The following is a 57,671-nucleotide window of genomic DNA, read 5'->3' as shown; positions in this document are numbered from 1 at the left end:
CGGCACACCGGCCGGACGGTTCGCCCACTGGGCAGCGGGCACTCCTTCAGCGCCATCGGAGCTCCCTCGGGCCCGCACGGCACCGGAGGGATTGCGCTGGACCTGTCGCGCTGGGCCGGAATCGTGCACGCCGATCACGGCACCGGCCTGGTCACCGTCCGCGCCGGAACTCCCCTGCACCAGCTCAACTCCGAACTCGCCGATCTCGGCCTGGCCCTGCCCAACCTGGGCGACATCGACCGGCAGACCCTCGCGGGTGCCCTGTCCACCGGCACGCACGGAACCGGGGCACACCTCGGCGGCATGGCCACCCAGGTGCACTCCCTGGAGCTGTTGCTCGCCGACGGCTCGATCCGCCGCTGCTCGGCGACCGAGAACCCGGAGCTGTTCGACGCCGCCAGAGTGAGTCTCGGTGCGCTGGGAGTACTCAGCACGATCACCCTGCGCTGCGTCCCGGCGTTCGCCCTGGCCGCCGACGAGCACCCCGAACCGCTGGACAGCGTCCTCGACCGGTTCGACGACCTGGCCGAAACCAACGACCACATCGAGTTCTACTGGTTCCCGCACGGCTCGAACACACTGGTCAAGCGCAACAACCGGCTCCCACGAGAGGTCGAGCCCACACCACTGCACCCGGTGCGCGATTTCCTCGAATACGAAGTGCTGGAAAACCGCGTCTTCGGCGCGCTGTGCCGGCTCGGACGCACGTTCCCGGCACTCGTCCGGCCGCTGACGCGGTTGTCCGGGGCGATGTGGTCATCACGGTCGTACAGCGACCGCTCCCACCGAGTGTTCGTGACCAGCCGCACCGTTCGGTTCGTCGAATCCGAGTACGCGATCCCGCGCGAATCCCTCACCGAGGTGATCGCGGAACTGCGCGCGGCCGTCGACGTGCTCGAGCATCCCGTCATGTTCCCGGTCGAGGTGCGGGTGGCCGCCGCCGACGACGTGTGGATGTCCACGGCGTACCGGCGACCGACCGTGTATGTGGCCGTCCACCAGTACGCGGGGATGCCTTACCGGCACTGGTTCGACACCTTCGAATCGGTGGTACGAGCCGTGGGCGGCAGGCCCCACTGGGGCAAAATGCACGGGCTCGGCGCCGCCGATCTGCGCGACCTCTATCCACGTTTCGACGATTTCCGCCGCCTGTGCACCGAACTGGACCCCGACGGTGTGTTCCGCAACGCCCACCTCGACCGGGTGCTGGGCTGAAGCGACGCTCGTCGAAGCGACCTGCAACACGAGAAACCCCGACTTCCGAAAAAGGACTGCCGGACGAGGTGGCGGTTCGTGGGCCACCGGCACAAGCATCGGGAAAGACTCCTCAGAGCCCGTCTTGGAACTTGGTCAGGTGGTTGCTGAACCGCCCGTCTCAGGCGGCGCCTTGCGGCGTTGCAGGCCACATCGAGTAGCCACCTCTCCGCCACGTGGCCTACTGCCTTGCTGATGCCCGCCTGCGGGCATTCCGATCGAATACGCCGGAGCGGGTCACCCTGCTCAGGCTGATCACCCGAGCGAAAGAACCAGACCAAAGACAGGCACTCAGTGCCCGCTTTGTGCCCGCACGGCCTCGGCGATCGGGGTGTCGCCGTTGACCAGTTCCAACGCTCGCCGTGCCGTGTCGGGTTCGTCCAGCAGCGCGACGAGTACGGCGGCGACATCGGCCCGGGTCACCTCCGCCCGGCCGACCGAGTCACCGAGCACGACCTTGCCGGTGGCGGGCTCGTCGGTCAGCCTTCCCGGGCGCAGAATCGTCCAGTCGAGGTCACGTGCCCGCAGATCCTCCTCGGCCGCTCGCTTGGCGTCGAGGTAGGCGCCGAACACCTCACCGGCGTCCGGCGGGTTCGGTTGCGCCGTGCCCATCGAACTGATCTGCAGGAATCTGCGCACTCCGGCGCGCTCGCAGGCCCGGGCCAGCAGCACCGAACCGGCGCGGTCCACCGTGTCCTTGCGGGCTGTACCGCTTCCGGGACCGGCACCGGCGGCGAAAACGGCCGCATCCGCTCCCGGCAGGTAGCCGGCGAGCGTCTCGGCATCGAGGCTTTCCAGATCGGCCACCACCGGAGCGATGCCATCGGAGCTCAGGTCCACGGCCTGTTCGGGGTCCCGGATCAGTCCGGCCACCGAATCACCACGACCGGTCAGCAACCGTCCGAACTCGCGGGCGATCTTGCCGTGGGCACCAGCCACCACTACTCGCATATCTTCAGCATAGGGATTGTGCAGCGGCTCGACTCGACGATCGAGCACACGGCCGGGACCGGACCGATCAGCTGTGGCTGGGGGCCGGAGCCTCGCAGGCGAGCAACCGGTCGTAGGCGACCTCGCTGACCCACCGGGACACGGCCGTGGGCTCGGCAGGCGGAGCATCCTCGAAGGACCGGCCTTCCAGCTCCACCCGCACACTCTCGGCGTCGGCACTCAGCACCGCCACTCCGAACTGGCGGGCGCGGATCAGGCAGGCCGACACGAAGTCCCGGCCATCGCTGACGGACCTCGGCACCACGATCGCGGCGTTGGTGAATCGCGCGAACGGCACAGCCGCCGTCAGCGCGCTACGCCAGTGACGTGCCGGCGCGAGCACGCCGGTCACTCGTGCCGCCGGTGGCGGTACCCGGTCGACCATCTCCGGCCACACCCAGGTCGCCACTTCGGCGCGATCGAGCACCGGTGCGCTGCCCACGCACAGGCGTTCGGCGTGCGCGTCCGGCAGTAGCTCGGCAACCGGCACCACGCGACGCCCCATCAGCTTCATCGGGGCCAGGACACTGCCCGGCCACCCCAGCGGCTCCATGGCGAATTCGGCGAGCGTGCCGACGGAAGCAGGCAGTTCGAGCGAGGGCTGGATCCGGGTAGTACACAGGCGGACGGTGTTGTCGGTCGCGGCACGTTCCGGTATTGCGGTCACTGCTGTGCGCCTCCCTCGATACATGGTTGCTCCCGCAGCATCACGAAACCGACCCGTGGCGGACGGCACCTGCCGGTGAGAGCACTCAGAAGATCCCGCGCCGGAGACCTTCGGGCCTCGCTGCGGCACCACTCGACTAAAACAGCTCCGCGCCGGTTCCTCGCCTTTCGACAGGGGGCCCTGCGATCGGCGGCCATGAGTCGTCGGTGACCGGTCGACGAGCGGTTCGGCGAGTTCGGCCCGGCGATGCGCCATTCAGGTGAGCTCAGAAGAGGACCGGGCCGGCTCCGGCGCGGTAGCACCGACGTGCAGGGGTCGACCGGCGCCGAGGGCAGCGGCGGCTCCGCTCAGGCACACCACCAGCAGCAGGCACAGCGGGAGGAACCAGGCACCGCTGAGATCGTGCAACACACCCACCAGCAATGGCCCCAGTGCCGCGAGCAGATAACCGACGGCCTGGGCCATCCCGGACAGTCGGGAGGCGATCGCCGCGTCGGGAGCGCGCAGCCCGATCACGCTCAGCGCCAGCCCGAACAACGCGCCCATCCCGAACCCGAGCACCACCGACGACACCCAGATCCACGGCAGCGGTGCCAGGAAGAATCCGAGCAGCCCCAGCGCCGACAGACCGAACAGGCCGACCGCGGGCAGGCGCTGGTCGTCCCGGCGGCCGACCAGCAGCGGCAGGCACATCGCACCGACCGCCTGCACGAGCGTGGACAGCGACAGCGCCAGACCGGCCGCCGTCGCATCCAGTCCCCTGTCCTGCGCGACCGTCGGCATCCAGCCGAAAACCACGTAGGCAAGCAGGGACTGCAGCCCCATGAAAGCCGTGACCTGCCAGGCCAGCGGGCTGCGCAGCAGGGTGCCCGCGGTGGCGGCGGGGACCGCGGTGTCGGCTCCCGCCGAACGCGACAGCCTGATGCGCAGCAGCGCCGAACGGAAAGGGGGCAGCCACACCAGGCCGGTCAGCAACGCCAGTCCCGCCAGCGCCAGCAGCGGCACTCGCCAGTTTCCGCCCGCCGCGTGCATGACCGGTACCGCCGTGGCGGCCGCGACGCTGCTGCCGAGCGTCAAAAACACCGTGTAGAGCGACGTGACCTGCGTCACCCGGCTGGCGAACTCGCGTTTGATCAGAGCGGGCAGCGCCACATTCGCGATCCCGACGGCAGCACCGACCACGATCGTTCCGCCGAACAGCGCCACCCACGGGAAGGGGCCGACCGCGGGGGCCGCCCGGAGCAGACTTCCCAGCACCAGCAGGGGGATGCACACCGCGATGACGCCCTCATCGCCCCAGCGGCGCCGCAGCGGCGGAGCGGCGAGCGCGAACACCCCCAGGCACACGACCGGCAGTGTCGGCAGCAGACCGGCCAGTGTCGTCGACATGTGCAGATCGGCGGCGATGTCGGGCAACAGCGCACCCGGTGCCGTAAACGGTGGCCGCAGGTTCAGCGCCAACACTGCGATGGCCACGAGAAGCCACACCGCCCGCACGCCTCGCCTCCTTCGACGAAAAGGGTCTCCCCGAAGTGAGGGAAACCTCACCATGCCCGTGCCCCGGGGCGACATCACGACAAAAGGACCCGGCGGTTCTTTCGAACCACCGGGTCCTGAAGTGGGCGAGGAGGGAGTTGAACCCTCACGTCCTTCCGGACACACGGACCTGAACCGTGCGCGTCTGCCATTCCGCCACTCGCCCGTGGCTGCCGTACCGAGTTTACCCGACCCGGTTTCGGACCTTGCCGGCGGGTCCGGCCACTCGGCCCGAGTGCCGTGATCGAGCATCGGTACTCGAGCACCGCGACACCCCTCGGATGCCCTCGGCGCCGACTTGCCGGAGTAGCTTAGCACGCGCTCCACAGGCGATTTCGGCAGGGTCGACGCCGGTGCGGAACTGGGCGGTGTAACAGCCCGTTACCCCAGATACGATGGGTTGCAGGAGTCGTACGTGTGGAGGGGATTGTCGTGGGCCTCGTGCAGCGCTTCGAGCGCAGACTCGAAGGCATCGTCGGCAACAGCTTCGCACGGGTGTTCGGCGGTAAAGTCGTGCCACAGGAGATGGCTCAGGGACTGCAGCGGGAAGCCGATCTACAGGTCCAGGAGCTGGCCGGAGGCCGACTGCTCGCCTGCAATCATTATACGGTGCAGCTCAGCCCCACCGATCACGATCGGCTCGCCGGAGAGGAGGAACAGCGAGTTACCGACCTTCTCGCCGACTGCGTTCAGGAGCATCTCACCGAGCAGGGGTGGGACACATATGGTGACGTCGTAGTCTCCCTGGAGCGCTCTGAGACGCTGCACACGGGACAGTTCCGAATCAGATCGTCCGTCGACCCCGACGTAAGCCGACGGCAGGCAACACCTCGTACCGCAGGAGATCGACCCATGAGCCAGCCACCAGGCCAATATCCCCAGGGGGATCCGTACGGCCAGCAGGCGCAGTACGGCTACGACCAGGGCTACGGGCAAGGTCAGTACGGGCAGGACCCCAACTACGGCTACGGCCAGCCCGGATACGACCCCTACGGCCAGCAACCGGGGTATGGCCAGGGACCCGGCTACGGGCAGCAGCCCCCGGGATATGACCAGGGCTACGGCCAGCCGCCACAGGGATACGACTACGGACAACCGCCGGCGCCGGGTTACGGCCAGCAGCCGGGCGGTGGGTACCCGCAGTCCGGCGGGTTCCCCGATCAGGGCTACGGGCAGCAGCCTCCCGCTCCCGGCTACGGGCAGCCCGGATACGACCCCTACGGCCAGCAGCCCCCCGGCTACGGCCAACCGGGATACGATCCCTACGGCCAGCAGCCGGGCGGTGCCTACCCGCAGTCAGGTGGATTCGCCGATCAGGGCTACGGGCAGCAGCCTCCCGCTCCCGGCTACGGGCAGCCCGGGTACGACCCCTACGGCCAGCAGCCCCCCGGCTACGGGCAGCAGCCCCCTGCTCCCGGCTACGGGCAGCAGCCTCCCGCTCCCGGCTACGGGCAGCCCGGATACCCGCAACCGGGCGGTGCCTACCCGCCGAGCGCGCCGGGCGGCTACCCGGATGCCATGCCGCGGCAGCTCACCGCCACCCTGCAGCTCGACGACGGCTCCAACCGCTCGTACACGCTCCAGCACGGCAGCAACGTGATCGGCCGGGGCCAGGAGGGACAGTTCCGGCTGCCCGACACCGGAGTGTCCCGCAAGCACATCGAGATCCAGTGGGACGGCCAGGCGGCGATGTTGGCCGATCTCGGTTCGACGAACGGCACCACGGTCAACGGCACTCCGGTGCAGACTTGGCAACTGGCGGACGGCGACGTGATCCGCGTCGGTCACTCCTCCCTGGTGTTCCGCAGCCAGGGCTGAGTCCCTTCCGTTCAGCAGTCGACTACACGGGTAGGAGCGTTCACAACAGGTGTCCGAGCTGGTGATTCAGCTGACCAGGGCAGGGTTTCTCGCCCTGCTCTGGTTGTTCGTGCTGGCCGCGCTTCGCGTGGTGCGTTCCGACCTGAACGCGGCCTCCGGCATCCGGGTGTCGATGCCGGGGGTCGGCAAACTACCCGGCAAGGGCGGCAAGCAGTCCCGCAGCAAGTCCAAGGCACCGCGGAAACTGGTGGTGACCGGCGGCGCGCTGACGGGCACGCGTATCTCGCTGGAGGGCAGGCCGATCATGATCGGCCGTGCCGATGACTCCACCCTGGTCCTCGACGACGATTACGCGTCGACGCGCCACGCGAGATTGTCCCTCCAAGGCACCGACTGGTACGTGGAGGATCTAGGCTCCACTAATGGCACATACCTCGATCGGGCGAAGGTCACGGGACCGACCAAGGTTCCGCTCGGGGTTCCGATCAGAATCGGCAAGACGGTGATCGAGCTGCGCTCATGACCCTCGTCCTTCACTACGCAGCCCGCAGCGACCGTGGCCTGGTGCGCTCCAACAACCAGGACTCGGTCTATGCCGGCCCACGACTCCTCGCCCTCGCGGACGGCATGGGTGGCCATGCCGCCGGTGAGGTCGCCAGCAAAGTCGTCATCGCGGCGCTCGCACCGCTCGACGATGACGAGCCGGGAGACGACCTGCTCGGACACCTGCACGATGCGATGGTTTCCGGCAACAGCGCGATCTCCGAACTGGTCGCCAGCGACCCCGACCTCGACGGGATGGGCACCACTCTCACGGCGGTGCTCTTCGCGGGCAGCAAGCTCGGCCTCGTGCACATCGGTGATTCCCGTGCCTACCAGGTTCGCGACGGTGATCTCTCCCTGATCACCCACGACGACACCTTCGTGCAGTCGCTGATCGACGAAGGCCGCATCACCGAGGAAGAGGCCGCCAATCATCCGCAGCGCTCACTGCTGTTGCGCGCACTGACCGGTCATGATGTCGAGCCCAGCCTCGCCGTGCGCGAAGCCAGGTCCGGTGACCGGTACCTACTGTGCTCCGATGGTCTGTCCAGCGTCGTCAGCGAGGAGACCATCGCGGAGGCGTTGCGCATCAGCGACCCGCAGCAGTGTGCCGACCGGATGATCGAACTCGCTCTCAAGGGCGGTGGGCCGGACAACGTCACGGTCATCGTCGCCGACGTGGTCGACGTCGAGTTCGGCGAGGATGCCCCGATCGTGGCCGGCGCCGCGGGCGCGGACGGAGAAGACCAGCCGCAGCCGGACTCCGCTGCGGCACGGGCATCGGCGGCCACGAGACCACAGCCCCAGCGGCAGCAACCGGAGCAGGCAACCCCGCCGCCCGAGGACCCGCCGCCACGCCGGCGTTGGTTACGGTCCTTGCTGATCACCGGCGCCGTGCTGGCCGTGCTGGCCGGACTCGTCTTCGCCGGCCGCTGGTGGGTGTTCAACCAGTACTTCATCGGCGTCAACAAGGCCAACGAAGTGGTGATCTTCCAGGGTGTCCAAGGCAGCATGCTGGGGTTGTCGCTGCACCGGCAGGTCGAGGGCTCCTGCCCGGCCTCGGCCTCTCCCGGCTGCCAACCGATCAGCGTCAACGACCTGCAGGAAGCCCAACGTCCCGACGTACGCAACGGGATCACCGAGCTCCAGGGCCTGCAGGGCGCACGGGAAGCCATGCTGCGATTGCGCATGACAGCCCTGCTGCCGGCATGTGACGAATCCGGCCCGGCAGCGACGCAATCGCCCACCGACAAGACCACCGCCTCCACCGCCCCACCGCCGACTCGACAGGGAGGAACGGCCCAGAACACTCCCGCCCGGAACGGCTCCGAATCCACTTCGAAGCCCACCCCTTCACCCACCGGGACACCACTGCAGCCTCAGACGCAGACTCCCGGTGTCACCTGCCGGACGGTGAGCTGATGTCCCAGCCGGTCGCCACAGACGGTGCCGACAGGACCTCCGGCGACGCAGCACCGGCCCCGCAGGGGTCCATTCGACGCGGGACCGAGCTGCTCATGCTCATCTTCGCCGCCGTGGTCGTCACGGCGGCGCTGGTGCTGGTCGCCATCAACCAGCATGCGCAGCTCACACCACAGATCCTGTACTACGGGGGGGCATTCCTCGCTCTCTTCGGGCTCGCGCATCTGGCCGTCCGCCGGTGGGCTCCGTACTCCGACCCGCTGATTCTGCCGCTGGTGGCATTCATCAACGGGCTCGGACTGGTCATCATCCACCGTGTCGACCTCGGCAACGCCACCGAGGGCGTGGAGGACTGGACCCCCGCCGCCCCGGACCAGGTGCTCTACACGGCCATCGCGCTGGTGCTGTTCGTGCTGGTGCTCGTTTTCGTCCGCGATCACAGGACGCTGGCCAAGTACGGCTACACCTGCGGGCTGGTGGGCCTGGTCGCGCTCGCCGCGCCCGCCGTACTGCCCAGTGCCATCGCACCGACCATCAACGGTGCGAAGCTCTGGATCTACATCGGACCGTTGTCCTTCCAGCCCGCCGAGTTCGCCAAACTCCTGCTGCTGATCTTCTTCGCGGCGTTCCTGGTGTCCAAGCGCGAGCTGTTCACCACGGCGGGGCGTCGCTTCCTGGGCATCGATTTCCCGCGGGCCCGGGACCTCGCTCCGGTTCTGGTCGCCTGGACGCTGTCCATCGGCATCGTGGTGCTGGAGCGCGACCTGGGCACCTCCCTGCTGTTCTTCGGCATCGTACTGGTGATGATCTACATCGCCACGGAACGAGCCGTGTGGATCGCCATCGGTCTGAGCCTGTTCGCGGCGGGTTGCTTCGTGGCCTACCCACTGTTCGGGCACGTCCAGGAACGAGTGGGTGCCTGGCTCAACCCGCTGAGCCAATACCAGCTCCGGGAGGCTCTGTTCGGCATGGCCACCGGCGGCCTCTTCGGTTCCGGTCTCGGTGGTGGACGGCCCGCAATCGTGCCCCATGCCGAAACCGACTTCGTCCTCGCCTCGGTCGCCGAAGAGCTCGGCCTCCTCGGGCTCGCCGCACTGTTCATGGTGTACCTGCTGTTGATGGCGCGTGGCTTGCGCAGCAGCCTGGCCGTGCGGGACTCCTTCGGTAAGCTGCTGGCGGGCGGCCTGTCCTTCGCGATGGCGCTCCAGGTGTTCGTGGTGGCCGGCGGTGTCACCGGCCTGATCCCACTGACCGGCCTGACAACGCCGTTCCTGGCCGCCGGGGGTTCCTCGCTGCTGGCCAACTACATGCTGATCGCCCTGCTGCTGCGGATTTCCGATGCCGCACGCCGTCCGCAGGCGCCGAGCAAGCCGAAGCCGAAGCAGGCCCCGATTGCCGAGGCACATACCGAACTGGTGGAGCGTCCCCGATGAACAAACCGCTGCGGCGGGTGGCACTGGCGATGATGGCCATGATCGTCCTTCTTTTGGCCAACGTCACTTACGTGCAGGTCATCCGGGCCGACGAGTTGCGCAGTGACTCCCGCAACAGCCGGATGCTCTATCGGGAGTACTCCACCCCACGAGGACAGATCACAGCAGGCGGCAAGCTGCTGGCCGAGTCGGTGGCCACCGACGACAAACTGAAGTACCTGCGCACCTATCCGAACGGCCCGCTGTATGCGCCCGTGACCGGCTATTACTCGTTCGTCTACGGCTCGAGCGGTGTCGAGTCCGCCAAGAACGAGGTGCTCAACGGCACCGCGGACTCGCTGGCTCTCACCCGCCTTTCCGACCTCGTCATGGGCCGCGAGCAGCAGGGCGGCAACGTCGAGCTGACGATCGATCCGGCGATGCAGCAGGCCGCTCACCAGCAGCTCACCAGCAAGGGGCTGCGGGGATCGGTGGTCGCGCTGAACCCGCAGAACGGCGCGATCCTGGCGATGGCCAACTCGCCCTCCTACGATCCGAACCGTCTGGCCGGCCACCGCCGCGAGCAGCAGAAGCAGGCGTGGCAGGAACTCACCAACGCCGAGCACGATCCGATGCTCAATCGGGCGATCTTGCAGACCTATCCTCCGGGTTCCACGTTCAAGCTGATCACGGCAGCGGCGGCGCTGGAGACCGGCAAGTTCGACGCCAACACGCAGGTCACCGCCAAGTCCTCGATCACACTGCCGAAGACCACCGACGCGCAACTGCCCAACTACGGCAACAGCACGTGCGGCACGCTGCCGACCGCGCCGCTGTGGGAGGCCATGGCGCGCTCGTGCAACACCGCGTTCGCCGAGGTCGCAGGCGCCGTCGGTGAGCAGAAGCTCCGGGAGACCGCGCAGAGCTTCGGCTTCGGCAAGGACCTGTACATCCCCATGGAAGTGGCGAATTCCGACCTCGGGAAGATCCCGGGCCCGGCAGCGCTGTACCAGAGCGGTATCGGGCAGCGCGATGTGCGCGTCACTCCGATGCAGAACGCCATGATGGCCGCCGCGATCGCCAACGACGGCACGCTCATGAAGCCGCACCTGGTCGAAAAGACGCTGGCACCGGACATGTCGGTCCTCGACAAGCACGATCCGCAGCGGATGAGCCGGCCCATTTCGCCGGATATCGCCCACACCCTCCGGGAAATGATGGTCAAGTCCGAACAGTATTCCGGTGATACGGGCAAGATCACGGGCGTCCAGATCGCCTCCAAGACGGGCACCGCCCAGCATGGCGCGAATACCGACCCGCACGGCTGGTACGTGGCTTTCGCTCCCGCCGAAAACCCGAGGATCGCAGTCGCCGTGATCGTGGAGGACGGCGGCAACATGGGCGCCGACGCCACCGGCGGCAAGATCGCCGGTCCGATCGGACGCGCCGTGATCCGGGCGGGCCTGCAGGGAGGTGGCTGAACCGTGCTGACCTCCGGCCACCTTCTCGCCGAACGCTACCGGCTCGATTGGCGTATCGCCGTCGGCGGTATGGGTGAGGTCTGGCAGGCCGTGGACGTGCGGCTCGACCGCACCGTGGCGGTCAAGGTTCTCAAACCCGAGCTGTGTGGTGACGCGGAGTTCCTGCACCGCTTCCGCACCGAAGCCCGCACGACCGCGTCGCTGAACCACCCGGGTATCGCGGCCGTCCACGATTACGGGGAAACGTCCGCGACCGCGGAAGGCCCGGAGGACACGGCCTACCTGGTGATGGAACTCGTCGAAGGCGAGCCACTGGCCACGATTCTCGCTCGCGAAGGACGTATCACCGTCGAGCACACCCTGGAGATGCTGGAGCAGGCGGGCAGCGCGTTGCAGGCCGCACACGAACGTGGTCTGGTACACCGCGACGTCAAGCCGGGCAACATCCTCGTCACCCCGAGCGGGACGGTCAAACTCACCGACTTCGGGATCGCCAAGGCCGCCGACGCGGCGCCGGTGACCCGCTCCGGGACGGTCATGGGCACCGCGCACTACATCTCACCGGAACAGGCCCTGGGCAGCGAGGCCATCCCGGCCAGCGACGTCTACTCGCTCGCGGTCGTGGGGTACGAGTGCCTCAAGGGGCACCGCCCGTTCCTGTCGGACAATGCGGTCACGGTCGCGATGATGCACATCCGCGAAGTGGCGCCGCTGCTGCCCCCGGACATTCCCCGGCACGTGCGCGCCCTCATCGAGGCAACTCTGGTCAAGGATCCGCGCTACCGCTACAGCAGCGGAGGGGAGTTCGCGAACGCGGTGGCCAGCGTGCGGGCGGGCGGCCCGTTGCCCGCCCCCGCCGCGCTGGCCGCCGTGCCCTCCCAACAGCAGCCCCAGCAGCAGCTCCAGCAGGGGAACACGGTGGTGCACGAGGTGGGACCGCCCCGCCCCTCCGGTGGACGGGGAATGCCGCAGCACCCACCGGCCGCGGGAATGGTTGTTCCGAGTCCTCCACCGAGCCTTCCGGCTGCAGCACCTCCCTCGGTCGGAGTACCGCCCACCAGTGGGGGGATGCAGCATCCGGGTAACGCATACCCGTCCGGAGCGATCCCACCCCAAGGGGGAGCGTCCCGGACCGGACCGCTCCAGGCGGCGTCGCCGATGCTGCGGTCCGAGCGTGCGAACCGAGGAGGACTGTGGGTATTCCTGGTCGTTGTGATCATCGTGGTGCTGGCCGTCACGAGCGCGGCAGCTTGGCGAGTGCTCACGCAGAACCGATCGTTACCGAAAGCGGCCGTTTCCGAGCGACCGGCGGCAGCGTTCGCCGAGGACCGGGATCGCAGCGCCCGTCCCGATGCCGATGTGAGATTCATCGACCTGGATTCCGTCGAGCATTTGGTCCAGACTGCGCTACGGCATCATGAATCGAGCCGGGATATCCACGCGGTGGGCAACGCTGCCCGCCCTGCGCATGCCCGGATACCGCATCCGGGGCAGCCGATACGGCACCGGCAGGAAACCGGCCGACCGGTGTGGCTCCCCGTAGCGGGGTCACCGGCGATGGAGTTACCGGTGACGAAGCAACCACCAGCAGACCGGCGAACAGCACATGTCGATGAAGTCGGGGGGACCGCGCACTGTGCGCCCGCTGGGCAGCGAGCTGTCGAAGGGACATCGGCTGCCACGGAAATGCGGGTCAGCATGATGGGACGACCGTGGACAAGGATCGGAACTACGCAGCGATGAGCTCACCACGACTTCTCTCCAACCGTTACGAGCTCGGGGAAACACTCGGCTACGGCGGCATGTCGGAGGTGCACAGCGGCCGTGACGTCCGACTCGGGCGGGATGTGGCGGTGAAGGTGCTGCGGGCCGACCTCGCCAGCGACCCCACGTTCCAACTCCGCTTCCGCCGCGAGGCGCAGAATGCGGCCGCGCTGAACCACCCGGCGATCGTCGCCGTCTACGACACCGGCGAGACCGACTCCGACAGCGGGGCGTTGCCCTACATCGTCATGGAGTACGTCCACGGGCGGACTCTCCGGGACATCGTGAAAACGGAAGGCCCCCTGGTTCCTCGCCGGGCGATGGAGGTCATGGCCGACGCCTCGGCGGCACTGGACTTCAGTCATCGGCACGGCATCGTGCACCGCGACGTCAAGCCCGCCAACATCATGATCACCGATTCCGGCGCGGTGAAGGTGATGGATTTCGGCATCGCCCGGGCCGTCGCCGACGGACAGGCCGCGGTGACCCAAACCGCCGCCGTGATCGGTACCGCGCAGTACCTGTCACCGGAGCAGGCGCGCGGCGAGACCGTGGACGCCCGCAGCGACGTCTACGCCGCGGGCTGCGTGCTGTTCGAACTGCTCACCGGGCAACCGCCGTTCACCGGCGACTCCCCGGTGGCGGTGGCCTATCAGCACGTGCGGGAAGAGCCCAGCAAACCCTCGGACCACAACGAGCAGGTTCCGGCCTCGCTGGATGCCGTGGTGCTCAAGGCATTGAGCAAGAATCCGGCCAACCGCTACGAATCGGCCGCCGACATGCGCACCGACCTGATCCGTGTGCTGTCCGGCCAGCGCCCGAACGCTCCGATGGTCATGTCCGCCGAAGAGCGCACCGCGATGATGGGCGGCTCCTCGGCCACCCAGGTGGCCGAGACGCGACAGCACTGGCCGGAGGAGGTCGCCCGCCCCGACGAGGAGGACCTCGAGCAGGTCCATCGCCGCAAGCGCCGCAAGCGCTGGGTGATCGGCCTGGTCACCGCGGTGTGTCTCGGGGTGTTCGCCCTCGCGGCATGGCTGGCCACGATCATGACCGCCGAACCCTCGGGCCCGAAGCAGATCACCCTCGGCAACTACGTGGGGCAGGAGATCGCTGTCGCACGCAATTCGGCCGCCGAGGCCGGATTCCAGGTGATGATCCGCGAACAACCGTCCTCACCCGCCGACGAGGGGCGCGTCGTCCGGCAGAAGCCACCGGCGAACCGGCAATACGCCATCGGCACCCAGGTGTATCTGTTCAAGGGGACGGGACCGAAGCAGGTCGACGTGCCCGATCTGACGGGCATGACGATGTCGGAGGCGCAGAAGGCACTCCGCGGTGTCGGTCTGGCGCTCAACTTCACCCCGAAGGAAACGGAAGTCACCGATTCCGACAAGGTCGGCACCATCCTGAGCCAGAGTGAGACGGGTTCAGTGGACCAGGGAACCATGATCACCGTGACCGTCGGCAAGGCGATCGAGAAGAAGAGCGTCCCCGATGTCGGCGGTCAGTCCCTCGCCGACGCAACCAGCACTCTGGAATCGGCCGGGTTCACCGTCACCAGCAAAGAGGTGGACTCACCGAAACCGGCGGGCACGGTGATCTCCCAGAACCCGTCGGCCGGTTCGAGCGTACGCCCGGGCAGTGAGATCACGCTCAGCGTCTCCAATGGTTCGCAGATCACCGTGCCCGACCTGACGGGCCTGTCGGAGTCCGAAGCCGAGGACGCCCTGGAACAGGCCGGATGGAACGGTGATCTCAGTACCCGCAAGCAGGCGACCAATGACGAGTCCATGGACGACAAGGTGGTCGGAAGCTCCCCCGCGGCAGGGTCGGCGATCGGTAAGGATCAGCCGATCACGCTCTACATCGGTGACTACGGGGCGAGCCCGAGCTCCTCACAGGGCGGGCTGTTCCCGTCCTTCGGTTGAACCCGTCGCAACGTGGCCGGCGACCCGGCGGGGTCGCGCCCCACGCGCTTTTGCGGACGTGTTCTAAAGTGACCAGCATGACGCCGGTGACTCACGAACACGTCTCGGATACGGTCGAGCGCTACCTGCAGCGGCTCGATGCCGGGGATGTGCCGGGAGTGCTGGCACTGTTCGCCACCGACGGTGTGGTGTCCTCACCGATGCAGGGCGATATTCCCGCACGGGAGTTCTATCCGGAGCTCGCAGCGACCCTGCAGCGCGCCACGATCACGGCCCAGGAGCTGTTCGTCTCCACCGACGATCCGCGGCGCGCCGCCGTGAGATTCCGCTACGACTGGACGGCCGGAGCCGAAACTCCACCGAGCTTCGACTGCATCGATGTCATCACCATCAACGACGAGGGACTGATCGCCGAGCTGCGTTTCGTCTACGACACCCACCCGCTGCGCGTGGCCTGGCAATCAGCTCTCGACCGGCTACGTTGACCGGGTTTTTCACACCGGAACGTTCTCCGCGAAACCCGGCTGCCGAGAGCAGGAGCCGAGCACGATCACCTCGGCGCTCACCGCACAGCGCCGGCGGCGACCTCCCGCATACCCCGCTCGAGGGTGTCGACAGTGTGCTCGTCGGCCGGGTGGCCGGCACCGGCCATCCAGTTCGCCAGCATCCGGTGGCCGCCATCGGTCAGCACCGACTCGGGATGGAACTGCACGCCCTCCATCGGCAGGCTGCGGTGCCGCATGCCCATCACGATCCCGGACCGGGTGCGGCCGGTGACCTCGAACTCATCGGGCACCGTGTCCGCCCGCACGATCAGGGAGTGATAGCGCGTGGCCAGGAAGGGCCGCGGTAGGCCGGCGAAAACGCCGCCGCCCTCGTGGGAAATCTCGCTGGTCTTGCCGTGCAGCAGCTCCGGTGCTCGTTCGACGGTGCCACCCCAGGCCGCCCCCATCGCCTGATGTCCCAGGCACACCCCGAGCATCGGCTTGTGCTGCTGCGCGCATTGTTCGACGAGCTCCATCGAGCGACCCGCACGCTGCGGCGTGCCCGGTCCGGGGCTGAGCAGCACACCGTCCGACTCGGTGACCTCGGCGTCGGTCACCACGTCGTTGCGACGCACGACGCAGTCGGCACCCAACTGGGCAAGATACTGCACCAGGTTGTAGACGAAGCTGTCGTAGTTGTCGACCACCAATACGCGCACATCGACAGCCTACGTGCTTCCCCTTCCGTGTTCGTCGACACGCCGGGCCGCACCGACCCGTGAGCGGCGCCTTTCGGCACGCTGCTCGCTCACGAGCCCGCGGTGGGGTCGGTGAAGGGAAGGGTGGGCTCGATCCACGGGAAAACCACGAACAGCAACAGCGCCACCACCACGACCACCAACAGCGCCGCCTCGACGAGTTTGATCCCGGTCGCGCCCGGTAGCTTGCGCCAGATCCAGGCGTACATTCACCCCTCCCCCGGTTCCGGTGAGCGCAGTTCCGGTGGCCGCAGCCCCGGGCGCGACGACACCTTCGGGTAGCGCTTGGTCAGCACACCGTGCACGATCAGCCGCTTCTCCGCCGAGAAACGCGGGTGACATGTCGTCAACGTGATCAACCGCGTTCGCCGTTCCGGCGGTACTTCGGCACCCTGCTTACCCGGTACGGGCAGAATGACCTCACTCTGGTGAGGCTGCACGATCCGCCGGCCGACCACTTCCGCATACGGCCCCCCGATCGGAGCCACTCCCTTGCATCGCGTCTCCGCCGCACGCTGATCCGCTCCGCCGGCCGCATCCGGTTTTGCAGGTCCCCGGGAGGAGCTTCCACCACGAGAAGCCCAATCCGCCACTTCGTGCCGCATCGGCAGGACGCGATAGACGTACCACTGCGAGGCGGTCTCCACGATCAGGGCATCACAGGACCGGAGCTGGTCGAGGTCGCCGAACGGGGCTCCCCGGCCGATCCGATGGCCCGCGACGGCGAAGTTGCCGCGCTCGCCGGGCAACGCCGTGCCCGTGTAATGCGCCGGTCCGATCGCCAGCGTCTCCTGATCGGTTCCCTGCAGGACGGTGTAGCGGTAGTCCGCCCCGAGGGCAGGGATGTACAGCTGCGCGAACCCTCGGCCATCCTCCGGCTTCACCGGCATCCGGCGGGGAGTTTCGTCCTTCCAGCGGTCGTGCAGTCGCTCGGTGGCTTCGGTCTGCTTGCGTGCCGAGAACCAGCTCGTGACGTACAGCTCGTAGAATACGAACAGGAGCACGACGAGACCGAGCGTCATCACGAGTTCGCCTGCCACGCGCGTGGCAGCGCGGAGACGTTCTCCTCGCCGATCCGGTGGCGGCGCGGCAGGGGCCTCGGGCGAACCCACGGCACTCCCTTCTCCAGAACGGATGGCACGGGTCGTTCGATTGTCGCTGTGATTACGTTAACGTGTGCAGTGAAGGCGAGGCCGCTTCGTGACCGATTCGCCGGATGCCCGTCCGGGCGCCTGTCGGCAGGCAGCGAAACCGGTCCCGCGTCCGCCGACGAATCCACTCGCCGGCGCCAGACACCGAACCCGCCCATACCGAACTCCGCCCCGTCATCCGGGGGGATGCACCATCTGACGAGGACACCATGCCCAAGTCCAAGGTCCGCAAGAAGGATTCCTCCACTCCACCCGTCGATCGGCACACACCGGTGAAGGCGAAGGCGGTCGGGCCGTCGCACCCCATCTACGTCGGTGTGATGCTGGGCATGATGCTGCTGGGGCTGCTGTGGCTGGTGGTCAACTACCTGGCAGGCCCGAAGATCCCGTTCATGTCCGAACTCGGCGCGTGGAACTTCGCCATCGGATTCGCCTTCATGATCGTCGGCCTGCTCATGACCATGCGCTGGCGCTAGCCCTTCGCGGGCTCGGGAGGCAGTGCGTCGATACCGGCACCGGGGCCCCGGGGTGGGGAGGAAAACCACCCTCTGGTCTCAACTCTCTCGGCGCGGCCGTCGACGTTCGGTAACCGAACGACATGTGTGTAAGTTATCCCCACTGGGGACAACCCTGTGGATAACTGGGAAAAACCCTGGTGACAGATGTGACACTGAAACTGTGACTTCCCATGCCGGCATCCCCCGCCAGTGGTCACCCCCGGCGGCCCTGGTCACCTGTGGATGGGTGCTCACCGCCGCCGCGGTGCTGTGGTGGCTGAGCTCGTCGGACCCGATCGACCGCCTCTTCACGGGAACACTCGTCCTCGCTCTCGCCGCCGTATCGGCCTACGGCAGCCTCGTACGGCCACGCCTTGCTGCCGATGCCGACGGCATCACCGTACGTTCGCTGGGAGGAACCCACCGCTGGACCTGGCAACAGGTGGAGGTACGGGTACACCGTACTCCGCGTCTCGGGCGCACCGTCGACGTACTCGAGCTGGACGTTCCCGAACAGCACCGCCCGGGCGGACTGATCGTACTCACCAAACTCGACCTGGGCACGGATGTCGGTGACGTCGCCGAGCAACTCGAGCACCTCCGCCCGTGAGAGCCTCAGCCGGGCAGCCGTATACATCCGACCCGCCCGTCCGGCTGCACGTCACAGATGACATCGCCGAATTGCAGGTCCCGAGTGACCAGCAACACAACCAGCACCACCAACAACCCGGCAAGCGAGCCGAACTGCCACGCGGTGCGACGAGAAGCCGGAGCGTAGAGCAACGCGGCCGTCGAGGCCAGCCCCAGCACCAGCCCCCCGAGATGCCCGAACAGCGAGATCCCCGGGATGCTCAGAGTCAGCACGATGTTGATGCCGATGATCATCAGGATCGGTCGCAGGTTCAGCTTCAACCGGAACGCCGCGACAGCGATCCCGCCCATCAGCCCGTACACGGCACCGGAAGCACCGGCGACCGGGTTCACCGGCCCCCCGAACAGGAACACGGCCGTACTCCCGCCCAGCAGCGACAGCAGGTAGACCGAGGCGAACCGGACCCGCCCCAGCACCATCTCCAGATCCCGACCGATGATCCACAACGCGACCATGTTCACCAGCAGGTGGAGCAGGCCGATGTGCAGGAATCCGGAAGTGATCAGCCGCCACCACTGACCGTCCGCCACCGGCAACGGCCACAGCGACCACGCCTCGAACAGACCCGACCGGAAGTTCTCCATGGGATTACCGGCCTGTACCGAGGTGAGCGCGTGCACCAGCACATTGATCGCGATGAGTGCGGGCACGACCATCGGCTTGGTCGACAACCGCGCTCCCGCGACGGTCACCGGATGGCGCGTCCCCCGCTGCCCTTCGGCGACGCAGTCCACGCACTGATACCCGACGGAGGCCTCGCGCAGGCACTCCGGGCACACCGGGCGGTCACAGCGCACACAACGAAGTCCCGTCGGTCGGTCGGGATGGCGAAAGCACCCCGGAGCCGAGGCCGAGTTCCCCGGAGAATCCGCCGACTGACCGGGTGGAACAGTCACGTCAGGCTTCGCCGCCGCGTTCGATCGTGACCTTCTCGATCACGATGTCGTTGACCGGACGGTCCTGCTGACCGGTAGCCGTGTGCGCGATGGCGTCCACCACGTCACGAGACTCCTGATCCGCAACTTCACCGAATATCGAATGCTTGTAGTTCAGCCAGCTCGTCGGAGCCACCGAGATGAAGAACTGCGAGCCGTTGGTGTTCGGTCCTGCGTTGGCCATCGCCAGCAGGTAGGGCCGATCGAACTGCAGTTCCGGGTGGAACTCGTCGGCGAACTGGTATCCGGGCCCTCCTCTGCCGGTGCCCGTCGGATCCCCGGTCTGGATCATGAAGCCGTCGATGACCCGGTGAAAGATCACACCGTCGTAGAACGGCCCCGAGCGCTCTCCGCGGGCATTCGGCTCGCTGTACTCGATGGTCCCTTCGGCGAGACCCACGAAATTGGCGACGGTCTTGGGCGCCTGGTTCGGGAAGAGATTGACGCGGATGCTCCCCTGCGTCGTCTGCAGGAGCGCGGTCAATGTCGTCCCAACGAGCGATCCATTGTCTTCAGCCACCGCTCCATCCTGCCATCAACAGGCGATCCTCCGGTGTGAGGGTGCAGTATAGGACCTGATCGTCATGCACTGCGGGGACCATGACGATGCCGCGCGGTGACGGCCCCGGTTGCATCCGCAGCCGGGAGGAGGCACGAACGACCGGTGAACACCGGCCAAGGAGGCAGACAATGGACGAAGTCACAGCCATGTCCCGAGCAGGGGAGAACGTCGGCAAGGCAGTGGGGACCGGAGTGCGCAACGCGCGTCACGGGGCCGTCCGCGCGAGCAAGGCCGGCGCGGAAATCTACCGACAGGCCGCGCTGCTCGCCGAGCAGGAACTCGCCAGCCGCGGCATTTCCACGGACGACCTGCAGGAGCGGTTCATGCAGCGGGCCACGAGCATGCCCGGCAAGGAGTCGGCGGGCAAGGGCAAGAAGGCCCGCAAGAACTGGGACAAGAAGAAGGCCAAATCACGTAAGCAACTGGCCAAAAACGCCAAGGCCGCTCGCAAGGAGATGGCGGTCCGGTCCGGAGCGACGAAACCGAAAGGTCGCCGGAAGTGGCCGTGGGTCCTGCTGGCGCTGGCCGGGCTGGCCGGAGCCGCAGCGGCGGTGCTGATGCGGCGCCCGGAGGAAATGCCCGTCGCCCAGGCCGAGCACAACCGTTTCCCGGGGCACGACGCGGACGGATCGCACTCGAACGGCTCGACCGAACCGGCACGAGGAGACGGGCAGGTGACCGGAGAGACCACGGCTCTGCGGCCCAACACGGAGCAGTGAGCCACTGCCTGCCGAATCACGTCATCGGGGTGGTCGAGGACGCACGGAACTCGACCACCCCGATGTACGCACGTCCGCAGCGGTACCGAAGCACTTCTCGCCGCCGACCCCGTACGGCAGATTGCTCCGCACTTTCCGGTGCCACGAATGTGGCGCCGACCACGTCGACGCCGAGAAGGCCTCTCCGGATGCGAGAAGGCATCCCAAGATCGCAGGACTGCGTGCCATGCTGGCCGCATGAACGAAATCGGTCCCGACGCGAGTTACGACATTCACGCATCAGTGCACGTTGATGCGGCACCGTACGAGGTGTACGCGGTCGCAAGCGACATCACGCGGATGAGCGAGTGGAGCCCGGAGACCGAGGGCTGCGCATGGATCGGCGGACAACCGGGGGTTCCCGGTTCCCGGTTCCGCAGCCACCACAGGGTCGGCAACGACACGTGGACCACGGAATGCGAAGTCGTGATCGCGGAACCGGGACGTCGCTTCGTGTGGACGGTGCTGGATCGCAGCGCGGAGTGCCGAACCTCGATATGGTCCTTCGAGATCGCCTCGGACGGCCGCCGTTGCCTGCTGACTCAGCGCTACGTCATGCGCACCATGCCCGAAAGCCTGCGCCGGGTCATGGCCGAGCTGCCGAAGGAGAAGGCCGAGACGTTTCTGGCCGATCGCCGGACACAGTTACAACTCGCGCTGCAGCAGACCGTTGACGGCATCAAGATGACCATCGAGAACCGCTGACCCGTGGCCGGCCGGATACTCGCCGAGCATCCGGCATGACACCCACGTTCCGGTAATCGGTGATCCCCGGGGGTACGGATGACGCGGACCCCGGGCTCACAGCCACCTGAGCCGCACAGGTCACACTCCGTTGCCGGACAACCACTGATACACCGCGGTCATGCCCCGCTGAGTTCCTTCGAATGATATCGAGCGCTCCCGCATGCCGCTCGGCCGCCAACGCGGCCGGCACCGTGCACGGGCAGCACCGACCTCGCGGGTTCCCGACGGCCCCGATCGCAGGTGCTGTGTTCCCTCGAGAAACCACCCCGGATCCGACGACGGGCCCCGGCCACATCTGCGGAAAACCACAAAAAAGACCAGGTCGTGCGACCTGGTCTTCTGGTGGTGGAGACGAGGGGAATCGAACCCCTAACCCCCGCCTTGCAAAAGCGGTGCTCTGCCGATTGAGCTACGTCCCCGGCTCAGTGCCTGCGGCACTGTGTCCACGGATACCCCATGGCACCGTGTCGCTCGGCCCGGCAGTGTTCCACCGACCGAGCCGAGCCATCAACCGGGCAACAATGAGGCTCGAAGCTGTGCCCAGCTGCTCGTGGTTCAGGCTTCCGCCGTAGCCTCTCGCCAGAGATCGGCCTCCGCCTTGGCCGCACGGTTACGCCGAACAACAAGCAGGACGGCACCGGCAACGGCAGCCAACATGAACAGCTTCTTCACTTCGGTCGCCTCCTACCGCGAAACGGACATCCCGTGCCGCCCGTCACCGAAACCTGCACGGGGAGAGTGGGCCTAGGAGGACTTGAACCTCCGACCTCTTCGTTATCAGCAAAGCGCTCTAACCAACTGAGCTATAGGCCCGTCGTGCACCCCAAACATTACATGATTCGCCGGACGGCTCCAAACCGGGGGTGTGTGACATGCCCGATGCCGATGACACACCCACGGCCTGCGGATTCACTCCCGCTCGGACAACGTCACCTCCGCCCCTCCCGCGAAGTCGGCAGCCACGTTGTAGATGAAGGCTCCCACCGTGGCCAGAGCCGTCATCAGCACGATGTTGACGGCCCCCACGATCGAGGCGGCACCGAACACGCGGCCCGCGCTGATCAGGGGCTCACCGATCGTGTTCTCCGGTTGTGTGAGGTCACTGAACGTACCGTTGAGCTGATCCCACACGCCCATACCGCCGAGCACCCCGTAGAGCACCGCGACGGCGATCATCCACACGAAGAACATGGCCACGCTCAGCACCAGCGCGAGCTTGAGCACCGACCACGGGTCGACTCTCCGGATCTGCAGGCTCGCGCGACGAGGCCCCCGGCTCGGGCGCCGAGCACCACCCGCGGACCCCGAGGCCGAGGACCTGCTCGCCGTGCTCCCCGCAGCATCCGCGCCCCCCGCGAACGACACGGTCGTACGCTCGGTGCGGGAGGATTCGGCGGACTCCGCCCCAGCAGCGGCTCCGGAGCCCGCCTGTGCGGGCTGCCCCATGTCCCGCAACGGGTGCGGGATCGTCTGGGTGTCCTCCGCGTCCGAGTTCGGCGCTTCTGCCGTACCGGCCTCCGCACGCGGTGATTCCGCCCCCGTGGTCGCCGCAGCGCTCCCCCCGGACCCGATCGGCTCCGAATCCCGTGGCACCGAGCCATCCGACTCCTGTCCGGCCTCCTGCCCGGAATCCGCGGCACCCGTCCCGGGGTCGGTGATCCCGGCGGAGGCGGTACTTCCGGAACCACTCCCCTCGGAGGTTTCCGACCCGGCCACCGAGGCGCTCGAAGTCCGCTGCCACGGAGGAGGGGTGCCGGTACCACCCGACACCCCGGCATTGCTGCTCTGCAGCTCCTCCTTGCCGGAGTCGTCCGTTGCCCGCGCCCCGGTGGAATCGGTGTGCTCGATCTCACCGACCGCTGCCGTGGCGCCCTCCGGCCCACCGTCGTGCTCGGTGGACCCCCCGGCCTGTGTCCCGGTCGAGTTGTCGTCGACTGCCTGCGTCATGACCGAGGTCGAATCCGTGTCCTTCTGGGACTGCGAATCCGAACGCTGCGGCTTGTCGGAAGGTGTCACGGGCGGTCCTTCGCTGATCATCGGCGTCCTGTGGCGACGATGCTGCCCACGCCACTACTTTCGCTGTTCCGGGCCGGCGGCATCGGGATCGACGGCCTCATCGGCATTGCGCGCGATGGCAACCACCGAGGTGGCCTCCCCGAGATCCATCAGGCGAACCCCCTTCGTTTGCCTGCCGGCCTTGCGCACCTCCTTGGCGGTGGTCCGGATGACCCCACCCTGGGAAGTAATCGCGTAGAGCTCATCGTCCACTTCGACAATAAGCGCTGACACCAGCCTGCCACGCTTGCGGTCATACTGAAGAGTGAGAACTCCCTTTCCGCCGCGGCCCTGCACCGGGTAATCGTCGATCGGCGTGCGCTTGGCATAGCCGCCGTCGGTCGCCACCAGGACATACCGATCGGGCCGGACCACCCCCATGGACAACAGCTCGTCGCCGGAGTTGAAACGCATCCCCAGCACACCGGAGGTCGCGCGCCCCATCGGCCGCAGCACCTCGTCGGTGGCGTGGAAACGAATCGACTGCCCCTCGGCGGAGACGAGCAGCAGATCGTCGTCCGTGGAGCACAGCACGGCGCCGACGAGCTCGTCGTCGTCCTTGAGGTTGATCCCGATGAGGCCACCCGACCGGTTGGAATCGAACTCGGTGAGTTTCGTCTTCTTGACCAGGCCGTTCTTCGTGGCCAGCACCAGATACGGCGACGCCGTGTAGTCCTTGATCTGCATCACCTGGGCGATGTGCTCGTCCGGCTGGAACGCCAGCAGGTTCGCCACGTGCTGCCCGCGAGCGGTGCGGTTGGCCTCCGGCAGCTCGTAGGCCTTGGCCCGGTAGACCCGCCCCTTGTTGGTGAAGAACAGGATCCAGTCGTGCGTGGAGCACACGAAGAAATGCGAGACGATGTCGTCCTGCTTGAGCTGGGCTCCCTGCACACCCTTGCCGCCGCGCTTCTGTGCCCGGTACAGGTCGGTGCGCGTCCGCTTGGCGTATCCCGTCCGGGTGATCGTGACGACGACGTCCTCGTCGGCGATGAGGTCCTCCATCGAGACCTCGCCCTCGTACGGGACGATCCTGGTGCGCCGCTCGTCACCGTGCTTGTCGACGATCTCCATGAGCTCGTCGCGGACGATGCGCCGCTGCCGCTCCGGATTCTCGAGGATGTCGGTGAGGTCGGCGATCTGCTCCTCGATCTCGGCGAGCTGGTCGAGGATCTTCTGACGCTCCAGCGCGGCCAGCTTGCGCAGCTGCATGTCCAGGATCGCGGTCGCCTGGACCTCGTCGATGTCGAGCAGCTCGATCAGGCCGTTGCGCGCGTCCTCGGCCGTCGGCGACCGGCGGATCAGCGCGATCACCTCGTCCAACGCATCGAGCGCCTTGGCCAGGCCGCGCAGGACGTGTGCCTTCTCCTCGGCCTTGCGCAGCCGGTACCGGGTACGCCGGACGATGACCTCGATCTGGTGCTTGACGTAGTACCGGATCACCTGGTCCAGCCGCAGTGTCCGGGGCACTCCCTCGACCAGGGCCAGCATGTTCACGCCGAACGTGGTCTGCAGCTGGGTGTGCTTGTAGAGGTTGTTGAGCACCACCTTCGGGATCGCATCCTTTTTCAGGGTGATGACGATCCGCATCCCGCGGCGGCTGTTGGACTCGTCGGAGATGTCGGAAATGCCCGAGAGCTTGCCGTCGCGGTGCATCGAGGCGATGTTCTCGATGAGATTGTCCGGGTTGACCTGGTACGGCAACTCGGTGACCACCAGTGAGGTGCGGCCCTTGGTGTCGTCCTCGACATCGACCACGGCACGCATCTTGATCGATCCCCGGCCCGTGCGGTAAGCATCGGCGATCGAGGTGCTGCCCATGATCAGTCCCGAAGTGGGAAAGTCCGGGCCCTTGATCCGCTCGATCAGTGCCTCGAGCAGCTCCTCGTCGGTCGCCTCCGGGTTCTCCAGCGCCCACACCACACCGTCGGCGACCTCGCGCAGGTTGTGCGGCGGGATGTTGGTGGCCATCCCGACCGCGATCCCGCCACCACCGTTGACCAGCAGGTTCGGGATCCTCGAGGGGAGGACGTCGGGCTCCTGCGTCCGACCGTCGTAGTTGTCGGAGAAGTCGACGGTGTCCTCGCCGATGTCGGCGAGCATGCTCATCGCCAACGGCGCCAGCCGCGACTCCGTGTAGCGCATCGCAGCGGCCGGATCGTTGCCCGGCGAACCGAAGTTGCCCTGGCCGTCGATGAGCTGGTGGCGCATGGACCAGGGCTGGGCCAGGCGCACCAGGGTGTCGTAGATCGCCGAGTCGCCGTGCGGGTGGTAGTTACCCATCACGTCACCGACGACGCGGGAACACTTGACGTAGGAACGATCCGGGCGGAAGCCCGAGTCGTACATCGAGTAGAGCACGCGGCGGTGCACCGGTTTGAGGCCGTCACGCACGTCGGGCAGCGCCCGGGCGACGATCACGCTCATCGCGTAATCGATGTAGGAGTTCTGCATCTCCTGCTGGATGTCGACCGGCTCGACGCGGCCGCCCTCAGGAGGAAGAGTTTCGGTCATCCCGTCCTTCTTTTCGCTGGCTTGGTCGGCTGACGTGGAGGTGCGCCGGGCAGCACGGCGATGAACCCGCTCGCTCGGACCAGCGGGTCCGGGAGCACGCGCACCTCGTCAGCCGTGAACGGTTCGAGGCGATGCGCGGTCAGACGTCCAGGAACCGGACCCCGTTGGCGTTGCGGGTGATGAACGACCGCCGGGCCTCGACATCCTCGCCCATCAGGACACTGAACAGCTCGTCGGCGGTGGCCGCGTCGTCCAGCGTCACCTGCATCAGCAGGCGGCTGGTCGGGTCCATCGTCGTCTCCCACAGCTCGTCGGCGTTCATCTCGCCGAGGCCCTTGTAACGCTGGATGCCCTCCTCCTTCGGCAGTCTCTTGCCCTCGGAGGCACCCTGCTGCAGCAGTGCGTCGCGCTCGCGGTCGCTGTAGGCGTACTGCGGCTCCGAACGCGGCCACTTGATCTTGTACAGCGGCGGGCTCGCGAGGTAGACGTGGCCGTTCTCGATCAGCGGGCGCATGAACCGGAACAGCAGGGTGAGCAGCAGTGTCCGGATGTGCTGGCCGTCGACGTCGGCGTCGGCCATCAGCACGATCTTGTTGTACCGCAGCTTGGAGAGATCGAACTCGTCGTGGATGCCGGTCCCCAGCGCGGTGATGATCGACTGCACCTCGTTGTTCTTGAGGACCTTGTCGATCCGGGACTTCTCCACATTGATGATCTTGCCGCGGATCGGCAGGATCGCCTGGTACCGGGACTCCCGCCCCTCCTTGGCCGATCCGCCCGCCGAGTCGCCCTCGACGATGTAGACCTCGCACTCGTCGGGGTTGTTGGACTGGCAGTCCTTGAGCTTGCCGGGCAGGCCGCCGATGTCCATGGCGGACTTGCGGCGTACGAGGTCCTTGGCCTTGCGCGCCGCCTGCCGCGCCTGCGCCGACGACACCGCCTTGTTGATGATGGTCTTGGCGTCGGCCGGGTTGCGTTCGAACCAGTCGCTGAGCCACTCGAACGCCGTGGTCTGCACGAAGGACTTCACCTCGGTGTTGCCGAGCTTGGTCTTCGTCTGGCCTTCGAACTGGGGCTCGGAGACCTTCACCGACACGATCGCCGCGAGCCCCTCGCGCACATCGTCACCGGTGAGGCTGGAGTCCTTGTCCTTGAGGAGCTTCTTGTCCTTGGCGTAGGCGTTGACCACCCTGGTCAGCGCCGCACGGAAGCCTTCCTCGTGGGTGCCGCCCTCGTGGGTGTTGATCGTGTTCGCGAAGGTGTAGACCGACTGGTTGTAGCCGTTGTTCCACTGCATCGCGACCTCGACCTCGTGGCCATCACCGGACGCGTTGAAGCTGACCACCTTCTTGTGCAGCGGGTCCTTGGTGGCGTTGATGTGAGCGACGAAGTCCTCGAGACCGCCCGGGTAGTGGAAGGTGCGCTCCGCCGAGCGCGCGGTCTCACCGGAGGCGTCCTCGCCGGATTCGTCCTCCTCGGCGGCACGCTCGTCGTGCAGGACGATGGTCAGTCCCTTGTTGAGGAACGCCATTTCCTGCAGGCGGCGTGCGATGGTCTCGGCGTTGTACCGGGTGGTTTCGAAGGTGTTCGGATCCGCCCAGAACGTGATGCTCGTGCCGGTCCTCTTGGTGGCCTCGCCCTTTTCCGGGGGATGCACCGGTTTGGAGTCCTCGTAGCGCTGGCGCCATACGAAGCCACCGCGATGGATCTCCGCCTCCAGTACGGACGACAGCGCGTTGACCACGGAGACGCCCACTCCGTGCAGGCCACCGGAGACGGCGTAGGACTCACCGCCGAACTTGCCCCCCGCGTGCAGCATGGTCAGCACGACCTCGAGCGTCGGCTTCTTCTCCACCGGGTGCTGGTCGACGGGGATGCCGCGGCCGTCGTCCGAGACTCGGATGCCGCCGTCGGCGAGCAGGGCCACGTCGACGCGACTGGCATGCCCGGCCATGGCCTCGTCGACGGAGTTGTCCACAACTTCCCACACCAGGTGGTGCAAGCCGCGCTCACCGGTGGAACCGATGTACATGCCCGGACGCTTGCGGACGGCCTCAAGGCCCTCGAGAACGGTGATGGAGGAAGCGCTGTATTCGTTCTTCTTTGCTGCCACGGGCCTCGGTGTCTCCTAGAGCCGGATTGCCTGTCCGATAACCATTCTACTGGTCCCCTTACTCAGAAGCGGCCCAAGGACCCCTCTGGATTGCCCACAGAGCCAACAAATCGGATCAGGGTGGGTTTCAAGAGGTACGAACCGCCTGCGCCGAACTCGTCGCCTCGAGCCAGGGGCCTTGGTCAACCGTAGGTATCGCGCGGGCCACGGCCGGAGATGTGCCGGGGGCCGTAGCGCCAGCTCGGAGCGGCAGGCCCCTGCACTCTGAGCCGACGAACCGTGTCCTTGCCCAGGGCATCGGCGATGCGCGCGAGGATCTGGCGCTGCAGCAGCCGTAGTTGCGTGGCCCAGGCGGTCGACTCCGCCTGCACGGTGAGCACACCCTCCTGCAGGGCCACGGGCTTGGTGTGTTCGGCGACATCGTCACCCACCAGTGCTGCCCACCTGCCGAAAACCTGCCCTGCGACCAGCCGTTCGGCCCAGCCGTGGTCGGCGGCGATGCGGGAGGCGACCCGCCCGAGCGGTTGGGGATCGCGGTCGTCGGTTCCCGGTCCCGACCAACCACGCCTACGCCGGACTCCCGTGCCTGCCGCCTTCTTGCGGGGCCTGCCCCGACCCCGGGTCTTCGTCTGCTCCCGAGCGGCTTGCAGGGCCGCACGTGCCAGGTCCGCTCCCCGCAGTGAGGGGTCCTGGAAAGGCGGTTCCCCCTCCGAGACGGATCCGCCGGCTTCCGCGGAGGTCGACGTCCCGGTCACGGAGTTATCCACATCATCCACAGAGTTATCCCCATTCGTGTGGCGGTTGCCCTCCGCAGGGAAGGCAGAAGGAGAGTCGAGCACGCTGCGTGACATCGGATTCCGGGCAGGAGACCGCAGAGCTCCACCGCGGGCCGAACGGGAATCATGCGACACGCTGCACCTCACCGCCCCCCACCTCGAACCGGACACCGGACAGCTCGCCGGGAACGTCCTCGTCAACGGCAGCCGTCACCAGCACTTGCTCGGCCCCAGCCACCAGCTCGGCCAACCGCGCGCGCCGCCTGCGGTCGAGCTCGGCGAAGACGTCGTCGAGTATCAGCACCGGTTCCGCGCCGTCCGCTGTCAGCAGGTGGTAAGAAGCCAGTCGCAGTGCCAGGGCCAGCGACCAGGACTCACCGTGGCTGGCGTATCCCTTCGCCGGGGCATCGCCGAGCACGAGGTCGAGGTCGTCCCGATGCGGCCCCACCAGGGAGACACCACGTTCGAGTTCCTGGCCACGCACGCGTTCCAGTTCGGCCAGCAGGGCGGACTCCAGCGATTTCCGGCCCTGTTCGTCTCCTGCGCGAGTGCCGCGGGTCAGGCCGAACCCCTCGGGCAGAGAACTTCCGAGACTGCTGCGGTAACTCACGTCGGCGGATCGCCCGGAAGGGTCCACTCCCTGCGATGCCGTGTCCGAAGCCTCGGACGGCGCGGCCACGCTCGCGTACGCATCGGCCACGTGCGGGGCCAGGTCGGCCACCAGATCGAGCCTGCCCGCCAGCAGGTCGGCTCCGTGGCGAGCCAGGTGCCCGTCCCATACCTCGAGGGTGCGCAGGTCATCCGAGTTCATCCCGCTCTTGCGCGCCGCTCCCGCAGATTTCAGCAGCGCGCTGCGCTGCTTGAGCACGCGTTCGTAATCGGTGCGCACACCCGCATAGCGCGGTGTGCGGGAAACCAGCAGGTCGTCGAGGAAGCGGCGCCGATCGCCGGGCTCTCCCCGTACCATGACCAGGTCCTCCGGCGCGAACAGGACGGTGCGCAGGGCCCCCAGTACATCCCGGGGACGACAGGCCGCTCCGCGATTGATCCTGGCCCGGTTCGCCCGGCCCGCGGCGATCTCGAGTTCCACCAGCAGCTCTCGCCCCGCATGAACAACGGCGACCCGCACCACGGCCCGCTGGGTCCCGCGCCGGATCAGAGGAGCGTCACCGGACACGCGGTGTGAACCGAGTGTGGAAACGTATCCGAGTGCCTCGACAAGGTTCGTCTTGCCCTGCCCGTTCGCCCCGACCAGCACGCTCGGCCCGGCATCGAATGCGAGGTCGAGGTGCTGCCAGGAGCGGAAGTCGGTCAGTTGTAGGTGGCGAACGTACAAGGCTCACTCGTCGCTGGATTGAACGGAGTGACCACCGAACTGGTTGCGCAGTGCCGCGACCGCCTTCATCGCGGGCGAGTCCTCCTGACGTGAGGCGAACCGGGCGAACAGCGCCGAGGTGATCGCCGGTGTCGGCACCGCGTTGTTGATCGACTCCTCGATCGTCCACCGCCCTTCACCGGAGTCACTGACGTAGCCGCGCAACCGCTCGAGTTCCGGATCCTCCTCCAGGGCCCGGACCAGCAGGTCCAGCAACCAGGAGCGCACGACGGTCCCCTGGCTCCACGCCTTGATGGTCGCGGGTACGTCGGTGACGACCTCGGAAGCGGCCAGCAACTCGAAACCCTCGGCATAGGCCTGCATCAAGCCGTACTCGATGCCGTTGTGCACCATCTTGGCGTAGTGGCCCGCACCGACCGGCCCGGCATGTGCGAAACCCTTGTCCCGGTCACCCGGCGGGCGCAGAGCATCGAAGATCGGCATCGCTCGCTCGATGTCCTCGGTATCCCCTCCGGCCATCAGACCATAACCGTTCTCGGCCCCCCAGACACCTCCGGAAACGCCGACATCGACGTATTTGATGCCCCTCTCCGCCAACATGGCGGCGTTCGACCGGTCGTCGGTGAATCGCGAGTTGCCGCCCTCGAGTACCAGGTCATCAGCCTCGAGGGAGTCCCCCAACTCCTCGAGAACCTGGCGTGTCGGAGCACCGTGCGGAACCATGATCCACACCACACGTGGTGCCTGCAGTTGCTGCACCAAGTCGGTGAGCGAGGTGACATCGCTGACTTGCGGATTGCGGTCGTACCCCACGACCTCGTGGCCGGCCGCGCGTAGCCGGTCACGCATGTTGGAACCCATCCTGCCCAAACCGATGAGACCGAGTTGCACCGGAACTCCTTGGCTGCTGTTCGGGGATCTTGGTTGCCGGTAAGGGATATGTACCCATCGGCGGGCCCGGTGATTCAGCCGGGCATCCGAACCGGCATCAGCAGGTAGAGGTATCCCTCACTCACTTCGCCATCCTGCCCCACCGGTTTGATGAGCGCGGGCCGGCTTGAGGTGGTGAACAGCATCTGGGCCCGGTCGGTCTTCAATGCGCCGAGCCCGTCGAGCAGATAGCCGGGATTGAACGCGACGGTGAGCGGATCGCCCGAGAACTCGACGGCCAGCTCCTCCTCCGCGCTGCCTTCGTCATCGCCCCCTGCGGTCAGGCGCAGTCCGGAATCGGAGAACTCCAGGCGAACCTGGGTACCGCGCTCGGCAACCAGGGAGACTCGCTTGATCGCTTCCACCAGCGGGGTGACGTCGACGATCGCGCTCGCCGAGGTTTCCGTGGGCAGCAACTGACGGTACTTCGGGAACTCGGCGTCGAGCAGCCGGCTGGTGTTGCGGCGCCGGGGACCGGAGAGCCCGAGCAGGCCGTCCCCCGAGGCGAGGGAGATCTCGACCTTGCTGTCCGCGCTGGCCAGGGTTTTGGCCGAATCCGCCAGGGTTTTGGCCGGGACGAGCACCGCCGTGTCGGCCACCGATCCGCTCGGTTCCCAGGCGAACTCCCGCATGGCGAGCCGGAAGCGATCCGTGGCCACCATCGTCAGGCGGTCGGAGTCGATCTCGATCCGGACGCCGGTGAGCATCGGCAGCGTCTCGTCCTTGCCCGCGGCAATCGCGACTTGGGATACGGCTTCGCCGAAGAGGTCACCGGGGACGGAACCGGCGTGCTCGGGCATGCCGGGCAGCTGAGGGTAGTCCTCCACCGGCATCGTCGGGAGGCTGAACCGGGAACTCCCGCAGGTGATGCCGACGCGGCTGCCGTCCACGGTGATGTCGACCGGGCGGGACGGCAACGCCTTGGTGATGTCGGCGAGCAGCCGACCGGACACCAGGGTACGGCCGGTCGATTCGACCGTGGCCTCGACACCGACCTGAGCCGAGACCTCGTAATCGAAGCCCGAGATGGTCAGGGTGTCCTCGGAACTCGCGTCGAGCAGCACCCCGCCCAGGACCGGGACCGGTGGCCGCGACGGAACGCTGCGTGCGACCCAGGCGACGGCATCGGCGAGGCCATCACGTTCCACGCGGATCTTCATGGGCGTCCTTTCGGTCCAGCCACTGAGCGGCTTGCCGGGAACTTCGGTCGAGCGGACAGCTGTGCTCACGCATGGGCTCTTGCCGGCACGGTCCGGTACCGGCAAGAACTCCCCGACCGTCAGGCCGTCGGTCGGGTACGGGGAGTCCCACCGTAGAACCTGCGCTGTGCGCGCGTCATCCGGGTCCCTGCTCGTGCGGTCCGGGTTCCGGCGACCACAACGCGCCGCTCGCCCACTTGTCCACGTCCCCTTCTTTTTTCTTTTTTCCCAAAGAAAAGAGAAAAACCAGCCGAAGTAGTAGGGGCTGTGGATATTGGGGACAAGTCGGTTCTGTGCTGGTCATCTCGTGCATGTGGTTGTGGACTCCACTGTGAGTAACTTGTGGATCACGCTGATCGTCTGTGGACAACTTCGCTTGTGGACAGACTCATCCCCAGCTTCTGTCGATCTGTCCCCAGTCCATCCCCAGGGAGAGGCCGGGTTATCCCCAGCGCTTGTGGGGGCCACCTCGTCCATCGATCGGGTTGTGGACAACTCTGTGGACAACTTGTGGGCAACTGGCCCTCTCCCTGTGGGCAAGTCCGGGATCTTTGTGTACAGCTTGTGATTGATTTTCGTAGTGTCGCAGCGCAGGCCTGGGGACGGATTTGTCTGTGGACAACTCGGGTTACCAACGGGTTGTCGGCCGTCGATGATGCGGTAATTCACAACCGGGTAAGGATCGCGCCTTACCGTGACACTCCGTATCCGAAGGCCCTCACCGCTCGATGCGGTCCGTTTTGTCGCGGTTCGTGCGGGCTCGTGCAGCGCCCGCTGTGTCCGAGCCCCGCGGCAGGGCATGGTGGATACCGATGCGTACGCAAACAGACCGAGAGATCCGCTTCACGGCGCCGAAGAGGCCGGATCCCCGCCATGATGCACGGGCGTCGACATGTGAAGGCGCGAAAAGACCAGTGCCGGTCACAGCGGAGTCCCGAACGTGGGGTGAGGGAACTGCGCGTGGCTCAGAAGAGGGTGGCCTGCTGCTTGATGCGCGCAGTGAGCTCCTGAACCTGGTCGTAGACACGGCGGCGCTCGGCCATCCCCTTGCGGATCTTCTTGTCCGCATACATGACCGTCGTGTGGTCGCGGCCGCCGAAGCTCTGGCCGATCTTCGGCAGGGACGAGTCGGTGAGCTCCCGGCACAAGTACATGGCGATCTGCCGAGCCTGGGCCAGCGCCTTCGTCTTGCCCGGTCCGCACAGATCGTCCACGGTGACCTCGAAGAACTCGGCGGTCACCGACATGATCGTCTGTGCGGTGATCTCCGGGGTGTGCGAGTCCGGGATGAGATCCCGCAACACGATCTCGGCCAGTTGCACGTCCACCGGCTGCTGGTTCAGCGAAGCGAACGCGGTCACCCGGATCAGCGCGCCCTCCAGCTCGCGGATGTTGCGCTCGATCCGTGCCGCGATGAACTCCAAGACCTCGGCGGGGGCGGCGAGCCTGTCCTGTGCGGCCTTCTTGCGCAGAATCGCGATTCGGGTTTCCAGCTCAGGCGGCTGGATATCGGTGATCAGTCCCCACTCGAAGCGCGTACGCAGCCGGTCCTCCAAGGTGTGGAGGCTCTTCGGAGGGCGGTCGGAGGAAACCACGATCTGCTTGTTGGAGTTGTGCAGTGTGTTGAAGGTGTGGAAGAACTCCTCCTGGGTTCCTTCCTTGCCCTCCAGGAACTGGATGTCGTCGACCAGCAGTACGTCGACATTGCGGTAGCGACGCTGGAAGGCGACCTGCCGATCGTCACGCAACGAGTTGATGAAGTCGTTGGTGAACTCCTCGGTGGAGACGTAGCGTACGCGCATTCCCGGGAACAGGCGTTGCGTGTAGTGGCCCACCGCATGCAGCAGGTGCGTCTTGCCCAGTCCGGACTCGCCCCAGATGAACAGCGGGTTGTACGCGCGGGCCGGAGCCTCCGCACCGGCCACGGCCGCAGCGTGGGCGAAGCGGTTGGAAGCCCCGATCACGAACGTGTCGAAGGTGTACTTCGCGTTGAGGCGGGTCTGCGAGGTGGGTGGCCCGTGCTTCGGTGCGGTGAACGGCTGACCCTGCTGAGTTTCGGGTTGGCTCCCGCCGCCTGCGGTCGGCCAGCCCTCGTGGGGGGACTCGAGCGTCTCACCGCCGTCGTCCTCATCCGTTTCGGTCTCGCCGACAGCCTCGGCGTGGGTGGGGTCGTCCGTGCTCGCACGTTCGGCTGCCGACCACCCGCGCTCGGTACCGGTTCGTCTCCCGGGCCACGAGGGTGCGGGGAACAACCCGTGATCCTGTGGTTCTACGGCAGACGGGCCCGCGGGCGGCTCCGCGGACTGCCCCGCCGTCGATGCTGTGGGCAGCGATCCGCTGATCGAGCCGGTGTGTGCGGTATTGGCGTAGGGAGGCGTTCCGGGGTCGGTCGCGGGTCGGTCGTGCGTCCAGTACTCCGGGGACCGATCGGCAGGTCCGTCGTAGCGCACGCCCGACTGCGGGCCCGGGGGATGGTGCGAGTCCCCGTGGACGGACTCCTCATAGGCGGGCCAGGTGTACTCGGACTCACTCACTCCGGCGGACGGATCCCGATGGTCCTGGGATTCGGGGGCGGAGGGCTGCTGGGTGACCGGTCGGGTCGGTGCCGGAACGGTGGTGTCCACCTTGACGGCCAGAGAAACGGAGCGGCCCAGCCTGCGCGAGAGCGCCTCGGTGATCGGATCTCGCAGGGCACGCTCGATCGCTTCCTTGGCGAAGTCGCTCGGGGCGGCCAGCAGGGCGGTGCCGTCCAGCAGTCCGATCGGGCGTGTGACACGCATCCACGCGCGCTGCTGGGGCGAGAGCGTGCCCGAGGACAGCTCGTGCACCACCTCGTCCCAAACTCGCTCGAGATCGGCTTGGTGCTCGGACACCGCTGGGCTCCCCTCCCCTCGTTGGCACGTGACCCGCGCGCCCCGGTACCCGCGCGAATCGCAGGATCTGCGCGGGTGGTCGGGTCAGCTCTGAATGGACGTTGTCGAGATACGTATCCACAGAGTTGTCCACAACTGTGCACGAAGGTACGGCAGAATGGCGTGATGGTGCGCCGTGGGGCCCACGGTGCTGTGTCGATCGAGGTCAAGCCATGACGCCGGGTTCTTGTGACCTCCGGGTCGCAGACCCGCGCCGATCGGTGAACCCGAGCGCGTGAGCGGACGGGCAGGTTAGCAAGTGGCTCTCGTGGTCTTCAAGGCCGCCGGGAACAGCCGCGGTCAGCAAGCCGCGGGGGCAGTGTGCGGGGTAGAGGTGGCACCCCGGTTTGGAACCGGCTTCTCGCCCTGCGTACCCTCGTACAGTCCCCCGCTGTACAAGCGGGCATGCGATCGCGCTTGATTTCCGACGGTGTTCGGGCGCTTGGTGTTCGGGCGCTGTGTGCCACCTCGCACTGATGTAGCACGCATTTCCTGCCGGGCCCGGCCACAGTCGGGAAAGCGGCGATCGCAGCCTGGCGGGTGGGGGGTACCTGACCGAGCCACTGTGGCCATTTTGCGCCTGTAGTAACCGGGAGAATCGACCGTGAGCAAGGGCAAGCGCACCTATCAGCCGAACAATCGTAAGCGGGCCAAGACCCACGGGTTCCGGCTGCGCATGCGCACCCGGGCCGGCCGCGCGATCGTGGCCGCTCGTCGCCGCAGGGGTCGTAAGCAGCTGACCGCCTGAGCGTCTGCGGACCGTGCTTCCTGCGGCTGCCCGCCTGACCCGAAGCCAGGACTTCAGCCTGGTGGTCCGTCGTGGTCGCCGATCCGGGCGATCACGCCTGGTGGTGCATGTGTTGCTGCCGGGGTCGGGCGGTGCGGGTGCTGCTGCGCCACGTGCCGATGTGTCCGGCCCGGGCGAGGCAACGCCCCGACGAACCAGTGGGGGGCATCGGACCGATGACGAGGCCTCGCCCATCGAGACGGCACCCACCCGGGAACGGGGCGAACCGACCCGGGTGGGTTTTGTCGTGAGCAAGGCCGTCGGCAATGCGGTGGTGCGTCACCGTGTCGCGCGGCGTCTGCGGCATCTGATGCGCGATCGTCTCGCAGGGCTGCCACCTGGCACACTGGTGGTGGTGCGTGCCTTACCCCCGGCCGCCCGGGCGAACAGTCGTGAATTGGGCAAGGACCTCGACGCCGCATTCCGCAAGCTGCAGTTGCCCACTTCGGCCGCGGGCTCTCATTGACGGAACACATGTGATGGCAGAGCAAGACCAATCCGCCGATCGGCACCGCGATGTCGCGCGGCGCCCAGGGCCGCTTGCGTGGATCCTGCTCCTGCCCATCCGGCTCTACCGCGCGGTGATCTCGCCGCTGCTCCCCCCGATGTGCCGGTTCTACCCGAGTTGCAGTGCTTACGCGGTGGAAGCGCTGACGGTGCACGGTGCGTTTCGCGGAAGCGGGCTGACCCTGTGGCGGCTGCTGCGCTGCGGCCCCTGGCATCCCGGCGGCCTGGACCCCGTACCGCCTCGGCGGGAATCCTTCCGGCGAAGCCGGGCCTTGCGGGAATCGACCGTTCCCGGTGAGTCCAGCAGCACCCATGCCCCCCGACCCCGCGCCGAGGAGTAGTTCAGTGCTGGACTTCATCAATGACCCGGTTTCGGCCATCCTGTGGTTCTGGCACACGGTCTTCGGTTACGTCCTCGATCCGTCGAGTGGCTACGCCTGGACCCTGTCGGTCGTCTTTCTGGTCTTCAGTGTGCGTGCCCTGCTGTTCAAACCGTTCGTACACCAAGTGCGTTCGATGAAAAAGATGCAGGAGTTCGCCCCACGGGTTCGCGAGCTGCAGGACAAGTACGGCAACGACCGGCAGCGGATGGCCCAGGAGATGCAGAAACTGCAGGCCGAGCAGGGGTTCAATCCGCTCGGTGGTTGCCTGCCGATGCTGGTGCAGGTGCCGGTGTTCATCGGCCTGTTCCAGGTCCTCAACGGGTTCAAACCGGATGCCGCGTCGAACTTCGTGTTCGATCGTGCCGATGTCGTCTCGTTCGTGGAAGCGGATCTGTTCGGTGCCAACTTGGCGAACACGATCAGCCAACCTTCCCGGATGCTCGCCGATTTCGGCACCGACCGCATGTCCATGATCCTGGTGGGTGTGCCGCTGATGATCGCAGCGGCTGTCGCGACCCATTTCACAGCCCGCCACTCGATCCAGCGCCAGGCCCCGGAACAGGGCTCGAACTCGCAGACCGCGCTCGTGAACCGCATGACGCTGTGGCTGTTTCCGATGTTCGCTCTGATCGCGGGCCCGTTCCTGCCTCTGGCTATCCTGCTCTACTGGCTGGCCAACAATGTCTGGACATTGGCCCAGCAGCGAATCGTCTTCAGCAGGATCGACCGGGAGGAAGGCGAGCGAGCGGCGACCGCCCCCACCGGGGTTGTCCCTGCTGCCGAGTCGAACGATGCCCCGAAGGGTGCCGTCGCGCATGCCGAACCGGTGGAAGCGGGCGCGAGTGACGACCGGCCCAGTGAAATCCCCGGAGCAACCGAAGATCGTTTCCGTGATGGGGGATTCTCGGGCGAGTCCCGATAAGCCCCCGCGAATCCCTGGAGAGGAGACACCCAGTGTCTGAAACCGTGCAGGAGTCCGGCCAGGATGCACAGGTTCCGGCAGACGGCTCCGACGAGTCCGTGACCGAGACCGATGCGGCGCTCGTCAAGGAAGGCGATATCGCGGGTGACTACCTGGAGAAACTGCTCGACCTGCTCGACTACGACGGTGACATCGATCTCGATGTCGAGGCGGGACGTGCCATCGTCAGCATCGATGGTGGTGACGATCTCGAGAAGCTTGTCGGCCGTAGCGGCGAGGTTCTCGAGGCGCTGCAGGAGCTGACGCGATTGGCGGTGCAGCAGGAGACCGGTGAGCGAAGTCGCTTGATGCTCGATATCGCCGGATGGCGCGCGAGTCGACGCGACGAACTGAGCAAGCTGGGGCGTACCACTGCCCGGAGCGTCCTCGAGACGGGCGAGGAGACGCGGCTGCGTCCGATGAGCCCGTTCGAACGCAAGATCGTGCACGATGCGGTGGCCGAGGTCGACGGTGTGCACAGCGAGAGCGAGGGTGAGCCTCCGAACCGGAAGGTTGTCGTGTACCGGGTGGAGTGATGCCATGCTGCTCACCCGGATGCTGCCCTCGCGGTCGTCGGACCGGGGGGCAGCTTTTTTGTGCGAGCAGGTTTCACGTGAGCGGTGCGGGCTGCGTGCGTGGCGACAAGCGGCTGACACCGCTTGTCGGAAGCCGGCCAGTCGACCCCGGTCCGTGCACCCTCTAAGGTCCTCTCCGGGTGAGTGTCGGTCGGGGTTTCACGTGAAACAACGCAGGGAGGTCGAGGGAGTGGAGGACCGTGAGGGCCAAGGGAGTGCCGAGGTCACGCAGGAAGCCAAACAGCGTGTCTTCGGTGAGCGTCTCCCCTTGGCGGAGCACTTTGCGCGGATGCTTACCGAGCACGGAGTCCGGCGTGGCTTGATCGGCCCCCGCGAAGTGGGGCGCCTGTGGGAAAGACATCTGTTGAACTCTGCGGTGATTGCGGAGTTGCTGACACCACGGAGTGGGGTGCTCGACGTAGGCTCCGGGGCGGGACTTCCGGGTATCCCGTTGGCGATCGCACGCCCGGATATCACGGTCACTCTGCTCGAACCGATGGCGCGGCGAGTGGCTTGGCTGCAGGAGGTCGTTGCCGAGTTGGCACTGACCGTCGAGGTGGTGCGTGGACGTGCTGAGGAGGGTCCGGTGCGGGAACGACTGGCGGGTCAGGACGTCGTGATCGCTCGTGCCGTCGCACCGATGGAGCGTCTGACGGCCTGGTGCCTGCCGTTGGCCCGCCCCGGCGGCCGACTGCTCGCCATGAAAGGGGCCAGTGCCTCGGAGGAACTCGCCCGGGACCGCGTGGCCATCGAGCGTGCGGGAGGTGCCCGTCAGGAGGTGCTTTCCTGTGGTGGCGGCGTACTCGAGGTCCCCACAAATGTCGTGGTGGTGGAACGGGCGGTCGATGTCTCGTCGCGACCCGTATCCACTCGCCGCCGTAGCGGCAAGCGTCGGACAAGGAAGGATCGCTGACACATGAATCCGGAGTCGAACGGAGCGGGCCACGTTTCACGTGAAACCAGAGGGCGCGCGGTGGGTGGTATGCGCTTTCCCTCGAGCCCCGGGGGCGGTGAGCACTCCGGGGTCAGCTCGGAGGAGTTCGGGTGGACACCGATCATGGAGGAAGCCGAACGGGCCACTCGAGTGCTGCACCCCGAAACGATTCAACTTCCCCGTCCGGAGCGACGGCGCATCCTGACGGTCGCCAATCAGAAGGGCGGAGTCGGCAAGACGACGAGCACGGTGAACCTCGCTGCGGCCCTGGCCCTGCAGGGACTCAACGTACTCGTGATAGATCTCGATCCGCAGGGGAATGCGAGCACCGCGCTCGGAGTCGAGCACCGATCCAATGTGCCTTCGATCTACGAAATCCTTCTCGGCGAGATCGGGATCGCCGATGCGGCGGTGGAGAGCACCCAATCGGAGAATCTCCACTGCGTGCCGGCCACTATCGACCTGGCCGGTTCGGAAATCGAGTTGGTCACGATGGTCGCCCGGGAGGCACGCCTGAAGGAGGCGCTCGGTTCCGGCGTGCTGGACCAACTCGATGTCGACTACGTCTTCATCGACTGCCCGCCGTCGCTCGGACTGCTCACGGTGAACGCGATGGTGGCCGCGGACGAAGTGGTCATCCCGATCCAATGCGAGTATTACGCCCTCGAGGGGCTGGGGCAGCTGCTGAGTAATATCGAACTCGTACAGTCGCACCTGAACCCCGCTTTGACGATCTCCACGATCCTGCTGACGATGTATGACGGCCGCACCAAACTCGCCGACCAGGTCACCAGTGAGGTACGAGGGCATTTCGGCGAGCTCGCGTTGCGAACGGTGATTCCCCGCAGCGTCAAGATTTCCGAAGCTCCCGGCTTCGGGCAGACCGTGCTGACCTACGACCCGGGATCGCGCGGTTCGATGAGCTATCTCGATGCGGCGCGCGAGATCGCCGAACGAGGTTCCGAGAGGAAGACGGCATGACGGAGCGTCGAGGCGGCCTGGGACGAGGACTGGCCGCGCTGATCCCGAGTGCACCCCCGGAGGAGAACGCCGAGGCGGTATCCGGGGGTGCACGGTCTCCCGAATCGCCGAATGGTGGCCATCAGGAACACCGCACGTATCCGGAGCAGGAGACTTCGGTTTCACGTGAAACAGGCGGGACCGTGGCAGGTGCCGTCTACCGCGAGGTCGATATCGCGGCGATCACGCCGAATCCGAGGCAGCCACGCCAGGTGTTCGACGAGGAGGCGCTGGCCGAGCTGGAGCACTCCATCAGCGAGTTCGGGCTGATGCAGCCGATCGTCGTACGCGATACCGGCGATGGGCATTACGAGCTCATCATGGGGGAACGGCGGTGGCGTGCCGCGCAGCGAGCCGGACTGGAAGTTCTTCCGGCAATCGTCCGGCAGATCCAGGACGATGCTCTCCTCCGGGACGCACTCCTGGAGAACATTCACCGAGTCCAGCTCAACCCTCTCGAGGAGGCTTCGGCCTACCAGCAGTTGTTGGACGAGTTCGGCGTGACCCATGATGAACTCGCCGACCGAATCGGTCGTAGTCGCCCGGTCATCACCAACACCATCCGGCTGTTGCGACTACCCCTGCCCGTGCAGCGACGGGTGGCCGCGGGTGTCCTTTCCGCCGGGCACGCTCGGGCCCTGCTGAGCATGGAGGACCCGAACGGTCAGGAGGAGCTTGCCTCTCGGGTCATCGCCGAGGGACTGTCGGTTCGGGCCACCGAGGAAGCGGTGACTCTGTGGAAGGGGACGGAAGCGGCGAAGCCGAAGCCGGCACCGCGCAAGCGGATGGAGGTTCCGGGCTCGGAACGGTTGGCGGAGAAGCTCTCCGATCAGTGGGACACCACGGTCAAGGTCGAGTCCGGACAACGCAAGGGGCGTATCGTGATCGAGTTCGGTTCGGCTGAAGATCTCGAACGCTTGGCCGAGTTGATGTTGCCGAATTCGGCCGAGAACCCTGTCAAGATCGACGACCGATGACACGGGGCAATTTCGTCACCGTGACAGTGGAGAGTTTCACGTGAAACAGGCGGGGCCGTGGCCGGTACGAGTGTTGAATCGTAGTGCAAGTGCCGCACGGTGATGGGCAACGGAACACCATCACCGCAGGAAGCGCATTGCCCCGCTCGTGACGATCCCGGGTGACACTCCCTCAGTGCCGGCGGGCGATGGCGCGCTCGATGAGCTCGGCGAAGGTGGTGCCCAGGGAGCGGTCGGCGGCGTCGATCGCCATGGGCAGCAGTGAGGTTTCCGTCAGCCCCGGGGAGACGTTCACCTCGAGAAAGTGCACGGTGCCGTGGCGGTCGACGATCGCATCGGTCCGGGACACGTCGCGCAAGCCGAGCAACCGGTGCGCTGCGACCGCCAACTCCCCTGCTCTGGTGGCGGTCTCCGCGTCCAGCTCCGCGGGAGCCTGGTAGCTCGTCAACCCTGCGGTATAGCGGGCGGCGTAGTCGTAGACTCCATCGGCGGCCTCGATCCGTACGGCCGGGAGTGCTTCGGGGCCGCCCGTACCGTCCAGGACACCGATCGCCACCTCGGTTCCCTCGATGAACTGCTCGACGAGCACGGTGTCCCCATAAGACAGGGCGCCGACCATTGCGGAAGGAAGCTCGGCGGCTTCGCGCACCACCCTGGCACCGAGCGCGGAACCACCCTGGTCGGGTTTGAGCATCAGCGGCAACCCCAGTTTTGCCACCAGTGCATCGAGCACGGCCTGGGCGCCGAGTTCGCGGAAAGTCGAATGTGGCAGAACGACCCAGTCCGGTGTGGTGAGTCCCGCACGGGCGATTTCGGCCTTCGCCGTGGGCTTGTCCCATGCCCGGCGGCAGGCACGCGGATCGGTACCGACATAGGGCACTCCGAGCATGTCGAGAATCGACTGGATCGCGCCGTTCTCGCCCTCTCCGCCGTGCAATGCGATGACGACGGCGTCCGGGCGCTCGTGCTGCAGCCGGTCCAGCAGCCGACCATCGGCATCCCACTCGGTCACGGTGACGTCCGCGGACCTCAGTGCCGCCGACAACCGACGGCCGGACCGCAACGACACCTCGCGCTCATGCGAAAGTCCCCCCGACAGTACGGCAACCCAACGATCGGACACTTCGGCCTCAACATCCCTGACACGTAGCAGTCCACTGTGCGCTCCGTGTCGCTGAAGGCACAGTGGACGAATCGAACAATCACGAAAGGTCCGGCGGCGAAAGCGCACCACGCCGTCGGGCAGTGGAGATTACGCCGTATCCGGCGAGGGCGCCTGCGGTCCCGTCATCGGGCGCCGATCCGCGGAACCGAAGGTGTGCACGAGGTCGAGTTCCTCGGTGATGGTGTTGGCCAGACGTCGCACACCCTCGTGGATGCGTTCGGGAGTCGGGTAGCAGAAGGACAGCCGCATCTGCCGATTGCCGAACTCGCCGGAGTAGAAACCCGTTCCCGAAGCGTAGGCAACGCGCTGGGTCACCGCCCGTGGCAGCATCGCCTTGGCGTCCACCCCTTCGGGAGCGGTGAACCAGACGTAGAAGCCGCCTTCGGGATGCGTCCAGTCACACCCCGCGGGCATGTGCTGCTCGAGAGCACCCAGCATGGCATCGCGGCGCTCGCGGTACTGCTCCTGAAAAACCTTGATCTGACCCTGCCAGTCATGCGTGCTCAGGTACCGCGAGACGATCATCTGGTTCAGGGTGGGCGGGCACAGCGTGGCGGACTCGGCGGCGAGAACGAGTTTCTCGCGAACCGCATGGGGTGCGAGCACCCAACCGACCCGCAGCCCCGAGGCGAAGACCTTGGAGAACGAACCCAGGTAAACCACGTTGTCCGGGTCCGATGCGCGCAGCGCCGGGTAGGTCTGACCGTCGAAACCGAGAAGCCCGTACGGGTTGTCCTCCAGCACCATGATCCCGTGCCGGGCGCAGATGTCGAGCACTTCCGCGCGGCGCTCGGTCGCCAGGGTGACGCCGGCGGGGTTGTGGAAGTTCGGGATCGTGTACAGGAACTTGATCCGTTTGCCCTGGCGGGTGACCTCGTCGATCGTCTGGCGCAGGGCTTCCGGTTGCAACCCGTCGGAGTCCATCGCCACGTGCACGATGTCGGCCTGGTAGGCCGCGAACGAACCGAGCGCTCCCACGAAGGACGGCCCCTCGGCGAGGACGACGTCGCCGGGGTCGACGAAGACTCGGGTAACCAGGTCCATCGCCATCTGGGATCCGACGGTGACCATCACGTCGTCCGGGTGGGCGTCGATACCCTCCAGCGACATGATCTCGCAGATCTGCTCCCGCAGCTGGGGAACCCCCTGGGCGGAGCCGTACTGCAACGCCGCCTGGCCGTCCGTCGAGACCAACCGTGCGATCTCTTCGCCCAGGGAGTCCAGGGGCAGAGCCGCCAGGTTGGGCATGCCGCCCGCCAGCGAGACGACCTCGGGCCTGCTGGCGACCGAGAAGAGAGCCCGGATTTCGGAGGCCGTCATCCCCGCTGTGCGCTGTGCATAACGCCGAGTGTGCGCATCGAGGTTGTAAACCGAGGTCTGCCTACCCGATGAGGCCTGTTCCTGCTGAGCCTGCGGGTCCGGCGCCGTGGGGTCGGTATCGCTCGGCTGAGTTCCTTGATCGGACATTCCGCGCTCCCGGGTTCGGTGGTGCACCGTGTCTGCCGGCTGACGTTGCCGTGGCTGCGACGATTCGACGATTCTATCCGTGTTATCGCACCGTACACGCGTCCGTGTAACGGATGCCTCGCACCGGTGGCGGGTGAAGTAGCGTATCTCACCCTTCCGGGAGATGCCTGTCGTGTGAGGTTGCTTTCGCCCCGGGCGGCCACGGCTTATTCTGGTCTCATCGCGAGGGGTGTGCGGATGTTCACACGTACCGGGGTGGCCGCTGCCGCGGTCGCCGAGTACCGGGAGGTCAGGTGTCGCGACGCGTAACCGGCATCACGCTGGACGGCCTCGACGACCTGCCATCGAAGTGCCGTCACTGTGTTTTCTGGGAGCTCGCACCGCACATTCGGGAACAGGCCGAGCAGTTCGGGCAGACCGCCCTGGAGAAGGAGGCGTGGGTCTCCGGTGTTCTCCTGGAGTGGGGCTCCTGCGGCCGCGTCCTGTCCGTGGACGGGGTGGCTGCCGGCTACGCGTTCTACGCCCCTCCATCGGCCGTACCCGGGGCGGCGACCTTCCCGACCGGGCCGGTCAGTGCGGACGCCATCCTGCTGACGGCCCTGCGAGTGACCGCGGATTTCGAGCACGGTGGCCTGGGCCGGGTGCTCGTGCAGAGCGTCGCCAAGGATCTCACCCGCCGCGGGGTCACGGCGATCGAGGCTTTCGGGGACCTGCAGGAGACCGGGAACGGCTGCGTGATTCCCGCGGGCTTTCTGCAGCAGGTGGGTTTCAAGACCGTGCGCAGGCACCCACAGTGGCCCCGGTTGCGGCTGGAGCTGCGTAACGCCATCTCGTGGAAGGAAGACGTCGAGGCAGCCCTGGAGCGGCTGCTCGGTTCGGTCTCGGTCCACACTGCCGAGCCCACTTTCGGCCGCGCCTGAAACGACGGCACGAACCGGGTGGCTGCCGATGCGGGTCCGCTTACCGCGTGCAACCGCGGAAGGGCTGCAGCCGGAGGACGTGGCCGGAACGTGCCCGCGCGAACGTGCGTTGCCGAATCAGGCGCCTTCGGCGCGAGTGAGCTCGTGGCGCAGCAGGTCGTCGAAGGTGAACGTGCCGGTCGGCTGGTCGTCCTTGCCGAGCAGGTACAGGCGTTTCACGGCGACCAGCAGCCCCTCGGCGATGACATCCCGGAAAGCGGGATCGAGCAGCCGCCCGCGGTCCTCGTGGTTGGTCAGGTACCCGATCTCCACACGTACAGCGGGCATTTTCGTCAGCCGTAGTACTTCCCAGGTCTTGGGGTGGGTACGGCAATCGCGCATGCCCGTGCGCGCGACGATTTCGCGCTGCAGGAACCCGGCGAGCGCTTCGCCCACATTGGAGGTGGTGCCGTTGCCGGTACCGAAGTGGAAGCTGGCCACGCCCTGTGCCAGCGCAGAGATGTTGGCGTCCATGTGCAGCGACAGGAACAGGTCCGCCCCGGCTTCGTTGGCGAAGGTCGCGCGCTCGGTGTCTCCCGGGCACGCCTGGGGCCCCCGCGAGATGAGTGCCTCCATGCCGGTGGCCATCATGCGTCCTTCGAGGCGACGAGCGAAGTCCCAGGCCAGCTCGGCCTCGGAGATCCCGTCGACGACCGCCCCCTGATCGTGACCACCGTGCCCCGGGTCGATGACGATGCGTTTGCCACGCAGAAGCGGCCCGGAACGGCGCACCTTTTCCTGCTCGCGCAGGTACACGGGCCTGCCGCCGCGCACCTTCGGGGCGAGTTGCCTGAGGGCACGCAGCGTGCCCGGCCCGCAGATGCCGTCGGGGTTGAGTCCGTAGTCACGCTGGAAGCTGCGTAGCGCTTGCTCGGTTTCCCGACCGAAGATCCCGTCCGGGCGACCCGCATCGTAGCCGAGTTCGAGCAGCCGCTCCTGTAAGGCGAACACGTCGTCGCCGCTGACCGGTTTGGACACCAGGAAGGCCAGCGACCGGTCCCCGAGTCGCCAGCGGGCGTCGGTCAGCGCACGGTACGTGGCCGGTCCGACGATGCCATCGGTGATGAGTCCTCGTTGCTGCTGGAAAGTCCGAACAGCATGTTCCACCGCCGTGTCGTAGGTGATGGGTCCGGTTTGGCCGTTCGGTGCCGGTAGCAGGTCCAGCGCAGCGAGAATGTTCCTGACTTCGGAAACGGCCGGACCGACGTCACCGCGGCGGAGCAGCTGCATGCACTCCTCACTCGGTTCGGGCGCCGGTACCGACCGGCGCGAAGGACGATGGTTCCCCCCGTTGTCCATTCCTGCTACACGATGGTGTTCGTGAGTAATTGTGCCTTGTCGCTGCTTTCTCGGCGCTTTGGGCCACAAGATCACGGAAATCGTGCACAAAGCGTGATCCCACCGTTTGTCGACGGTATTCGTCGCAAACGGTGGGATCACGTCGATCGGTTGCCTTCGGCGGCGAGACCGCGCAGAAGGTCCGGTCACAGGTAGTCGGAGAGGTCCTCCAGCAACTGCGCCTTCGGCTTGGCTCCCACGATCTGCTTGACCGGCTCGCCACCGGAGAACAACAGCAACGTGGGGATCGACATCACCTGGTAGTCACGGGCGATACTGGGGTTCTGGTCGATGTCGAGCTTGGCGATCGTGATCTTGCCCTGGTGCTCGTCGGCGATCTCCTCGAGCACCGGAGCGACCATCTTGCACGGACCGCACCAGTCCGCCCAGAAGTCGACCAGGACGGGCTTGTCGCTGCTGAGAACCTCGGTGCTGAAAGAGTTGGCGTCCACGGTGACGGGTTTGCCGGCCATGTTCGTCTCCCTTGCTGATCGTGATTGGTGGAAAGGGTGATCCGAGGAGGATCAGCCCGCGGCGACGGCTTCGGTGTCGGCATCGGCTGCGGGACCGTACCCACCGCCGACATGCTCGGGTGCGACATCAGCAGTACCGGACGCCTCCTGCTCGGCGAGCCAACGCTCGGCGTCGATGGCCGCTGAACATCCCGAACCGGCGGCCGTGACGGCCTGCCGGTAGGTCTTGTCCACCAGGTCTCCCGCGGCGAAAACACCGGAAACACCGGTGTGGGTGGAAGGCTGCTGCACGAGCACGTAGCCCTCGTCGTCGAGTGCGACCTGGTTGTGGACGATTCCGCTGCGCGGGTCGTGCCCGATGGCCACGAACATGCCCGATACCGGCAGTTCGGAAGTCTCGCCGGTGACCGTGTCCCGCAGGGTGAGGCCGGAAACCGCGTTCTCGCCGTGCACCTCGGCAACGGTGGCATTGGTCCGCCACGCGATCTTGTCGTTGGCGCGGGCGCGTTCCAGCATGATCTTGGAGGCGCGGAACTCCTCGCGGCGGTGGATGATCGTGACCGACCGGGCGAAGCGGGTCAGGAACGTGGCTTCTTCCATCGCCGAGTCGCCGCCGCCGACCACCGCGATGTCCTGGTCGCGGAAGAAGAAACCGTCGCAGGTCGCGCAGGAGGACACGCCGCGGCCGAGCAGTCGGTCCTCACCGGGAGCGCCTACGTAACGGGCGGCCGATCCCATTGCGAGGATGACGGCCTTGGCCCGGTACTGGGTGCCGTTGGCGGTGACGATCTTGGTCTCGCCGGACAGGTCGAGGTCCTCGACGTCTTCCGTCCTGAGTTCGGCGCCGAAGCGCTGTGCCTGGGCACGAAACTGTTCCATGAGTTGAGGACCCATGATCCCGTCGGAGAATCCGGGATAGTTCTCCACGTCGGTGGTGTTCATGAGCTCACCACCGAACTGGGTGCCCTCGAAGACCAGTGGTTGCAGCTCGGCTCGGGCGGCATACACCGCTGCGGTGTAGCCGGCCGGGCCGGAGCCCACGATGATGAGGTTCCGGACGTCGCCAGTCACCGCGCCCCTTCCCTAGTTGCGTGCCCGTGGTCGTGTTCTCGCGCGTGGTGCGATGCCCGCGCGTTCGGGTCAACGTCGATCCTAGGCCCTGTTGTTCCCGATTCGGCGCTGCGTTGGCCCGGGCCACATCCGCCCGCACCCTCGCGGGGGTGGCGGAGGGCAGAGTACGGCGTGTATCGAACACGCGCCTGCGCCGGTCACCCGCCGAACACGGTATCGGCGATGGTGGCGGGCTGCCCGGGGCCGCATTCGGGACCGACGGCCAGCAACCGGAACTCGCCGGCCCGGCCGGTCGGCAGGACCAATAGCTGGACATCCTGCCCGTTGAGGGTGATTTCGCGTGCTCCGAGCGGACGCACGTGGCTCACCCCGTTGGCCTGCAGGCATCCGGGAAGCCTGCTCGGATCGGACAGGCCGGTGTATTGCTCGGAGCCGAGCACTGCCGCGAACTGCTCCCCGTTCAGCCCCAGACCGTCACCCCGCAGGGCCAACGGTGTCTGCTCCGTCCGGCCGGATCCCGAGGAGGTCTCCGGAGGCGCTGTGGCCGCGCGGGGCTGTGTGTCGGACCCACCCGGCAGCGACGTGGCCACGACCACGGCGCCGAGCACCGCCGCTGCGGTGGCGACCAGGCCCGCCACCCACCCGAATACGCGAGGTCCTGCCCCGCCGGGTCGCTTCCGGGCCGAGCCGATGCCGGTAACCGTGGCCGTCTCCGCCCGGTGCGGTATGGGTGCTTGCTCCCCGGAAGGGGCCGTGGTCCGGGAGTGTGCCTCGTTTCGCAGTGCCGTTTCGATCCGTTCGGTGACCTCGCCGGGCAGTGGTGGCGACGGCAGGTTGCGCAGTTCCGCGCGGGTGGTGTCCAGGGCCGCCAGGACCTCTTGTGCCTGTGGGTCGTTGTCCACCCGGGCTCGTAGGGTCTCGTGGGTCTCGGGGTCGAGCAACCCCGCCTGGAAGTCGGCCAGCAGGTTCGGGGACCACGGTGGGCCCTGCGGCGCTGCCTCGCGCCGGTCCTCGCCACTCATCGCCCCTCCTGTCGACGTGTGACCATCGCGTCACCTTCGACGCCGGCATCCGCATCCGGGTTCCGCAGATGCCCCAGGAGTCGAGCGAGCTTGATCCGGGCTCGTGCGCAGCGACTTTTCACGGTCCCCTCGGCGACATCCAGTATTACCGCTGCTTGGGAGACCGGGTATCCCTCGATGTCGACGAGCACGATCGCGACACGTTGATTCTCGGGGATCCGCTCGAGCGCGTCCTGCACCACCATCCGGACGTCCTGGTCGGCGATCGCATCGTTGCCGGATGCGGGTTCGCCGGGACCCGAGTCCGGCAGTGGAACGGTCGCTCTCGCCTGTCGCCGACGGATCCGGTCGAGGCAGGCGTTCACCACGATCCGGTGCAGCCATGTGGTGACCTGTGATTCCGCGCGGAAGGATCGGGCGCTGCGGAACGCCGAGAGCATGGCATCCTGCAGCGCGTCGGCGGCTTCATCGTGGTCACGCATGGTGCGCAGCGCCACCGCCCACAACCGGTCCCGGTGTCGGCGGAACAGTTCGGAGAAAGCGTGTGGGTCTCCGTTGGTATGCGCCGCGAGGAGGTCGAAATCCGAACCGAGGGGGGCAGCCACGGTGACGCACTCTACTGATCATGAATGACGGCACATCCGCCAGATCGGCGAGTTCGGGATCCGACTTGTGCCGGTTGCCCGAGTGGTCCCTACTGCGTCCGCCCGGTGACGGTGATCTCGTTGATCCGGGAGCTGTAGCGACCGTCCCGGGAGAGCTTGTTGATCCAGACCAGCACGTGAGAGGTCGGCTCGTCGGCCTTGACGGGAATCCGCGTGCTCTCGGCTTGGATGGTCCCGGTCCCGATGACCCTGCTGGATTCCAGTGTCGGTGACGTGCTCGATGCGGCGCGGATCTCCACCCGGGTTCCCGGGCTGGGCGACCGGATCGTGACCTCGGTGATCGTCGCCGGTTTCTCCAGCGTGAGCAGCAGGCCGATACCGTTTTTGAAGCCGGTGCCGAACTGGTCGTTGTAACTGTCGGTGTTCCAGTGGGTCGACGGGTCGCCGTCGTGAACCAGACCGGCGTCGGCGCGGTTGTCCCTGTTCTGCTCGGTGACGAACACATCGGCCCGGGTGATCGGCACGGACCCTGCGGCCGAGGGAGGTGGCTGGGCGGGTTGCTGCCTGCCGTTGTCGGTGCGCTCCGGCCGCAGGACCACCGACGGTCCCGAGTTCGCGTTCGAGCCGGTCATCAGGCCCACGAGGGCCGCGGTCCCCCAGCCGAGCACCACGAGGGTGGCTATCGTCAGCACGGCGACACCGATGGTCAGTTTCCTGCGCCGGCTGCTGTCGGGTTTCGGGTCCTCGGTGTGCCAGAGCTCGTTCTCCCGCGTTTCGCTGCCCGCCGGAGTGGACTGCATGACGGTGCTCGACGGTTCGGCATTGGCGTACTGCTCCAGGACACGCAGTACGGCTGCCCCGGTACGCACTCCGCCGGTGGTACCGGTCGTTTCCGGAGTGCCCAGCGCGCGGACGGAGACGGTGGACAGTTCGAGCGGCACGATGGGGCGCAGGGTGCGCGGCATGCTCAGGGAGCCGTCCGCATCGGTCGGTGCGCGCGGTGCCGACTCGGGGCCGCCGGGAAGTGCCCAGTAGCCGGTCAGCAGCAGGTACAGCGTGGCGCCGAGCCCGCGCACGTCCTCGCCGGAGCCCGCATGCGGCAGCGGCCCGGGAAAGGCCATCCGGATCTCGCCCTCGGAGGTCACCCTGATCCGTTGCGGGTGGTCGGCACCGAGCACCAGGCCCGCGTGGTGTGCGGCCTCGACCGCAGCGGCGAGTGGCTGCAGCAGCCTGGCCGCCGTACCCGGGGGCAGCGGTCCTTCGGCGACGAGGTCGAGCAGGTCGGTACCGTGCGTCCACTCGGCGATCACGAGGCCGAGTACGCATTCGGGATCTCCGGGTGACTGCGTGACCACGTCGAGTACGCGCGCCACGCCGACGTGGTTGAAGGTGCTCGCGTGCATCGCACGTTCCAACGTGCGGCGCGCGTTCGCGGCGTGCTCGGCGTTGGCGCGGTCGCCCACCAGGACGGTCAGGGCGACATCGCGGCCCAGCACTCCGTCCTTGGCGCGCCACAGCCGGGCAGCGCAGCGGTCGTCCGAACCGACCTGAGTGAGCAGCCGGTAGCGGCCGTGGTCCAGCACGGCACCGGGTACCAGCCCTTGCTCGTGTGAGCCTTCACCTCCGCCTGCTCCGCTGCGTTCCTGGCTCACCTGCTCGGTTGGCTTACCGCTCACCTGCTCTCTCCCGCTCCTTCCGGTCTCGCTGGGCGCTGTTGCCGGGCTGCTGGGGCTGTTGCCGCGGAATCCGGGCGCCCCGACCACCACGGAAAGAGGTTCCTGCTCGAGACTACGTGACGTGGACGTCAGCGACGATGAAGCAGACCGGTGATCCGCCCGATCGCGGGTTGCAGTTCGGTGACCCGGAGTGCCCACATCGCGCCGAAGACAGCGACGAGACCGATGGTCCCGCCGATGAGGAGTTGCAGCCACCCGGTCACGGCTCCTGCGGAGCCGGGAATCAGTCCGTCGATGCCGGCGCCGACCAGCCAGGCCAGTGCGCCACCGGCCACCGATGCCGTCAGCGTCTTGCCCAGAGTGATCAGGAAACGCCTGCTGCCCAGCGCTCCGAGGTGGCGACGCAGCCAGACCTCGCCGATCAGCCAGCCGACGACGAAGGTGAACGAGTTGGTGAAGACCAGGCCGAACAGGACCTCCTGTGGTGGCAGCACGGTCGCCACGGTGACCGCCATCAGCAGCTTGGCGGCGGTCATCGCGACCATGATCAGGGTGGGTGTCCGGGCGTCCTTCATCGCGTAGAACGCCCGCATCTGCATCATCGTGATCGCGTACGGCAGTACCCCGAAGGCGGAGACGGCCAGTGCGGTGCCGATCTGGTCGATCGAGCCGGTGCCGCCCTTGACGGAGAACAGGGCGAGCGCGATCGGTGCGCCGAGTGCGGTCATCAGGGCGCTGATCGGAAGCAGGAACACGGTCGACAGCCGGTTTCCCAGCGACAGGTCCTCGATCACCCGCTGGTGGTCCTGATCGGCCGCCGCCGCACTCATCCGGGGCAGGATCGCGGTCATCACCGAGAAGCCGATCACGCCGTAGGGCAGCTGCAGCAGCATCCACACGTAGTTGTAGATCGCCCACGCGCCGGGATCCGCGGCGGTGGCGACTTTGGTGAGCGCGATGAGGCCGATCTGGCTGACTCCGACATAGGCGAGCATCCACAGGGCCAGTCCGCCGAACTCGGACAGCCGGGGGTCCCAGCCCCACCGCCATCGGAACCGGAACCCCGTCTTGCGCATCGCGGGGATCTGGATGCACGCCTGCGCCACGATGCCGCAGGTCACACCGACGCCCAGGGTCAACAGGTGTGCGTCGGTCATGCGGACCGGATTGATCGTCAACTCGCCGGGGACCTGGGTGTAGATTCCCAGTGTGGCGAGGATGACGACGTTGTTCATCACCGGTGCCCACGCCGGCGGGCCGAAAACCTGCTTGGACTGCAGGATGGCGCTGACCAGAGCGCTCACGCCGTAGAAGAAGATCTGCGGCAACAGCAGGTAGGCGAAGGCAGTGGTCAGCTCCGTGGTCGCGCCGTTGGAGCCTCCGACGAAGATCGCGGCCAGCACCGGCGCGGCGATGACCGAGAGCGCCGTGCCGACTCCGAGGAGCACGGTCGCCAGCGACAGCAGCCGCTGGATGTAGGCCTGGCCCCCGTCGGAGTCGGATTTCTGGGCGCGTACCAGCACCGGCACGATCACACTGGTCAGCACGCCGCCGATGAGCAGCTCGAAGATGCTGGTCGGCAGTGTGTTGGCCACGGTGAACGAATCGTTGATGACGCCGAAGCCGACGGCATAGGCGAGGATGAGCTTCCAGCCGAAGCCGGTGATGCGGCTGACGAGTGTGGCGATGGCCATCGAGCCGCTGGCCTTGAGCAACGACGGTTTGCGGGAGCCGGGTCCGGAGTCCGAGCCGACAGGGGACAGGACCCGGGTCTGTTCGGTCGCCAGCTCGTCGACGGCCTCGTCGGGGACGGCGGGGATCGGCTCGGTCAGGCTCTCGGAGGCGAATGCAACCCGTGACTGCGAACTCGCCGTCCGAACCGATGTCGCCGGGTGAGCATCGGGGCTCGTGCCGGGGTCGGCGTTCCCGTTTCGGTGCACCACGTCAGCCCTTCACTCCTCGGAGTCCGTGCTCACTCTTACGTGTCCCCCGGCCAGGATGTCACTCCTCATTTTGGTTACGTTCAGTGGCGTCGTGTTCGGTATCCGGATGCTTGTGGTCACTGCTCTCGGTAGCGGCCCCCGGAGCAGCGGGCTCCGATTCCGAAGACGCAGACCCTCCCCGGATAGGTTGCTCCGTTTCCTGCTGATCATCGTTGTTGTGTGGTTGCTGCTCCCCGGCGGCGGCCTCGGCGCGCTGGGCGCGTGCCCGACGGACGAGGCGTCGAGCCGACAGCAGCACGAGCAGCGCCGCACCGACGATGGTGATCAGCAGCGGCATGGTGCCGTAGGCGTTCGACTCCAGCTGGATGCGCCGCGTGGAGCCGAGCTGGGTGCCGCCTTCGGTGCGGATGGTGATGTCGACGCTGAACTTGCCCGATCGGTTCACCTCGGTATCCAGCCAGAACTGACGGCTTCCGCGTGCGGGGATCTTGAGCAGTCCGAGGTCGGTGACCGTGATACCGGGTGGGCTGTCGACGTGCAGGTTCACCGCCACCGTCACCGGCAGTCGATTGGTCACCGTCACCGGAATCGGACTGTTCGAGGAGGTCAGTGAGATCTGGCCGTTGAACTCGTCGATCCGGACACCGTTCAGAGAGTCCGCCAACGCTTCGGTCGCCGTACTCACCCAGCGGCGGGAGGCCGTCGGATCACCTCGCCAGGCACTGGAGGCGCTGCGCAACAGCCCGTTGCGCAGCGAAGTGGTCAGGTCCGCGGGATCGACGTTGAGGGCGGGGTCGCGCTCGGCGGCACGGTAGAGCTCACCGATTTTGTAGTTCCGCGCGGCGATGATGTCGAGTGTCTCCTGGCGGATCTCCTCGGTGGCCGCCGACACCGGGTAGGTGAGTGTGGCCATGGGGAGTTGCTTCGCGGTCGCCGCCTGCTCCTGCCGGGAGTCCTGCTGCGGCTGTCGGGAGGCCGGGGTGGTCGGTGCCGCGGTCGTTCGGGACGGCGGCGCATCGTGCGAACTCCCGGACTGCTCGGAGGAACCGCCGCCCGACTCGGTGTCACCGCTCGAGCCGCCGCCCGACTCGGTGGTTCCCGGGAACCCGGTCGGTTGCACGTACCCGGCCTTCGTCAGTTTTTCGAGGCCGGTGAGCAGCCCGGCCAGGTCCTGCCCGTGAAGATTCCAGCGCCTCGGCGGGGCCAGCAACGATGTGGCGTTGTGCCCCCCGGAACCGGCAGTGGCTCGGAAGGCCAGGGCACCGAGGGTGTTCAGCGCGGACAGCGTCGCGTCCCCGGTGGGCGACAGCACCGTGGAGGAGCCGCCGTGCGGGTTCAGGGCCCGGGACAGCAATGGGTCGACGGGGTGAGCGGTGGGGGTGTAGTTCCCGTTTTGGGTCTTGATGCGCACCGGTTGCAGCGATCCCCGAGGCAGGGCCAGGGAGCGTGGGTGCATCAGCAGCGTGTCGATTCCCGTCCCGGAAAGCTGGGTCGCGGCAGGCTCGTCCAAGGCCCCGTCGATCGGCCACAGGATGTCGCGCCGGGGCGCCACACCGAGCTCGGCGCGCACGATCTCGGCACCGTCGAGAGCCCCGCTGACGAGGTCCGGCAACCCGGCCCGGCCGAGCGCGACGATGTCCGCGTCGCCGTAGGGCAGGGCGATCACGCAGCGTCCCTGCACGACCTCGCGCAGCTTGGTCAACCAGCGCTTCGCGGCCTCCGTGCCCCGGCCCTGCCGGGTACTCCCGTCGTTGTGGCGCACCCGGTAGCCGTCGGCCATCGCCCGGGCGGTGACGATCAGGTCCGGATCGACGGCGAAGCACAGTCCCCGGCCCACCGGTGATCCGGGGGGTGCCTTCTTGCCGACCGCATCGACCAGTCCGAACAGGCGGCCTCCCGGTGCCAGCGACTGCGCCAGCCGGTCGTCGGTGAGGACTGCCGGGCTGCCGGGAGTGCCTGCCCGCTCCATCCGCGGGCGATCGATCAGCGGGATCAGCATCGTGAAGGGAGTGGGCTGGTCGGGTGCGTCACCGGTGCTGCCCGGCGGGGCGAGCACGGGCAGCATGAACTGCGCTTCCGCTACTCGCGCGCGATTGCCGGAGGTGGGAGCACCGTTGACGTTGAGCAGCAGTGGGTACACCCCGGGGTGACTGATCCGCAGCGAATCGGTACCGCCGGTGATCGGGATGTGCAGTGTGAACCGTTCCCTGCTACCCGGGGAGAGACTGCCTGCGATCGTGGTGAATCGCGTGTGTGCCGCGGTCGCGGTATTGCCCTGCAGCGCCGCCCGGACGTCGGACTCGGTCGTTCTCGGGGTGCCGCGCTGGACCCGCATCTCCAGGTTGGAGAGTGTCCGGTTGCCGGTGTTGGCCACCGTCCCGGTGATGGTCAGTTCCGGCGGTGAATCGGGACCGATGATCGAAGGAGTGACTTCGGTCACTTCGATTTCGGTGCTTGTCGCACCCGGTTGCGCAGTTGCCTTCGGGGTGACCGCAGGCACCAGGCCGACCAGCAGTACGGCCACCACGGCAGCAAGGAGGAACCTCAATCCTCACTCCGTCCCGGCGCCCGGATCCGCCGTCCCGGTGGCGCTACCGAGAAGCGCGACCGCATGCCGGACCAGCCGGCGTTCGTCGGCATAGGCCAACACCTCGTCCAGTTCACCAAGCGGCACCCAAGCCACCTCGGTGACCTCCACGTCCTCGTCGGAAAGCGCACCACCCACCGCGTCCAGGAGGAAGTGATGCACGGTCTTGTGTACTCGCCGATTGTCCGCGACGAACCAGTAGTCGATCACACCGATCGGCTGTGCCACCTTGGCGATGATCCCGGTTTCCTCGGCGACCTCTCGCTGTGCAGTCTCCTCCGGGGTTTCGCCGGGTTCGATGTGGCCCTTCGGTAGCGACCACAGCAGCCGTCGCCGACGGTCCAGCCTCCCGATGATGGCAGCGTGGACTCCGGCGCTGTCGATGACCAGGCCCCCTGCCGAAGTCTCGTCCACCGTCCTCAACCGGCTCCGTCGACGCCGGTTCCGACGTCCCGGCCTGGCATCGCCGGAGCGTCCGGAGGAGGAAGGCATACCGCCGATGGTAATGGGCACCGGCGAGTGAAACGGTGTCGCGTATCACCCCGCGAAGGAATGTGCATCTTCGCGGGTGGTCGTGTCTCGGCCATCGCACGGGAGCGGGCCGAGCGGCCGATACCCTGGTTTGCTGTGTCCCCTCCGAATCCCGATTCGTCAGCACACGAGTCGTCGTCCATGCCCGCACCTTCCGATTCCGCAGCCGACCGCCCCGCAGCCGAGCGCATCGAGCGAGCCGCCCAACGCAATGCCGTGATGGAGCTGTTGAGGGTCGCTCCGGTGGCCGAAGAGCTCGCGCAGCGCTTCGCCGAGGAGGGGTATCGGCTCTACCTGGTCGGAGGCAGTGTTCGGGATGCCCTGCTGGGCCGGTTGAGCGGCGACCTCGACTTCACCACCGATGCCCGCCCCTCTCGGGTGCAGGAGCTGCTGGAGGACTGGGCCGAGACGGTGTGGGACACCGGTATCGAGTTCGGCACGCTGGGTGCCTACCGGCGCGGTACGACTGTGGAGATCACCACCTTCCGGGCCGACAGCTACGATCGGGTGAGCCGCAATCCGGAGGTCGTCTTCGGTGACAGCATCGAGGGTGACCTGCTGCGCCGCGATTTCACGGTCAACGCGACGGCGGTCGAACTTCCGCAACGTACCTTCGTCGATCCGCACGACGGCCTGACGGCTCTGGTGGAGCGGAAACTGGACACCCCCGCGACCCCGCAGGAGTCGTTCGCCGACGACCCGTTGCGCATGCTGCGTGCTGCCCGCTTCGTCTCCCAGCTCGACTTCGAGCCCGCCGCCCGGGTGGTCGAGGCGATGCGGGAGATGGCCGGACAGATCGAGCGCATCACCCCGGAGCGGATCCAGCTGGAGCTGTCGAAGCTGCTGTGCGGCAGTTCCCCCCGGCGTGGCGTCGAGTTGCTGGTGGACACCGGTCTGGCCGGGTACGTGCTGCCCGAACTGCCCGCGATGCGCCTGGAGATCGACGAGCATCACCAGCACAAGGACGTCTACCGGCATTCGTTGGTCGTGCTGGAGCAGGCGGTCGACCTGGAGCGCGCCGCGGATCCCGAGGCGGAACCGGATCTCGTGCTGCGCATGGCCGCACTGCTGCACGACATCGGCAAGCCCGCCACGCGGCGGTTCGAGCCGGGAGGCGGTGTGAGCTTCCACCACCACGAGGTGGTCGGGGCGAAAATGGCTCGTAAGCGTCTGCGGGCCCTGCGCTACTCGAAGGACGTCATCGGTGACGTGTCCAACCTGGTGTACCTGCACCTGCGATTCCACGGTTACGGCGACGGCCAGTGGACCGATTCGGCAGTGCGCCGGTACGTGACCGACGCGGGGCACTTGCTGCCCCGGTTGCACAAACTGGTGCGGGCGGATTGCACCACGCGCAACAGGCGCAAGGCCAACGCCCTGCGCCGTGCCTACGACGACCTGGAAGCGCGGATCGCCCGGATCGCCGAGGAGGAGGACCTCGCCAAGGTACGTCCCGACCTGGACGGCAACGAGATCATGCGGTTGCTCGGTGTCG

General features: G+C 67.0%; 49 protein-coding genes, 3 tRNA genes and 2 pseudogenes (2 of these 54 only partly in view). 23 read left to right on the top strand and 31 right to left on the bottom strand.

The genetic code is table 11. The features are described 5' to 3' along the window. On the top strand, positions 1 to 1,215 hold the 3' portion of the coding sequence (locus DFQ14_RS03000) for a D-arabinono-1,4-lactone oxidase (protein ID WP_114451415.1). The gene continues 108 nt to the left of window position 1, outside the view; the window shows 1,215 of its 1,323 coding nt (coding positions 109-1,323); the start codon falls outside the window, past its left edge; its stop codon occupies positions 1,213 to 1,215. A gap of 330 nt (positions 1,216 to 1,545) precedes the next feature. On the opposite strand, the gene DFQ14_RS02995 is transcribed toward DFQ14_RS03000, so the two are convergent. The 4 genes from DFQ14_RS02995 to DFQ14_RS02980 all read right to left on the bottom strand — a co-directional run bounded on the left by DFQ14_RS02995 (position 1,546) and on the right by DFQ14_RS02980 (position 4,613). Continuing rightward, positions 1,546 to 2,205 carry an SDR family oxidoreductase gene (locus tag DFQ14_RS02995; RefSeq protein ID WP_114451414.1) on the bottom strand — a complete coding sequence of 220 codons (660 nt, stop codon included), beginning with the start codon at positions 2,203 to 2,205 and terminating at the stop codon, positions 1,546 to 1,548. 67 nt (positions 2,206 to 2,272) lie between these two features. After that, entirely contained in the window at positions 2,273 to 2,911 is a 639-nt protein-coding gene (locus DFQ14_RS02990) for a hypothetical protein (RefSeq protein WP_114451413.1), read from the bottom strand. A gap of 255 nt (positions 2,912 to 3,166) precedes the next feature. After that, on the bottom strand, positions 3,167 to 4,408 hold the full coding sequence (locus DFQ14_RS02985; RefSeq protein WP_246195866.1) for a CynX/NimT family MFS transporter: 1,242 nt from the start codon (positions 4,406 to 4,408) through the stop codon (positions 3,167 to 3,169). 122 nt (positions 4,409 to 4,530) lie between these two features. Further along, positions 4,531 to 4,613 (bottom strand) — tRNA-Leu (locus DFQ14_RS02980). Positions 4,614 to 4,879: 266 nt separating this feature from the next. Between DFQ14_RS02980 and DFQ14_RS02975 the strand changes: the two genes are divergently transcribed. The 8 genes and pseudogenes from DFQ14_RS02975 (at position 4,880) to DFQ14_RS02940 (ending at position 15,303) form a co-directional block, all read left to right on the top strand. After that, a complete protein-coding gene (locus DFQ14_RS02975) occupies positions 4,880 to 6,265 on the top strand; it encodes an FhaA domain-containing protein (protein WP_114451582.1) in 1,386 nt (461 codons plus the stop codon). Positions 6,266 to 6,314: 49 nt separating this feature from the next. Next, complete coding sequence (locus DFQ14_RS02970; protein WP_114451412.1) at positions 6,315 to 6,788, top strand: FHA domain-containing protein FhaB/FipA; 474 nt, start codon at positions 6,315 to 6,317, stop codon at positions 6,786 to 6,788. Continuing rightward, a complete protein-coding gene (locus tag DFQ14_RS02965; protein WP_114451411.1) occupies positions 6,785 to 8,230 on the top strand; it encodes a PP2C family protein-serine/threonine phosphatase in 1,446 nt (481 codons plus the stop codon). The genes DFQ14_RS02970 and DFQ14_RS02965 overlap by 4 nt, the downstream gene beginning before the upstream one ends. Beyond that, positions 8,230 to 9,663 carry an FtsW/RodA/SpoVE family cell cycle protein gene (locus DFQ14_RS02960; RefSeq protein ID WP_114451410.1) on the top strand — a complete coding sequence of 478 codons (1,434 nt, stop codon included), beginning with the start codon at positions 8,230 to 8,232 and terminating at the stop codon, positions 9,661 to 9,663. The genes DFQ14_RS02965 and DFQ14_RS02960 overlap by 1 nt, the downstream gene beginning before the upstream one ends. Beyond that, positions 9,660 to 11,123 (top strand): peptidoglycan D,D-transpeptidase FtsI family protein, encoded by a 1,464-nt coding sequence (locus DFQ14_RS02955; protein WP_114451409.1) that lies wholly within the window; start codon positions 9,660 to 9,662, stop codon positions 11,121 to 11,123. Before DFQ14_RS02960 ends, DFQ14_RS02955 begins: the two co-directional genes overlap by 4 nt. 3 nt (positions 11,124 to 11,126) lie before the next feature. Continuing rightward, positions 11,127 to 12,407, top strand: a pseudogene (locus DFQ14_RS02950) (serine/threonine-protein kinase); the annotation flags it as partial. Between the two features lie 455 nt (positions 12,408 to 12,862). Then, positions 12,863 to 14,818, top strand: a complete 1,956-nt coding sequence (pknB, locus tag DFQ14_RS02945) for a Stk1 family PASTA domain-containing Ser/Thr kinase (protein ID WP_114451408.1) — start codon at positions 12,863 to 12,865, stop codon at positions 14,816 to 14,818. 77 nt (positions 14,819 to 14,895) lie between these two features. Then, entirely contained in the window at positions 14,896 to 15,303 is a 408-nt protein-coding gene (locus DFQ14_RS02940) for a nuclear transport factor 2 family protein (RefSeq protein ID WP_114451580.1), read from the top strand. A 77-nt stretch (positions 15,304 to 15,380) separates the two neighbouring features. On the opposite strand, the gene DFQ14_RS02935 is transcribed toward DFQ14_RS02940, so the two are convergent. The 3 genes from DFQ14_RS02935 to DFQ14_RS02930 all read right to left on the bottom strand — a co-directional run bounded on the left by DFQ14_RS02935 (position 15,381) and on the right by DFQ14_RS02930 (position 17,173). Further along, positions 15,381 to 16,022 carry an aminodeoxychorismate/anthranilate synthase component II gene (locus tag DFQ14_RS02935; protein WP_114451407.1) on the bottom strand — a complete coding sequence of 214 codons (642 nt, stop codon included), beginning with the start codon at positions 16,020 to 16,022 and terminating at the stop codon, positions 15,381 to 15,383. Between the two features lie 89 nt (positions 16,023 to 16,111). Next, entirely contained in the window at positions 16,112 to 16,270 is a 159-nt protein-coding gene (locus tag DFQ14_RS21990; RefSeq protein WP_170206413.1) for a hypothetical protein, read from the bottom strand. After that, positions 16,271 to 17,173, bottom strand: a complete 903-nt coding sequence (locus DFQ14_RS02930; RefSeq protein ID WP_114451406.1) for a class E sortase — start codon at positions 17,171 to 17,173, stop codon at positions 16,271 to 16,273. Positions 17,174 to 17,421: 248 nt separating this feature from the next. Between DFQ14_RS02930 and crgA the strand changes: the two genes are divergently transcribed. Together crgA and DFQ14_RS02920 are read left to right on the top strand one after the other, a co-directional pair. Then, on the top strand, positions 17,422 to 17,688 hold the full coding sequence (crgA, locus tag DFQ14_RS02925) for a cell division protein CrgA (protein WP_114451405.1): 267 nt from the start codon (positions 17,422 to 17,424) through the stop codon (positions 17,686 to 17,688). Positions 17,689 to 17,890: 202 nt separating this feature from the next. Then, positions 17,891 to 18,319, top strand: a complete 429-nt coding sequence (locus tag DFQ14_RS02920; RefSeq protein WP_114451404.1) for a PH domain-containing protein — start codon at positions 17,891 to 17,893, stop codon at positions 18,317 to 18,319. A gap of 5 nt (positions 18,320 to 18,324) precedes the next feature. Here DFQ14_RS02920 and DFQ14_RS02915 read toward each other — a convergent pair whose 3' ends face one another. After that, the gene (locus DFQ14_RS02915) at positions 18,325 to 19,158 is read right to left on the bottom strand and encodes a rhomboid family intramembrane serine protease (RefSeq protein WP_246195864.1); all 834 of its coding nucleotides are present in this window, start codon (positions 19,156 to 19,158) and stop codon (positions 18,325 to 18,327) included. A 100-nt stretch (positions 19,159 to 19,258) separates the two neighbouring features. Continuing rightward, positions 19,259 to 19,816, bottom strand: a complete 558-nt coding sequence (locus DFQ14_RS02910) for a peptidylprolyl isomerase (RefSeq protein WP_179951473.1) — start codon at positions 19,814 to 19,816, stop codon at positions 19,259 to 19,261. Between the two features lie 170 nt (positions 19,817 to 19,986). On the opposite strand from DFQ14_RS02910, the gene DFQ14_RS02905 reads away from it, so the two are divergent. After that, complete coding sequence (locus tag DFQ14_RS02905; RefSeq protein ID WP_114451401.1) at positions 19,987 to 20,577, top strand: hypothetical protein; 591 nt, start codon at positions 19,987 to 19,989, stop codon at positions 20,575 to 20,577. Positions 20,578 to 20,814: 237 nt separating this feature from the next. After that, positions 20,815 to 21,321 carry an SRPBCC family protein gene (locus DFQ14_RS02900; RefSeq protein WP_114451400.1) on the top strand — a complete coding sequence of 169 codons (507 nt, stop codon included), beginning with the start codon at positions 20,815 to 20,817 and terminating at the stop codon, positions 21,319 to 21,321. A gap of 385 nt (positions 21,322 to 21,706) precedes the next feature. Here the strand turns inward: DFQ14_RS02900 and DFQ14_RS02895 are convergent. The 11 genes and pseudogenes from DFQ14_RS02895 to dnaA all read right to left on the bottom strand — a co-directional run bounded on the left by DFQ14_RS02895 (position 21,707) and on the right by dnaA (position 35,156). After that, positions 21,707 to 21,782: transfer RNA gene (locus DFQ14_RS02895), tRNA-Ala, on the bottom strand. A 145-nt stretch (positions 21,783 to 21,927) separates the two neighbouring features. Then, positions 21,928 to 22,035: pseudogene (locus tag DFQ14_RS22105) on the bottom strand (DLW-39 family protein); the annotation flags it as partial. A 67-nt stretch (positions 22,036 to 22,102) separates the two neighbouring features. Continuing rightward, positions 22,103 to 22,176 (bottom strand) — tRNA-Ile (locus tag DFQ14_RS02890). Between the two features lie 96 nt (positions 22,177 to 22,272). Next, on the bottom strand, positions 22,273 to 23,079 hold the full coding sequence (locus DFQ14_RS02885; RefSeq protein ID WP_420810129.1) for a DUF3566 domain-containing protein: 807 nt from the start codon (positions 23,077 to 23,079) through the stop codon (positions 22,273 to 22,275). Positions 23,080 to 23,433: 354 nt separating this feature from the next. After that, positions 23,434 to 25,929, bottom strand: a complete 2,496-nt coding sequence (gyrA, locus tag DFQ14_RS02880) for a DNA gyrase subunit A (RefSeq protein ID WP_114451399.1) — start codon at positions 25,927 to 25,929, stop codon at positions 23,434 to 23,436. Positions 25,930 to 26,068: 139 nt separating this feature from the next. Continuing rightward, positions 26,069 to 28,042, bottom strand: a complete 1,974-nt coding sequence (gene gyrB, locus DFQ14_RS02875; RefSeq protein ID WP_114451398.1) for a DNA topoisomerase (ATP-hydrolyzing) subunit B — start codon at positions 28,040 to 28,042, stop codon at positions 26,069 to 26,071. A gap of 182 nt (positions 28,043 to 28,224) precedes the next feature. After that, positions 28,225 to 28,797: a DciA family protein gene (locus tag DFQ14_RS02870; RefSeq protein ID WP_257233559.1), complete on the bottom strand. Its 573-nt coding sequence runs from the start codon at positions 28,795 to 28,797 to the stop codon at positions 28,225 to 28,227. 145 nt (positions 28,798 to 28,942) lie between these two features. Beyond that, positions 28,943 to 30,154, bottom strand: a complete 1,212-nt coding sequence (gene recF, locus DFQ14_RS02865) for a DNA replication/repair protein RecF (RefSeq protein WP_114451396.1) — start codon at positions 30,152 to 30,154, stop codon at positions 28,943 to 28,945. A gap of 3 nt (positions 30,155 to 30,157) precedes the next feature. Then, positions 30,158 to 31,123, bottom strand: a complete 966-nt coding sequence (gene gnd / locus DFQ14_RS02860) for a phosphogluconate dehydrogenase (NAD(+)-dependent, decarboxylating) (RefSeq protein WP_257233566.1) — start codon at positions 31,121 to 31,123, stop codon at positions 30,158 to 30,160. Further along, positions 31,120 to 32,244 (bottom strand): DNA polymerase III subunit beta, encoded by a 1,125-nt coding sequence (gene dnaN, locus DFQ14_RS02855; RefSeq protein ID WP_114451394.1) that lies wholly within the window; start codon positions 32,242 to 32,244, stop codon positions 31,120 to 31,122. Before dnaN ends, gnd begins: the two co-directional genes overlap by 4 nt. A gap of 1,004 nt (positions 32,245 to 33,248) precedes the next feature. Further along, complete coding sequence (dnaA, locus tag DFQ14_RS02850) at positions 33,249 to 35,156, bottom strand: chromosomal replication initiator protein DnaA (protein ID WP_114451393.1); 1,908 nt, start codon at positions 35,154 to 35,156, stop codon at positions 33,249 to 33,251. A 643-nt stretch (positions 35,157 to 35,799) separates the two neighbouring features. Here dnaA and rpmH point away from each other — a divergent pair. The 8 genes from rpmH (at position 35,800) to DFQ14_RS02810 (ending at position 41,339) form a co-directional block, all read left to right on the top strand. Further along, complete coding sequence (gene rpmH, locus DFQ14_RS02845) at positions 35,800 to 35,943, top strand: 50S ribosomal protein L34 (RefSeq protein ID WP_114451392.1); 144 nt, start codon at positions 35,800 to 35,802, stop codon at positions 35,941 to 35,943. A gap of 13 nt (positions 35,944 to 35,956) precedes the next feature. Then, entirely contained in the window at positions 35,957 to 36,448 is a 492-nt protein-coding gene (gene rnpA, locus DFQ14_RS02840; protein WP_114451391.1) for a ribonuclease P protein component, read from the top strand. A 13-nt stretch (positions 36,449 to 36,461) separates the two neighbouring features. Beyond that, entirely contained in the window at positions 36,462 to 36,830 is a 369-nt protein-coding gene (gene yidD, locus DFQ14_RS02835; RefSeq protein WP_114451390.1) for a membrane protein insertion efficiency factor YidD, read from the top strand. 4 nt (positions 36,831 to 36,834) lie between these two features. Continuing rightward, positions 36,835 to 37,794 carry a membrane protein insertase YidC gene (yidC, locus tag DFQ14_RS02830; protein ID WP_114451389.1) on the top strand — a complete coding sequence of 320 codons (960 nt, stop codon included), beginning with the start codon at positions 36,835 to 36,837 and terminating at the stop codon, positions 37,792 to 37,794. A 32-nt stretch (positions 37,795 to 37,826) separates the two neighbouring features. Beyond that, positions 37,827 to 38,369, top strand: a complete 543-nt coding sequence (locus DFQ14_RS02825) for a Jag family protein (protein ID WP_114451388.1) — start codon at positions 37,827 to 37,829, stop codon at positions 38,367 to 38,369. A gap of 229 nt (positions 38,370 to 38,598) precedes the next feature. Further along, positions 38,599 to 39,321, top strand: a complete 723-nt coding sequence (gene rsmG, locus DFQ14_RS02820; protein WP_246195773.1) for a 16S rRNA (guanine(527)-N(7))-methyltransferase RsmG — start codon at positions 38,599 to 38,601, stop codon at positions 39,319 to 39,321. A 69-nt stretch (positions 39,322 to 39,390) separates the two neighbouring features. Continuing rightward, positions 39,391 to 40,323 (top strand): ParA family protein, encoded by a 933-nt coding sequence (locus DFQ14_RS02815; protein ID WP_114451577.1) that lies wholly within the window; start codon positions 39,391 to 39,393, stop codon positions 40,321 to 40,323. Beyond that, on the top strand, positions 40,320 to 41,339 hold the full coding sequence (locus tag DFQ14_RS02810) for a ParB/RepB/Spo0J family partition protein (protein WP_114451387.1): 1,020 nt from the start codon (positions 40,320 to 40,322) through the stop codon (positions 41,337 to 41,339). The genes DFQ14_RS02815 and DFQ14_RS02810 overlap by 4 nt, the downstream gene beginning before the upstream one ends. Positions 41,340 to 41,511: 172 nt before the next feature. Here DFQ14_RS02810 and DFQ14_RS02805 read toward each other — a convergent pair whose 3' ends face one another. Together DFQ14_RS02805 and DFQ14_RS02800 are read right to left on the bottom strand one after the other, a co-directional pair. Then, on the bottom strand, positions 41,512 to 42,462 hold the full coding sequence (locus DFQ14_RS02805) for a D-alanine--D-alanine ligase family protein (protein WP_114451386.1): 951 nt from the start codon (positions 42,460 to 42,462) through the stop codon (positions 41,512 to 41,514). Between the two features lie 129 nt (positions 42,463 to 42,591). After that, the gene (locus tag DFQ14_RS02800; protein WP_114451385.1) at positions 42,592 to 43,971 is read right to left on the bottom strand and encodes an aminotransferase-like domain-containing protein; all 1,380 of its coding nucleotides are present in this window, start codon (positions 43,969 to 43,971) and stop codon (positions 42,592 to 42,594) included. A gap of 293 nt (positions 43,972 to 44,264) precedes the next feature. Between DFQ14_RS02800 and DFQ14_RS02795 the strand changes: the two genes are divergently transcribed. Beyond that, positions 44,265 to 44,891 carry a GNAT family N-acetyltransferase gene (locus DFQ14_RS02795; protein WP_114451384.1) on the top strand — a complete coding sequence of 209 codons (627 nt, stop codon included), beginning with the start codon at positions 44,265 to 44,267 and terminating at the stop codon, positions 44,889 to 44,891. A 117-nt stretch (positions 44,892 to 45,008) separates the two neighbouring features. On the opposite strand, the gene DFQ14_RS02790 is transcribed toward DFQ14_RS02795, so the two are convergent. From DFQ14_RS02790 to DFQ14_RS02750, 9 genes are all read right to left on the bottom strand, one after another. Beyond that, positions 45,009 to 46,160, bottom strand: coding sequence for an N-acetylmuramoyl-L-alanine amidase (locus DFQ14_RS02790; protein ID WP_114451383.1), 1,152 nt, complete (start codon positions 46,158 to 46,160; stop codon positions 45,009 to 45,011). A 254-nt stretch (positions 46,161 to 46,414) separates the two neighbouring features. After that, positions 46,415 to 46,741, bottom strand: coding sequence for a thioredoxin (trxA, locus tag DFQ14_RS02785; protein ID WP_114451382.1), 327 nt, complete (start codon positions 46,739 to 46,741; stop codon positions 46,415 to 46,417). Between the two features lie 51 nt (positions 46,742 to 46,792). Then, positions 46,793 to 47,812: a thioredoxin-disulfide reductase gene (trxB, locus tag DFQ14_RS02780; RefSeq protein WP_114451381.1), complete on the bottom strand. Its 1,020-nt coding sequence runs from the start codon at positions 47,810 to 47,812 to the stop codon at positions 46,793 to 46,795. A 197-nt stretch (positions 47,813 to 48,009) separates the two neighbouring features. Then, positions 48,010 to 48,834, bottom strand: a complete 825-nt coding sequence (locus DFQ14_RS02775; RefSeq protein ID WP_114451380.1) for a hypothetical protein — start codon at positions 48,832 to 48,834, stop codon at positions 48,010 to 48,012. Beyond that, positions 48,831 to 49,439 (bottom strand): RNA polymerase sigma factor SigM, encoded by a 609-nt coding sequence (gene sigM / locus DFQ14_RS02770; RefSeq protein WP_114451379.1) that lies wholly within the window; start codon positions 49,437 to 49,439, stop codon positions 48,831 to 48,833. The genes DFQ14_RS02775 and sigM overlap by 4 nt, the downstream gene beginning before the upstream one ends. Before the next feature lie 89 nt (positions 49,440 to 49,528). Continuing rightward, positions 49,529 to 51,115, bottom strand: a complete 1,587-nt coding sequence (locus DFQ14_RS02765) for a protein kinase family protein (RefSeq protein ID WP_114451378.1) — start codon at positions 51,113 to 51,115, stop codon at positions 49,529 to 49,531. A 128-nt stretch (positions 51,116 to 51,243) separates the two neighbouring features. Continuing rightward, the gene (murJ, locus tag DFQ14_RS02760; protein ID WP_114451377.1) at positions 51,244 to 53,058 is read right to left on the bottom strand and encodes a murein biosynthesis integral membrane protein MurJ; all 1,815 of its coding nucleotides are present in this window, start codon (positions 53,056 to 53,058) and stop codon (positions 51,244 to 51,246) included. A 58-nt stretch (positions 53,059 to 53,116) separates the two neighbouring features. Beyond that, positions 53,117 to 55,606 (bottom strand): DUF6049 family protein, encoded by a 2,490-nt coding sequence (locus tag DFQ14_RS02755; protein ID WP_141921382.1) that lies wholly within the window; start codon positions 55,604 to 55,606, stop codon positions 53,117 to 53,119. 3 nt (positions 55,607 to 55,609) lie between these two features. Beyond that, positions 55,610 to 56,137: an NUDIX hydrolase gene (locus DFQ14_RS02750; protein ID WP_114451375.1), complete on the bottom strand. Its 528-nt coding sequence runs from the start codon at positions 56,135 to 56,137 to the stop codon at positions 55,610 to 55,612. A gap of 180 nt (positions 56,138 to 56,317) precedes the next feature. Between DFQ14_RS02750 and DFQ14_RS02745 the strand changes: the two genes are divergently transcribed. Next, positions 56,318 to 57,671, top strand: partial view of a CCA tRNA nucleotidyltransferase gene (locus DFQ14_RS02745; protein WP_114451374.1) — the 5' portion only. The gene runs 143 nt beyond the window's last position; 1,354 of the gene's 1,497 nt are visible here — the first part of the coding sequence; it begins with the start codon at positions 56,318 to 56,320; the stop codon falls past the right edge of the window.

The sequence above is a fragment of the Halopolyspora algeriensis genome (assembly GCF_003337235.1).
Classification (GTDB): domain Bacteria; phylum Actinomycetota; class Actinomycetes; order Mycobacteriales; family Pseudonocardiaceae; genus Haloactinomyces; species Haloactinomyces algeriensis.
This window is presented reverse-complemented; position numbering and strand designations above follow the sequence as displayed.

Bases quoted from the DNA above. Each gene is read 5' to 3' on its own strand.
- yidD (WP_114451390.1), top strand. From the start codon at position 36,462: ATGGCAGAGCAAGACCAATCCGCCGATCGGCACCGCGATGTCGCGCGG.
- DFQ14_RS02940 (WP_114451580.1), top strand. From the start codon at position 14,896: ATGACGCCGGTGACTCACGAACACGTCTCGGATACGGTCGAGCGCTAC.
- DFQ14_RS02960 (WP_114451410.1), top strand. From the start codon at position 8,230: ATGTCCCAGCCGGTCGCCACAGACGGTGCCGACAGGACCTCCGGCGAC.
- DFQ14_RS02905 (WP_114451401.1), top strand. From the start codon at position 19,987: ATGGACGAAGTCACAGCCATGTCCCGAGCAGGGGAGAACGTCGGCAAG.
- DFQ14_RS02750 (WP_114451375.1), bottom strand. From the start codon at position 56,137: ATGCCTTCCTCCTCCGGACGCTCCGGCGATGCCAGGCCGGGACGTCGG.
- DFQ14_RS02955 (WP_114451409.1), top strand. From the start codon at position 9,660: ATGAACAAACCGCTGCGGCGGGTGGCACTGGCGATGATGGCCATGATC.
- trxA (WP_114451382.1), bottom strand. From the start codon at position 46,741: ATGGCCGGCAAACCCGTCACCGTGGACGCCAACTCTTTCAGCACCGAG.
- DFQ14_RS02965 (WP_114451411.1), top strand. From the start codon at position 6,785: ATGACCCTCGTCCTTCACTACGCAGCCCGCAGCGACCGTGGCCTGGTG.
- DFQ14_RS02790 (WP_114451383.1), bottom strand. From the start codon at position 46,160: ATGCAGCTGCTCCGCCGCGGTGACGTCGGTCCGGCCGTTTCCGAAGTC.
- DFQ14_RS02900 (WP_114451400.1), top strand. From the start codon at position 20,815: ATGAACGAAATCGGTCCCGACGCGAGTTACGACATTCACGCATCAGTG.
- DFQ14_RS21990 (WP_170206413.1), bottom strand. From the start codon at position 16,270: ATGTACGCCTGGATCTGGCGCAAGCTACCGGGCGCGACCGGGATCAAA.
- DFQ14_RS02995 (WP_114451414.1), bottom strand. From the start codon at position 2,205: ATGCGAGTAGTGGTGGCTGGTGCCCACGGCAAGATCGCCCGCGAGTTC.
- pknB (WP_114451408.1), top strand. From the start codon at position 12,863: ATGAGCTCACCACGACTTCTCTCCAACCGTTACGAGCTCGGGGAAACA.
- crgA (WP_114451405.1), top strand. From the start codon at position 17,422: ATGCCCAAGTCCAAGGTCCGCAAGAAGGATTCCTCCACTCCACCCGTC.
- DFQ14_RS02815 (WP_114451577.1), top strand. From the start codon at position 39,391: ATGCGCTTTCCCTCGAGCCCCGGGGGCGGTGAGCACTCCGGGGTCAGC.
- DFQ14_RS02800 (WP_114451385.1), bottom strand. From the start codon at position 43,971: ATGTCCGATCAAGGAACTCAGCCGAGCGATACCGACCCCACGGCGCCG.
- DFQ14_RS02810 (WP_114451387.1), top strand. From the start codon at position 40,320: ATGACGGAGCGTCGAGGCGGCCTGGGACGAGGACTGGCCGCGCTGATC.
- DFQ14_RS02775 (WP_114451380.1), bottom strand. From the start codon at position 48,834: ATGAGTGGCGAGGACCGGCGCGAGGCAGCGCCGCAGGGCCCACCGTGG.
- dnaN (WP_114451394.1), bottom strand. From the start codon at position 32,244: ATGAAGATCCGCGTGGAACGTGATGGCCTCGCCGATGCCGTCGCCTGG.
- gyrA (WP_114451399.1), bottom strand. From the start codon at position 25,929: ATGACCGAAACTCTTCCTCCTGAGGGCGGCCGCGTCGAGCCGGTCGAC.